This window comes from Flavobacterium geliluteum (genome assembly GCF_017948595.1).
Lineage (GTDB): Bacteria > Bacteroidota > Bacteroidia > Flavobacteriales > Flavobacteriaceae > Flavobacterium > Flavobacterium flavipigmentatum.
This window is the reverse complement of record NZ_JAGFBV010000031.1, coordinates 1-53,261: the sequence shown is the minus strand read 5'-3', so window position 1 is coordinate 53,261 and position 53,261 is coordinate 1. Positions and strand designations below refer to the sequence as shown.

Annotated in this window: 72 protein-coding genes, 1 tRNA gene and 1 pseudogene; 54 read left to right on the top strand and 20 right to left on the bottom strand. The window is 35.3% G+C overall.

Features of this window, described 5'->3' with window-relative positions:
- Nucleotides 1-76: 76 nt before the first annotated feature.
- The 6 genes from J3495_RS16545 to dnaK all read right to left on the bottom strand — a co-directional run bounded on the left by J3495_RS16545 (nucleotide 77) and on the right by dnaK (nucleotide 5,824).
- A complete protein-coding gene (locus J3495_RS16545) occupies nucleotides 77-349 on the bottom strand; it encodes a hypothetical protein (protein ID WP_210667682.1) in 273 nt (90 codons plus the stop codon).
- Nucleotides 350-725: 376 nt separating this feature from the next.
- Nucleotides 726-1,067, bottom strand: a complete 342-nt coding sequence (locus J3495_RS16540) for a helix-turn-helix domain-containing protein (protein ID WP_210667681.1) — start codon at nucleotides 1,065-1,067, stop codon at nucleotides 726-728.
- Nucleotides 1,068-1,175: 108 nt separating this feature from the next.
- A complete protein-coding gene (locus J3495_RS16535; RefSeq protein WP_210667680.1) occupies nucleotides 1,176-1,925 on the bottom strand; it encodes an AAA family ATPase in 750 nt (249 codons plus the stop codon).
- Nucleotides 1,925-3,181: a site-specific integrase gene (locus J3495_RS16530; RefSeq protein WP_210667679.1), complete on the bottom strand. Its 1,257-nt coding sequence runs from the start codon at nucleotides 3,179-3,181 to the stop codon at nucleotides 1,925-1,927. The genes J3495_RS16535 and J3495_RS16530 overlap by 1 nt, the downstream gene beginning before the upstream one ends.
- Nucleotides 3,178-3,888: a helix-turn-helix domain-containing protein gene (locus tag J3495_RS16525; protein WP_236025491.1), complete on the bottom strand. Its 711-nt coding sequence runs from the start codon at nucleotides 3,886-3,888 to the stop codon at nucleotides 3,178-3,180. Before J3495_RS16525 ends, J3495_RS16530 begins: the two co-directional genes overlap by 4 nt.
- Before the next feature lie 49 nt (nucleotides 3,889-3,937).
- Complete coding sequence (gene dnaK / locus J3495_RS16520) at nucleotides 3,938-5,824, bottom strand: molecular chaperone DnaK (protein WP_210667678.1); 1,887 nt, start codon at nucleotides 5,822-5,824, stop codon at nucleotides 3,938-3,940.
- A 401-nt stretch (nucleotides 5,825-6,225) separates the two neighbouring features.
- Here dnaK and J3495_RS16515 point away from each other — a divergent pair, with 401 nt between their 5' ends.
- The 6 genes from J3495_RS16515 to J3495_RS16490 all read left to right on the top strand — a co-directional run bounded on the left by J3495_RS16515 (nucleotide 6,226) and on the right by J3495_RS16490 (nucleotide 10,520).
- A complete protein-coding gene (locus J3495_RS16515) occupies nucleotides 6,226-6,693 on the top strand; it encodes a hypothetical protein (protein ID WP_210667677.1) in 468 nt (155 codons plus the stop codon).
- 126 nt (nucleotides 6,694-6,819) lie between these two features.
- Complete coding sequence (locus J3495_RS16510) at nucleotides 6,820-7,257, top strand: acyl-CoA thioesterase (RefSeq protein ID WP_210667675.1); 438 nt, start codon at nucleotides 6,820-6,822, stop codon at nucleotides 7,255-7,257.
- A 119-nt stretch (nucleotides 7,258-7,376) separates the two neighbouring features.
- Entirely contained in the window at nucleotides 7,377-7,766 is a 390-nt protein-coding gene (locus J3495_RS16505) for a DUF1398 domain-containing protein (protein WP_210667673.1), read from the top strand.
- A 20-nt stretch (nucleotides 7,767-7,786) separates the two neighbouring features.
- Nucleotides 7,787-8,632 carry a sulfurtransferase gene (locus J3495_RS16500; RefSeq protein WP_210667671.1) on the top strand — a complete coding sequence of 282 codons (846 nt, stop codon included), beginning with the start codon at nucleotides 7,787-7,789 and terminating at the stop codon, nucleotides 8,630-8,632.
- A gap of 27 nt (nucleotides 8,633-8,659) precedes the next feature.
- On the top strand, nucleotides 8,660-9,901 hold the full coding sequence (locus J3495_RS16495) for an ATP-binding cassette domain-containing protein (protein ID WP_210667668.1): 1,242 nt from the start codon (nucleotides 8,660-8,662) through the stop codon (nucleotides 9,899-9,901).
- 4 nt (nucleotides 9,902-9,905) lie between these two features.
- Complete coding sequence (locus J3495_RS16490; RefSeq protein WP_210667666.1) at nucleotides 9,906-10,520, top strand: hypothetical protein; 615 nt, start codon at nucleotides 9,906-9,908, stop codon at nucleotides 10,518-10,520.
- 82 nt (nucleotides 10,521-10,602) lie between these two features.
- Here J3495_RS16490 and J3495_RS16485 read toward each other — a convergent pair whose 3' ends face one another.
- The 3 genes from J3495_RS16485 to J3495_RS16475 are packed head-to-tail and all read right to left on the bottom strand — an operon-like array spanning nucleotide 10,603 to nucleotide 12,486.
- Nucleotides 10,603-11,646: an RluA family pseudouridine synthase gene (locus J3495_RS16485; protein ID WP_210667665.1), complete on the bottom strand. Its 1,044-nt coding sequence runs from the start codon at nucleotides 11,644-11,646 to the stop codon at nucleotides 10,603-10,605.
- On the bottom strand, nucleotides 11,639-12,259 hold the full coding sequence (locus tag J3495_RS16480) for a PASTA domain-containing protein (RefSeq protein WP_210667663.1): 621 nt from the start codon (nucleotides 12,257-12,259) through the stop codon (nucleotides 11,639-11,641). The genes J3495_RS16485 and J3495_RS16480 overlap by 8 nt, the downstream gene beginning before the upstream one ends.
- 41 nt (nucleotides 12,260-12,300) lie before the next feature.
- Nucleotides 12,301-12,486, bottom strand: a complete 186-nt coding sequence (locus J3495_RS16475) for a hypothetical protein (RefSeq protein WP_210667660.1) — start codon at nucleotides 12,484-12,486, stop codon at nucleotides 12,301-12,303.
- A gap of 129 nt (nucleotides 12,487-12,615) precedes the next feature.
- On the opposite strand from J3495_RS16475, the gene J3495_RS16470 reads away from it, so the two are divergent.
- From J3495_RS16470 to J3495_RS16450, 5 genes are all read left to right on the top strand, one after another.
- On the top strand, nucleotides 12,616-13,587 hold the full coding sequence (locus J3495_RS16470; RefSeq protein ID WP_210667658.1) for a D-alanine--D-alanine ligase: 972 nt from the start codon (nucleotides 12,616-12,618) through the stop codon (nucleotides 13,585-13,587).
- Between the two features lie 180 nt (nucleotides 13,588-13,767).
- On the top strand, nucleotides 13,768-14,460 hold the full coding sequence (locus J3495_RS16465; protein WP_210667657.1) for a DUF421 domain-containing protein: 693 nt from the start codon (nucleotides 13,768-13,770) through the stop codon (nucleotides 14,458-14,460).
- A 128-nt stretch (nucleotides 14,461-14,588) separates the two neighbouring features.
- Nucleotides 14,589-15,047 carry a pantetheine-phosphate adenylyltransferase gene (coaD, locus tag J3495_RS16460; protein WP_210667656.1) on the top strand — a complete coding sequence of 153 codons (459 nt, stop codon included), beginning with the start codon at nucleotides 14,589-14,591 and terminating at the stop codon, nucleotides 15,045-15,047.
- Nucleotides 15,048-15,057: 10 nt separating this feature from the next.
- Nucleotides 15,058-15,564: a hypothetical protein gene (locus J3495_RS16455; RefSeq protein ID WP_210667655.1), complete on the top strand. Its 507-nt coding sequence runs from the start codon at nucleotides 15,058-15,060 to the stop codon at nucleotides 15,562-15,564.
- Nucleotides 15,565-15,671: 107 nt separating this feature from the next.
- Nucleotides 15,672-16,250, top strand: coding sequence for a PhnA domain-containing protein (locus tag J3495_RS16450; RefSeq protein ID WP_210667654.1), 579 nt, complete (start codon nucleotides 15,672-15,674; stop codon nucleotides 16,248-16,250).
- Between the two features lie 127 nt (nucleotides 16,251-16,377).
- Here J3495_RS16450 and J3495_RS16445 read toward each other — a convergent pair whose 3' ends face one another.
- Both J3495_RS16445 and J3495_RS16440 read right to left on the bottom strand, forming a co-directional pair.
- Nucleotides 16,378-16,824: a hypothetical protein gene (locus J3495_RS16445; protein ID WP_210667653.1), complete on the bottom strand. Its 447-nt coding sequence runs from the start codon at nucleotides 16,822-16,824 to the stop codon at nucleotides 16,378-16,380.
- Between the two features lie 229 nt (nucleotides 16,825-17,053).
- The gene (locus tag J3495_RS16440) at nucleotides 17,054-18,403 is read right to left on the bottom strand and encodes a DEAD/DEAH box helicase (RefSeq protein WP_210667652.1); all 1,350 of its coding nucleotides are present in this window, start codon (nucleotides 18,401-18,403) and stop codon (nucleotides 17,054-17,056) included.
- 169 nt (nucleotides 18,404-18,572) lie between these two features.
- On the opposite strand from J3495_RS16440, the gene J3495_RS16435 reads away from it, so the two are divergent.
- Entirely contained in the window at nucleotides 18,573-20,300 is a 1,728-nt protein-coding gene (locus J3495_RS16435; RefSeq protein ID WP_210667651.1) for a M14 family metallopeptidase, read from the top strand.
- A 157-nt stretch (nucleotides 20,301-20,457) separates the two neighbouring features.
- Nucleotides 20,458-20,850 (top strand): hypothetical protein, encoded by a 393-nt coding sequence (locus tag J3495_RS16430; protein WP_210667650.1) that lies wholly within the window; start codon nucleotides 20,458-20,460, stop codon nucleotides 20,848-20,850.
- Between the two features lie 136 nt (nucleotides 20,851-20,986).
- Here J3495_RS16430 and J3495_RS16425 read toward each other — a convergent pair whose 3' ends face one another.
- Both J3495_RS16425 and J3495_RS16420 read right to left on the bottom strand, forming a co-directional pair.
- Nucleotides 20,987-21,169: a hypothetical protein gene (locus J3495_RS16425; RefSeq protein ID WP_210667648.1), complete on the bottom strand. Its 183-nt coding sequence runs from the start codon at nucleotides 21,167-21,169 to the stop codon at nucleotides 20,987-20,989.
- A gap of 853 nt (nucleotides 21,170-22,022) precedes the next feature.
- Entirely contained in the window at nucleotides 22,023-22,844 is an 822-nt protein-coding gene (locus tag J3495_RS16420; RefSeq protein WP_210667646.1) for an XRE family transcriptional regulator, read from the bottom strand.
- Between the two features lie 56 nt (nucleotides 22,845-22,900).
- On the opposite strand from J3495_RS16420, the gene J3495_RS16415 reads away from it, so the two are divergent.
- The 23 genes from J3495_RS16415 (at nucleotide 22,901) to J3495_RS16305 (ending at nucleotide 35,430) form a co-directional block, all read left to right on the top strand.
- Nucleotides 22,901-23,134: a hypothetical protein gene (locus J3495_RS16415; RefSeq protein ID WP_210667643.1), complete on the top strand. Its 234-nt coding sequence runs from the start codon at nucleotides 22,901-22,903 to the stop codon at nucleotides 23,132-23,134.
- An 11-nt stretch (nucleotides 23,135-23,145) separates the two neighbouring features.
- Nucleotides 23,146-25,101, top strand: coding sequence for a hypothetical protein (locus J3495_RS16410; protein ID WP_210667642.1), 1,956 nt, complete (start codon nucleotides 23,146-23,148; stop codon nucleotides 25,099-25,101).
- Between the two features lie 32 nt (nucleotides 25,102-25,133).
- Complete coding sequence (locus J3495_RS16405) at nucleotides 25,134-25,979, top strand: ATP-binding protein (protein ID WP_210667640.1); 846 nt, start codon at nucleotides 25,134-25,136, stop codon at nucleotides 25,977-25,979.
- On the top strand, nucleotides 25,979-26,422 hold the full coding sequence (locus J3495_RS16400; RefSeq protein ID WP_210667638.1) for a helix-turn-helix domain-containing protein: 444 nt from the start codon (nucleotides 25,979-25,981) through the stop codon (nucleotides 26,420-26,422). The genes J3495_RS16405 and J3495_RS16400 overlap by 1 nt, the downstream gene beginning before the upstream one ends.
- Nucleotides 26,403-27,041, top strand: a complete 639-nt coding sequence (locus tag J3495_RS16395; protein WP_210667636.1) for a hypothetical protein — start codon at nucleotides 26,403-26,405, stop codon at nucleotides 27,039-27,041. Before J3495_RS16400 ends, J3495_RS16395 begins: the two co-directional genes overlap by 20 nt.
- 12 nt (nucleotides 27,042-27,053) lie before the next feature.
- Nucleotides 27,054-27,413 carry a hypothetical protein gene (locus tag J3495_RS16390; RefSeq protein WP_210667634.1) on the top strand — a complete coding sequence of 120 codons (360 nt, stop codon included), beginning with the start codon at nucleotides 27,054-27,056 and terminating at the stop codon, nucleotides 27,411-27,413.
- Nucleotides 27,414-27,415: 2 nt separating this feature from the next.
- Nucleotides 27,416-27,715, top strand: a complete 300-nt coding sequence (locus J3495_RS16385; protein ID WP_210667632.1) for a hypothetical protein — start codon at nucleotides 27,416-27,418, stop codon at nucleotides 27,713-27,715.
- Nucleotides 27,702-28,469, top strand: coding sequence for a DUF3164 family protein (locus J3495_RS16380; protein WP_210667630.1), 768 nt, complete (start codon nucleotides 27,702-27,704; stop codon nucleotides 28,467-28,469). The genes J3495_RS16385 and J3495_RS16380 overlap by 14 nt, the downstream gene beginning before the upstream one ends.
- 291 nt (nucleotides 28,470-28,760) lie before the next feature.
- Nucleotides 28,761-28,866 (top strand) — tRNA-OTHER (locus tag J3495_RS16375).
- Between the two features lie 21 nt (nucleotides 28,867-28,887).
- The gene (locus J3495_RS16370) at nucleotides 28,888-29,247 is read left to right on the top strand and encodes a hypothetical protein (protein WP_210667627.1); all 360 of its coding nucleotides are present in this window, start codon (nucleotides 28,888-28,890) and stop codon (nucleotides 29,245-29,247) included.
- Entirely contained in the window at nucleotides 29,234-29,584 is a 351-nt protein-coding gene (locus tag J3495_RS16365) for a hypothetical protein (protein ID WP_210667626.1), read from the top strand. The genes J3495_RS16370 and J3495_RS16365 overlap by 14 nt, the downstream gene beginning before the upstream one ends.
- A gap of 188 nt (nucleotides 29,585-29,772) precedes the next feature.
- A complete protein-coding gene (locus J3495_RS16360) occupies nucleotides 29,773-29,919 on the top strand; it encodes a hypothetical protein (RefSeq protein ID WP_210667624.1) in 147 nt (48 codons plus the stop codon).
- 1 nt (nucleotide 29,920) lies between these two features.
- The gene (locus J3495_RS16355; protein WP_210667622.1) at nucleotides 29,921-30,190 is read left to right on the top strand and encodes a hypothetical protein; all 270 of its coding nucleotides are present in this window, start codon (nucleotides 29,921-29,923) and stop codon (nucleotides 30,188-30,190) included.
- A complete protein-coding gene (locus tag J3495_RS16350; protein ID WP_210667620.1) occupies nucleotides 30,187-30,522 on the top strand; it encodes a hypothetical protein in 336 nt (111 codons plus the stop codon). The genes J3495_RS16355 and J3495_RS16350 overlap by 4 nt, the downstream gene beginning before the upstream one ends.
- Nucleotides 30,519-31,124, top strand: a complete 606-nt coding sequence (locus J3495_RS16345) for a hypothetical protein (RefSeq protein ID WP_210667618.1) — start codon at nucleotides 30,519-30,521, stop codon at nucleotides 31,122-31,124. The genes J3495_RS16350 and J3495_RS16345 overlap by 4 nt, the downstream gene beginning before the upstream one ends.
- Nucleotide 31,125: 1 nt before the next feature.
- Nucleotides 31,126-31,467: a DUF4406 domain-containing protein gene (locus J3495_RS16340; RefSeq protein ID WP_210667616.1), complete on the top strand. Its 342-nt coding sequence runs from the start codon at nucleotides 31,126-31,128 to the stop codon at nucleotides 31,465-31,467.
- Nucleotides 31,468-31,476: 9 nt separating this feature from the next.
- Nucleotides 31,477-31,998 carry a hypothetical protein gene (locus tag J3495_RS16335; RefSeq protein WP_210667614.1) on the top strand — a complete coding sequence of 174 codons (522 nt, stop codon included), beginning with the start codon at nucleotides 31,477-31,479 and terminating at the stop codon, nucleotides 31,996-31,998.
- The gene (locus J3495_RS16330) at nucleotides 31,998-32,531 is read left to right on the top strand and encodes a hypothetical protein (protein ID WP_210667612.1); all 534 of its coding nucleotides are present in this window, start codon (nucleotides 31,998-32,000) and stop codon (nucleotides 32,529-32,531) included. The genes J3495_RS16335 and J3495_RS16330 overlap by 1 nt, the downstream gene beginning before the upstream one ends.
- A 4-nt stretch (nucleotides 32,532-32,535) precedes the next feature.
- Nucleotides 32,536-32,820 carry a hypothetical protein gene (locus tag J3495_RS16325; protein WP_210667610.1) on the top strand — a complete coding sequence of 95 codons (285 nt, stop codon included), beginning with the start codon at nucleotides 32,536-32,538 and terminating at the stop codon, nucleotides 32,818-32,820.
- Complete coding sequence (locus tag J3495_RS16320) at nucleotides 32,817-33,359, top strand: hypothetical protein (RefSeq protein WP_210667608.1); 543 nt, start codon at nucleotides 32,817-32,819, stop codon at nucleotides 33,357-33,359. The genes J3495_RS16325 and J3495_RS16320 overlap by 4 nt, the downstream gene beginning before the upstream one ends.
- 348 nt (nucleotides 33,360-33,707) lie before the next feature.
- Complete coding sequence (locus tag J3495_RS16315; RefSeq protein ID WP_210667606.1) at nucleotides 33,708-34,544, top strand: hypothetical protein; 837 nt, start codon at nucleotides 33,708-33,710, stop codon at nucleotides 34,542-34,544.
- Between the two features lie 16 nt (nucleotides 34,545-34,560).
- On the top strand, nucleotides 34,561-35,052 hold the full coding sequence (locus tag J3495_RS16310; RefSeq protein ID WP_210667605.1) for a hypothetical protein: 492 nt from the start codon (nucleotides 34,561-34,563) through the stop codon (nucleotides 35,050-35,052).
- A gap of 102 nt (nucleotides 35,053-35,154) precedes the next feature.
- The gene (locus tag J3495_RS16305; RefSeq protein WP_210667604.1) at nucleotides 35,155-35,430 is read left to right on the top strand and encodes a hypothetical protein; all 276 of its coding nucleotides are present in this window, start codon (nucleotides 35,155-35,157) and stop codon (nucleotides 35,428-35,430) included.
- On the opposite strand, the gene J3495_RS16300 is transcribed toward J3495_RS16305, so the two are convergent.
- Together J3495_RS16300 and J3495_RS16295 are read right to left on the bottom strand one after the other, a co-directional pair.
- Nucleotides 35,427-35,879: a hypothetical protein gene (locus tag J3495_RS16300; RefSeq protein WP_210667603.1), complete on the bottom strand. Its 453-nt coding sequence runs from the start codon at nucleotides 35,877-35,879 to the stop codon at nucleotides 35,427-35,429. The two genes, J3495_RS16305 and J3495_RS16300, sit on opposite strands and share 4 nt — an antisense overlap.
- Entirely contained in the window at nucleotides 35,876-36,409 is a 534-nt protein-coding gene (locus J3495_RS16295; protein WP_210667602.1) for a hypothetical protein, read from the bottom strand. Before J3495_RS16295 ends, J3495_RS16300 begins: the two co-directional genes overlap by 4 nt.
- A 52-nt stretch (nucleotides 36,410-36,461) precedes the next feature.
- Between J3495_RS16295 and J3495_RS16290 the strand changes: the two genes are divergently transcribed.
- Nucleotides 36,462-36,695, top strand: a complete 234-nt coding sequence (locus J3495_RS16290) for a hypothetical protein (RefSeq protein ID WP_210667601.1) — start codon at nucleotides 36,462-36,464, stop codon at nucleotides 36,693-36,695.
- Here J3495_RS16290 and J3495_RS16285 read toward each other — a convergent pair.
- The 5 genes from J3495_RS16285 to J3495_RS16265 all read right to left on the bottom strand — a co-directional run bounded on the left by J3495_RS16285 (nucleotide 36,682) and on the right by J3495_RS16265 (nucleotide 41,973).
- Complete coding sequence (locus J3495_RS16285; protein WP_210667600.1) at nucleotides 36,682-38,028, bottom strand: phage head morphogenesis protein; 1,347 nt, start codon at nucleotides 38,026-38,028, stop codon at nucleotides 36,682-36,684. The two genes, J3495_RS16290 and J3495_RS16285, sit on opposite strands and share 14 nt — an antisense overlap.
- A gap of 152 nt (nucleotides 38,029-38,180) precedes the next feature.
- Nucleotides 38,181-39,428 carry a phage portal protein family protein gene (locus J3495_RS16280; protein ID WP_210667599.1) on the bottom strand — a complete coding sequence of 416 codons (1,248 nt, stop codon included), beginning with the start codon at nucleotides 39,426-39,428 and terminating at the stop codon, nucleotides 38,181-38,183.
- A gap of 4 nt (nucleotides 39,429-39,432) precedes the next feature.
- Nucleotides 39,433-39,891: a phage protein Gp36 family protein gene (locus J3495_RS16275; RefSeq protein WP_210667598.1), complete on the bottom strand. Its 459-nt coding sequence runs from the start codon at nucleotides 39,889-39,891 to the stop codon at nucleotides 39,433-39,435.
- Nucleotides 39,892-39,896: 5 nt separating this feature from the next.
- Nucleotides 39,897-41,423 carry a hypothetical protein gene (locus J3495_RS16270; RefSeq protein WP_210667597.1) on the bottom strand — a complete coding sequence of 509 codons (1,527 nt, stop codon included), beginning with the start codon at nucleotides 41,421-41,423 and terminating at the stop codon, nucleotides 39,897-39,899.
- Nucleotides 41,410-41,973 carry a helix-turn-helix domain-containing protein gene (locus tag J3495_RS16265; RefSeq protein WP_210667596.1) on the bottom strand — a complete coding sequence of 188 codons (564 nt, stop codon included), beginning with the start codon at nucleotides 41,971-41,973 and terminating at the stop codon, nucleotides 41,410-41,412. The genes J3495_RS16270 and J3495_RS16265 overlap by 14 nt, the downstream gene beginning before the upstream one ends.
- Before the next feature lie 194 nt (nucleotides 41,974-42,167).
- Between J3495_RS16265 and J3495_RS16260 the strand changes: the two genes are divergently transcribed.
- From J3495_RS16260 to J3495_RS16180, 17 genes and pseudogenes are all read left to right on the top strand, one after another.
- Nucleotides 42,168-43,154: an HK97 family phage prohead protease gene (locus J3495_RS16260; protein WP_210667595.1), complete on the top strand. Its 987-nt coding sequence runs from the start codon at nucleotides 42,168-42,170 to the stop codon at nucleotides 43,152-43,154.
- A gap of 15 nt (nucleotides 43,155-43,169) precedes the next feature.
- The gene (locus J3495_RS16255; protein WP_210667594.1) at nucleotides 43,170-44,078 is read left to right on the top strand and encodes a phage major capsid protein; all 909 of its coding nucleotides are present in this window, start codon (nucleotides 43,170-43,172) and stop codon (nucleotides 44,076-44,078) included.
- 67 nt (nucleotides 44,079-44,145) lie between these two features.
- Nucleotides 44,146-44,433 (top strand): hypothetical protein, encoded by a 288-nt coding sequence (locus tag J3495_RS16250; protein ID WP_210667593.1) that lies wholly within the window; start codon nucleotides 44,146-44,148, stop codon nucleotides 44,431-44,433.
- On the top strand, nucleotides 44,430-44,885 hold the full coding sequence (locus tag J3495_RS16245; protein WP_210667592.1) for a CHAP domain-containing protein: 456 nt from the start codon (nucleotides 44,430-44,432) through the stop codon (nucleotides 44,883-44,885). Before J3495_RS16250 ends, J3495_RS16245 begins: the two co-directional genes overlap by 4 nt.
- Nucleotides 44,882-45,379 (top strand): hypothetical protein, encoded by a 498-nt coding sequence (locus tag J3495_RS16240; RefSeq protein ID WP_210667591.1) that lies wholly within the window; start codon nucleotides 44,882-44,884, stop codon nucleotides 45,377-45,379. The genes J3495_RS16245 and J3495_RS16240 overlap by 4 nt, the downstream gene beginning before the upstream one ends.
- Nucleotides 45,379-45,804: a hypothetical protein gene (locus tag J3495_RS16235; protein WP_210667590.1), complete on the top strand. Its 426-nt coding sequence runs from the start codon at nucleotides 45,379-45,381 to the stop codon at nucleotides 45,802-45,804. Before J3495_RS16240 ends, J3495_RS16235 begins: the two co-directional genes overlap by 1 nt.
- Nucleotides 45,804-47,000, top strand: coding sequence for a DUF2586 family protein (locus J3495_RS16230; RefSeq protein ID WP_210667589.1), 1,197 nt, complete (start codon nucleotides 45,804-45,806; stop codon nucleotides 46,998-47,000). The genes J3495_RS16235 and J3495_RS16230 overlap by 1 nt, the downstream gene beginning before the upstream one ends.
- A 2-nt stretch (nucleotides 47,001-47,002) precedes the next feature.
- Nucleotides 47,003-47,416, top strand: a complete 414-nt coding sequence (locus tag J3495_RS16225; RefSeq protein ID WP_210667588.1) for a hypothetical protein — start codon at nucleotides 47,003-47,005, stop codon at nucleotides 47,414-47,416.
- Between the two features lie 46 nt (nucleotides 47,417-47,462).
- The gene (locus J3495_RS16220; protein WP_210667587.1) at nucleotides 47,463-47,762 is read left to right on the top strand and encodes a hypothetical protein; all 300 of its coding nucleotides are present in this window, start codon (nucleotides 47,463-47,465) and stop codon (nucleotides 47,760-47,762) included.
- Between the two features lie 157 nt (nucleotides 47,763-47,919).
- Complete coding sequence (locus J3495_RS16215; RefSeq protein WP_210667586.1) at nucleotides 47,920-49,902, top strand: phage tail tape measure protein; 1,983 nt, start codon at nucleotides 47,920-47,922, stop codon at nucleotides 49,900-49,902.
- Nucleotide 49,903: 1 nt separating this feature from the next.
- Nucleotides 49,904-50,575, top strand: coding sequence for a DUF6046 domain-containing protein (locus J3495_RS16210; protein WP_210667585.1), 672 nt, complete (start codon nucleotides 49,904-49,906; stop codon nucleotides 50,573-50,575).
- Nucleotides 50,576-51,553 carry a hypothetical protein gene (locus tag J3495_RS16205; protein WP_210667584.1) on the top strand — a complete coding sequence of 326 codons (978 nt, stop codon included), beginning with the start codon at nucleotides 50,576-50,578 and terminating at the stop codon, nucleotides 51,551-51,553.
- Nucleotides 51,546-52,052 carry a hypothetical protein gene (locus tag J3495_RS16200; RefSeq protein WP_210667583.1) on the top strand — a complete coding sequence of 169 codons (507 nt, stop codon included), beginning with the start codon at nucleotides 51,546-51,548 and terminating at the stop codon, nucleotides 52,050-52,052. The genes J3495_RS16205 and J3495_RS16200 overlap by 8 nt, the downstream gene beginning before the upstream one ends.
- A 1-nt stretch (nucleotide 52,053) precedes the next feature.
- On the top strand, nucleotides 52,054-52,263 hold the full coding sequence (locus J3495_RS16195) for a hypothetical protein (protein ID WP_210667582.1): 210 nt from the start codon (nucleotides 52,054-52,056) through the stop codon (nucleotides 52,261-52,263).
- A 4-nt stretch (nucleotides 52,264-52,267) separates the two neighbouring features.
- The gene (locus J3495_RS16190; protein ID WP_236025490.1) at nucleotides 52,268-52,609 is read left to right on the top strand and encodes a hypothetical protein; all 342 of its coding nucleotides are present in this window, start codon (nucleotides 52,268-52,270) and stop codon (nucleotides 52,607-52,609) included.
- Nucleotides 52,599-52,889: a hypothetical protein gene (locus tag J3495_RS16185; RefSeq protein WP_210667581.1), complete on the top strand. Its 291-nt coding sequence runs from the start codon at nucleotides 52,599-52,601 to the stop codon at nucleotides 52,887-52,889. Before J3495_RS16190 ends, J3495_RS16185 begins: the two co-directional genes overlap by 11 nt.
- A pseudogene (locus tag J3495_RS16180) lies at nucleotides 52,889-53,261 on the top strand (nucleotidyltransferase); the annotation flags it as partial. The gene J3495_RS16185 and the pseudogene J3495_RS16180, both read left to right, overlap by 1 nt.

Genomic DNA, 53,261 nt, shown 5'->3' with positions numbered 1-53,261 from the left:
CTATTAAACAAAAAATTGATATAATTTTGTCTTTACAAAGCATTGGTGAGGTTTATTGGTTCGCAAAACAAATTTACTAAACCTCTGCTTTGTTTTTTATACTATAGAAACTAGCAACTTGAATTAAATATAAAAAAGGTCCGTGTATTAATGGAAGAGGCAAACTAAATCCTAAAAGATATGGATATTGCCAATATTTTTCGCTAAAAATCAGGTAGTATAAAGAAAGATTGATTCCTATACCAATTAGCCAAAAAAATAGTACTTTATCAGCATTTGTTTTATTGCTTTTACTCAATAAAATAAAAGCTAAAAAAAATGTAATGATGACACCTACAATGTAAATCATACAATTGGATTATTTTTGATTGAAAATTATTGACAACAAAATTAATCTTTTAACTTTTGCCTGATCTATTTCAGGGTAAAATTCAGCATCATTTATCATACTTGTTCAAAAATCGTAAATTAACAGCAAAGTTTAGATGAGATTTTTAATTTCCTGTTGTTCCGGTTTGATAAGATTAAAGCATTCACAAAAGCTTCTTTTATCAATCAAAGCAGTAAAAGAAATTACCTTCAGGCATATTAAGGCCGTTTGAAATAATCACTCAAATGATCATCTTGCCAGCTTTATCTTTTTGTAATAACATATTGCTTTGTATTAAACGCTTTTTGATGATTTAATGGAATGATATAAGTATTTTTTGCTGGCTGTTATCCCTCTATTTTTTTCGATTATGATTATATTTCAATACTTCTGATTCGATTTCCTGTATTGTTTTCTTTTTCCCTTTAGAAATCCATTCTAAAAGTTCTTCTTCAAAAAAATACAGCTTTTTACCATACTTATAACACGGGATTTTTCTTTGCCCTACAAGAGCGTAAATTGTAGGCTTTGCTTTTCCTATTAACCGGCTTACTTCTTCAATACCAATAGGAATACTTTTTTCTTTAGATTCATATACCTGCACATTTTGAATCATAGACTTAATTTCTGCAATTTCTTTGGCTAAGTGTGCTACTGCTTTGGGCAGGTTTTCAAACGAGATTTCATTTATGTCCATAACTATCGTTTTTAATTGTTATGGTGCAAAAGAAAAAAGTGTTTTCACTGTGTCCTAAGCCACAACAAAAACACTTAAAAAACACAGTGCACTTCTAATTACTGATAATTAGTAATAAGTAAAGTCTTCCATAATTTTTATAATGCCTTTTTGATCATCATCTTTCAGATGCGTTTTAATGCTATTCGATTCAACATCTTTTAAGGATTCTGCAAAAGTTAATTTTAAAAATTGTGCGACACTGTCCTGTTTACCTACTTTAAAACAATTCCAGATATTCCAGCCAAAATGATACAAATCGAGATTGGACAGATCTTTTACTTTTACCGGTTTAATCTTTTCGAAATTTACGCCTTCAGCATATATGATTATATTCTTACTCAATTGTTTCAAATCATCATCCGAGGCATAAAGCGCGAACTCCTGCTGTGCATAAAGGATGGCAGCATCAATTCTGGCCTGTTTTTGATTTTTGACTGCATTTTGCCGCTCCTCCCTTATCTGTTCAATATCTCTGGCTGAATTTCTATTTTCAGACAATTCGGGCTTAATTAAAATATCCTGCCGCTCCTCTTCTATTTTTTCAAGGTTCTCATTTGAAATCCGGCTTTCAGCCGATTCATTGTTTTTTGCCTTCAAAAAACGATTCAGCACACCAGTAGCCAAATCGTTAAGAAATAAACTTAGAATTGCAAACACTAAAATTCCAAATCCAGTGCTGATCCAGAAAAATATGCCGGCCGTATATTCATCAGCACCTTTTTCCAGCAGCACCATTCTTCCGATTATGCCAACAAAAACGCAGACTAAAAAAACAGACAGGTAAACTGCAATATATTCGAAGTATTTTGTTTTCATTACGGCTTGTTTTTTAAAGATTCCAATTGTATTGCCTGCGAAGCTCTGTTTTTCTTCTCATCTATTACTTTGGCATAGATTTCAGTAGTTTTTACATTGGTATGCCCCAGCATTTTACTGACCGTATAAATGTCTGTCCCGCTCGATAACTGCAGTGTTGCAAATGTATGACGGAAGCAGTGGAAGGTAATATTTTTTTTAATGCCTGCAGATTCAACCCATTTTTTGAAAGGGCGTGAAATCCACGACGGGTCAGGCAGATCCTCAAAGACAAGCTGTCCGGGAAGCCTCGGTTCTCCGCAGAGATCTAAAGCCTGCTGGGAAATAGGCATGTATTCGACACCCTTTGTCTTTTTCTGCGTGAAATGCAGCTTAGCCCTGCCGTCTTCCAGACTTATCTCCTTCCAGCGGAGCTTCTGAATGTCGGAATGCCTCAGACCTGTAAGCGCTGAGAAAAGCGCCGCTCTTTTAAGGACGTCTTTTTCGCAGGGCGTTTGGGCCAATGCATTCAATTCTTCAATAGTCAGATATTCACGTCTTGAATCTTCATCGGGAATACCCTTTATTTTTGAAGATAAATCAACGGTTAAATATCCGTCGATAAAGGCCTGTTTTAAAGCCGCTTTAAATATGGAAAAATAGGTTCCCGCAGTGTTGCGGGAAATGGTTCCTTTTTTGCCTCCTCCGAGCGGCGCAGCCAGAAGATACAGTTTGAAATCTTCCGCCATTCTACTGTCAATCTGGGAAAATATAAGACTGCCTTTGGAATAGCTTTTTAAAAATTCCCTGGTCCGCTGCCAATTGATCTGAATAGATTTTGAACTTCGGGCGTGTCTTTTAGACGCCGTAGCAGCAATGTATTTAATAAAATCCACTTTCCCTTTTTGTTTCTGCTGAGCCAATAGGTTCTCAGCATCACTGTACAGATCTGTATTATCGTATTCTTTCTGCCGGATTTTACGCACTGCGTCAGCATAGAGCATTATTTCACGGTCGCTCTCGCTTCTGCACATTATAATTCCGTTATCGCTGCGTCTGGGTTTGTAGGATTTTATGCCCTCTGCATCTGTGCGGGCAGTTCTTTTCTTGTCCCACTCCACTGTTGTTACGGTTCTGTTTAAATATTCACGGAATCTCTGGGGCGTTTTCTTTCCACAAACCTCAACAGGATAGCTTTCTATGTAAACATACCATTCTTTTCGGTCTTCTGCTTTTCGCAGACGCACAGTCACCTTGGTTTTTGCTAATTGTTTCATATAAAATCATTTCCGTTATACAAGTTATCAATTTCCGTTTTGGGGGCATATACATGCTTTCCGATCTGTCTGGTTGGGATTGAATATTTCCTGATATGATTGTAGACAGAACCTTCAGATATTTGAAATCTCTGAGCTATTTCACCGATGGAATAGCAGTCTTCTTTTTCAAGGCTGTATAATTTTTTCTTCGGTGCACTTTCAGCCTGCGGCAGGCTGCGGGCAGGGCCGAACATCCCTTCCATGACGCTGCGGTCTATCCTTACAAGGCGGGTTCCAAGATTAACTGACGGAATTTTTCCCTGGCCGACAAGCCTGTAGAGGGTTCTTTTGGCAATGCCAAAAAGCATGCCAGCTTCAGGGACAGAGATAAAAGCCCTTGTCTGGGGTATTTTATCTGCCAGCGCCTTGAGCTCGGCGTCAATTTTAAGTTGCTTCATCTTCTGTTTGTATGCTTTTTTGCTGCATATATGCGAGCAGTAAACAGAAGCCACGGTTTTAGGCAGAAATTCCTCCCCGCAGCTAAGACATTGTTTATTTATTTTTTTCATCATCTTTGTCTCCTCATTAAGATACCATAAGAAGACATAAGTGCCACTTTGTCTCCTTTTAAGTGCCGGTACAAATATGATACAAATATATGGCAAAAAATGATTAAAAAACAGCAGAAACGAAAAAGAATAAAAAAGAAAAACCGCTGCAAACATTTCGTTTACAGCGGTTTAACACTTATTATTAACTGATATTAATCAGTAATTATTTGACTTCTTCGAATTCAACGTCTTCAACATTGTCTCCTTGCGCTTGCTCTTGTTGTGGAGCAGCTGCTTGTTGACCTTGTTCTCCTTGAGCATACATAGCTTCTGTAGCTGTTTTCCAAGCTGCATTGATGTTGTCAAGAGCCGTTTGAATAGCTGGAATGTCTTGAGATTGGTGTGCCATTCTCAATTCAGTTAAAGCGTACTCTACAGCAACTTTGTGGTCGTCAGCTAATTTGCTTCCTAACTCTTTCAATTGACTTTCTGTTTGGAAAATCATGCTGTCAGCTTCGTTTAATTTCTCAGCTCTTTCTTTAGCTATTTTATCAGCATCAGCGTTAGCTTCAGCATCTTTTTTCATTTTTTCGATTTCTTCAGCTGTTAATCCAGAAGAAGCTTCGATACGGATATCGTGAGATTTTCCTGTTCCTTTATCAGTTGCAGAAACTTTGATGATACCATTTGCATCGATATCAAAAGTAACCTCGATTTGAGGAACTCCTCTTGGTGCTGGTGGAATACCATCTAAGTGAAAACGACCGATAGTTTTGTTATCAGCAGCCATCGCTCTTTCACCTTGCAATACGTGAATTTCAACAGATGGTTGAGAATCAGCAGCAGTTGAGAAAACTTGTGATTTTTTTGTTGGAATAGTTGTGTTAGACTCGATTAATTTAGTCAATACACCACCCATAGTTTCGATACCTAAAGACAAAGGTGTAACGTCAAGTAACAATACATCTTTTACATCTCCAGATAAAACTCCACCTTGAATAGCTGCTCCAATAGCAACAACCTCATCAGGATTAACACCTTTAGATGCTTTTTTACCAAAGAATTTCTCTACTTCGTCAGCGATTCTTGGCATACGAGTAGAACCTCCAACAAGGATTACTTCGTCAATATCAGATGTAGATAAACCTGCATCTTTTAATGCTTTAGCAACTGGTTCCATAGAACGTTTTACCAAAGTATCAGATAATTGCTCAAATTTAGCTCTAGATAATTTTTTTACTAAGTGTTTTGGTCCAGAAGCAGTAGCCGTTACGTATGGTAAATTGATTTCAGTTTCAGCAGAAGATGACAATTCAATCTTCGCTTTCTCTGCAGCCTCTTTCAAACGTTGCAATGACATTGGATCTAAACGTAAATCAATACCTTCTTCAGATTTAAATTCGTCAGCTAACCAATCAATAATAACTTGGTCAAAATCATCACCACCTAAGTGAGTATCACCATTTGTAGACAATACTTCAAACACACCGTCTCCTAATTCAAGAACAGAAATATCAAAAGTACCTCCACCTAAATCATAAACAGCAATTTTTTGATCAGTTCCTTTTTTGTCTAATCCATAAGCAAGTGCCGCAGCAGTTGGCTCGTTGATGATACGCATCACTTTAAGACCTGCAATTTCACCAGCTTCTTTAGTAGCTTGACGTTGTGCATCGTTAAAGTAAGCAGGAACAGTAATAACCGCTTCAGTTACAGTTTGACCTAAATAGTCTTCAGCAGTTTTTTTCATTTTTTGAAGTGTCATTGCAGACAATTCTTGAGCAGTGTACAAACGACCATCAATATCCACACGTGGCGTATTGTTGTCCCCTTTTACTACACTGTAAGGAACTCTTTTTGCCTCTTCCTGAGTTTCAGCAAAAGTGTGTCCCATAAAACGTTTAATAGAAGCAATCGTTTTTGTAGGATTCGTTACCGCTTGTCTTTTTGCAGGATCACCTACTTTAATTTCTCCACCTTCAACAAAAGCGATGATAGATGGTGTTGTTCTTTTTCCTTCTGCGTTAGGAATAACAACTGCTTCGTTACCTTCCATTACAGAAACACAAGAGTTCGTCGTACCTAAGTCAATTCCGATTATTTTACCCATTTTTTATATAATTAATTTTGATATACTATTTAATAACTCATGTGGCATAAGTCAATCTTTGTGCCAATATAAAAAACCAAAGTAAATTGTCAGTTTTACTGTCTACACATCAAAAACTAGCTGACAACATGACATTTTACAAACCTGACATTCGTGGCATAACCGTCATTCAGCTGTCATTATCAGGAGAGTTCTCCTGTTATCCACTCTATACTTTTTTACCTGTAAAAAGTAGATAAAAAGAATGCCGATACTAAAAAAGTTTACTGAATCACTATTAAAAATAAGAATATAGCGAAGCAATAATGACTATGCTTTAGTATTCATAAAAAAATTAATATTTCGATATTCTTAAAATTAATTATATTCGTTGCCACATCACTAAACCAAAAATCAAAAAAATGACCCCACAATCCGACAACAATTTTGACCAATTTGAAAAACCGGCAATAATCAGAAGAAAACTTTTGCCCTGGTGGATGAAAACTTTTTGTTGGATTTTTATGATTATGGGGCTTTGCGGACTTATCGCCTTGCCGACAAGCCTTTTTATCAACCGCTTTCATCTGTCATTTTATGGTTTTGAAACAAATGTGCCTATTTCAATTACGGGATTGATAATTATAGCTGTTTTTCTTTTTAAAGGTTTTGCTGCTTACTCGCTTTGGTTCGAAAAAGAAAACGCCATCTCTATCGGCAAATTTGATGCGATCCTCGGAGTTGTACTTTGTCTGATTTCGATGTTTGTAATGCCTTTTATTTCCGACGATAATAAATACGAAATACGTCTGGAACTTTTATTGCTCATCCTCTATTTCAGAAAACTTTCTAAAATAGAATACGAATGGGACAATCTCGAAAGCTTATAAAACTCCTTAAAACATTTTATGCTGCATAAAATGTGCTTTACAATTTTCTCTCAGACTTTAACTTTTCAAAAAAGTCGCCTTTGCTTTTTTATTTGTAATTTCGATTTTCTAAAATTTAAATAAAAAATGGTTTCATTTATTAAAGAAATATCTTTTCGCTGGTCAGATTTAGACCCAAATTTTCACGTTCGTCACAGTGCTTATTACGATTTTGGTGCGCAACACCGTATCGAGATTCTGGAACAATTGGGTTTGACATTAAGAGTGATGCAAACACAAAGTTTTGGACCTGTGCTATTTAGAGAAGAATGCGTTTTTAGAAAAGAGCTAAAACTTTCAGACAAAATATTCATTCATACCAAAACATCCAAAATGAAAGCCGATGCTTCGCGCTGGTCTATCATTCACGAATTTAGAAAAGAAGATGATACACTTTGTGCGGTTATCACTGTTGATGGCGCCTGGATGGATACCAAACTCCGCAAATTAGCATCTCCAACTCCAGAAATTGCTATTCAGGCTTTGAGTATTTTTCCTAAAAGTGATGATTTTGTTGGGCTTTAAAATAAAATCTAAATTTTAACGTAAAAAAAATACCACAAATCAATATCTTTGTTAAAGAAGTAACAAACCTTTAATTCTTTTTTTTGGAGGGATAAAAGTTAAACTAAAAAATAAAAAACATGTTTACAATAGAACAAATAAAAGAAGCACACGCAAAAGTACAAAGCGGTGCAGATTTCCCAAAATACATACAACATCTTATTATTTTGGGTGTAAAAGGCTATGATACTTTTGTAAATGATGGTCATGTAGAATATTATGGTGTCAATAATTACACAGTAACTTCGGATGAAAAATACTCTGAAATTAAAATCGAAGACAAAGTCAATAAAGAACGTTTTATCGAATTTTTGGTTGCCCACCAAGACGGTCAAACCGATTATATTACTTTTTGCAATCAGTCCGGTCAATGCGGAATAGCCAAATGGCGCGTAGATATTATTGAAATGACCTGTACGTACTATGATAAATTAGAAGATGAAATTCTGATTGAAAAAATTCCGGGATAATTATTCCTAATTACAATAAGATGCCACGATTATCATCCATTATAACTCCTGATGAAGCAGTAATAAAGCTAAATTCGCCGGAGATTGTGCTTGTAGATGCCCGCGCCGGAATAAATGCTGAAGAAAATTACAGCAAAGAGCACTTAAAAGGCGCTCGTTTTGTCGATCTCAATCGTGATTTGGCTACGATTACATCTGACCCAGCAAACGGTGGTAGACATCCTTTGCCGTCATTCGAAAAATTTGCTGAAGTGCTATCCAGACTCGGAATTTTGCCGACAAGTCATGTAATTATTTACGACGATAAAAACGGCTCTAATGCGGCAGCTCGCTTTTGGTGGATGCTCAGGGCGATTGGACATGAAAAAGTTCAGGTTATCAATGGTGGCTTGCAAGCGGCTGTAAAAAGTGGTTTCCCTGTGAGTTCAATAGTTGAAAAATACAGCCAAACCGAAAAATATCCTATGGTAGGATGGAAATTGCCTTTGACAGATAGTGATGAAGTCGAAATGGCCCGAAATAATACCCAAAGCATTGTTATAGACGTGCGTGACAAAAATCGATTTGACGGTCTCACCGAACCATTAGACCTCATTGCTGGACATATTCCGGGAGCTATTAATGTTCCGTTTAGCGAAAATTTGGATGAGAATGGTTTTTATCATGATGCTGAAACATTAAAAGAAAAATATTCTCAAATTATTGGCGATAAAAATCCCGAAAATACCATTGTACATTGTGGTTCGGGCGTAACGGCTTGTCATACTTTGTTGGCAATGGACTATGCCGGAATTCCTATTCCTAAATTGTACGTGGGTTCCTGGAGCGAATGGTCCCGCCAAAATAGACCAATGGCAACAAAATAAACAGCATACTATTTTTAATTTTTTTTAATGCAACATTGGGATATTTTACTCTCGAATCAAGTAAACAAAAAGGCTTTTATTGATATTTTGCTCTCTGGCAAAGTAAAAGGAGAATTAGCTATTTTTAACAATAAAAAAGGAGTTCTTTTTTCTGATATTGCTATCGAAAAATTTATCGAACAGGAATATCAGTACGATAGTGTCGAGGCTGCTCAAAATGAACACAGGCAATTGCGAACTTTTTCGTCAGGCGAAAGAAAAAAGCAATTCCTGAAATATTGTCTCGAGAAAAATCCTGATTTTATCATTTTTGATAATCCTTTTGATCATTTAGATCAAGCTTCGCGAACCACTTTGGCGCAGTCATTAGAAAAATTAACGGGTAAGATTGCCATCATTCAACTAGTCAATCGTTGGGCTGATGTACTTAATTTTGTGCCCAATAAAGCCCAAATAATCGATGATTCTTTCGAATTACATTCGATTTCTAAAATAGAAAAAGACTTTAAACCGTTAACGGCAACCCCTATACCTAAAGCGCTCGAGGTACATTCCTTTCACGAAAGTGTATTAGTAAAAATGGAAGCCGTTTCGGTAAGTTATGACGAAAGGAAAATCATAGACAACATTTCGTGGACGATCAAACAAGGCGAATTCTGGCAGCTAATCGGTCCAAATGGTTCTGGTAAAAGCACTATTTTATCTTTGATAACAGGCGATAATCCAAAAGGTTTTGGTCAAAATTTATTTTTATTTGGAAGAAAAAAAGGAAGTGGTGAAAGCATTTGGGACATCAAAAAGCAAATTGGAATTTTTACGACTTCGATGACCGATTTATTTCAAAAAGGCCACACTTTAGAACAAATGATTCTTTCTGGTTTTTTTGATTCTATTGGATTATACACTGAACCGACCAATTTGCAAAAGCAAATCGTAACGCAATGGCTCGAAGTAATAAAAATGAGTACGTTAGCAAAAAAACGTTTTATTGACCTTTCTATAGGGCAACAAAGAGTGGCATTGATTGTTCGTGCCGTCTTAAAACACCCGCCTTTATTAATTTTGGACGAACCTGTAGAAGGCCTCGATGACGAAAATGTAGCTTTGATAATTCAGCTCATCAATACTATTAAACAAGAAACGAATGTAAGTATTTTGTATGTATCACACAGGATAGAATCTGGACTTGCGCCTACTTCTGTGTTCGAATTGACTCCTTCTCTAAATGGATCAACCGGAAAAATAAAGTCCCATAAAACGATAAATTAAAAAAATGAAAATTAAATTTACCCTATTATTAGTTTTTAATCTAATAATGATTTCATGCTCCAATACCATTTCAACTACAAAAAAAGGCTATGCAATAACGCAAAAATCTGAACTAAAATCAGACTGGAATTTAGATTCAAAAGAATGGTTTCTGGAGAAAGATACTTTAATAGGCATTGGAAGTCCTTTGAAATGGAGCGTTTTAGAATCTAAAAAAAAGCTTTCAAAAAATTACGAAATTAATCTTAATGTAAATATGACTCAGGAATCTTTATTTGAAATCATGCTTCATATTGATCAAAATAAATATATTAGAACTTACTTGTATAAAATAGATCAAAATCTTATCATAGGAAGAGGAGTTTACAATAAAAACAGTGACGAGTACGGAAAACATGGAGGTCCAAGTATATTTACCAAGGCAATAAATTTAGAAAACAACAAATGGTATTCGGTTAAAGTTAAAGTTCTCAATAATCATTTATTTTTTTCAGTTAATGATGAAACTTCCTTAGAATGCGCTATCGTTGGTAACAATTTAAGCCAAAAAGGAAAGTTGGGATTTATAACAAACGGAAAGGTTAAAATAACTGATATAATTATTAAAAATTTGAAGTAAAGTATTTAGGTATACTAAAAAAAGCTCCAAAAACAGGAGCTTTTTTTTAGTATACGAATTTTCTAATTGATAAATTATCTAATTAATTTTCTTCCTCATCCATAGTATGTGTCTTTCCATAATTACGCCATTTCTCAATACAATCCTGAAAATCTTGTGGCAATTCGGTATCAAAACGCATCATTTCACCTGTATTCGGATGCACGAAACCCAATGTTTTAGCATGCAAAGCCTGACGAGGCAAAGCTTTAAAACAATTATCTATAAATTGCTTGTATTTGGTAAAAGTAGTTCCCTTTAGAATCAAATGACCGCCGTAGCGCTCGTCATTAAACAACGGGTGACCAATATGTTTCATGTGCGCACGAATTTGGTGTGTTCTTCCGGTTTCCAATCTGCATGAAATCAGAGTTACATAACCAAAACGCTCCAAAACTTTATAATGTGTTATGGCAGGTTTACCGATTTCTGGATCTGCAAAAACCGCCATTTGCATGCGATCTTTCAAGTGCCTTGCCAAATTTCCTTCAATAGTTCCTTCCTCTTCTGCAACATTACCCCAAACAAGGGCAATATATTCGCGTTCAGAAGTTTTAGCTTCAAATTGTTTAGCCAAATGCGTCATTGCGGCTTCCGTTTTGGCCACTACCAAAAGTCCGGATGTATCCTTATCTATTCGATGTACCAAACCGGGACGTTCGCTGCTGTTCATTGGCAAATTATCAAAATGATGTGCCAACGCATTTACCAAAGTTCCGGTATAATTGCCGTGACCGGGATGCACTACCATTCCGGGCTCTTTGTTAATTAGCAATAAAGCCTCGTCTTCGTACACAATGTTTATCGGAAGATCTTCCGGAAGAATATGATTTTCAAACGGAGGATGCGACAGCATTACGGTCACAACATCAAACGGTTTTACTTTATAATTTGATTTTACCGGAATATCATTCACAAAAATATTTCCTTCAGTTGCGGCATTCTGAATTTTATTTCGAGTCGCATTCTGAATCAAATTCATTAAATATTTGTCAATACGTAAAAACGCCTGACCTTTAGGGACTTCAAATCTGAAATGTTCGAATAATTCGTCTTCCAAATCCAAATTTTCAATACTATTATTCATTTGCTGGTGTTTCAGTAGTGGGTACAGCGGTGCTATCCATCGCCTCACCTTCATCTTCGTACGTTGCTTTTCCGTCTCCTAAAACCAAATCAATTTTAGAGGCTTTCAGCACACGATCTCCTACTTTTAAGTTTCTTCCTTTGTAACGCATCTCCAGAACCATATCTTTTCCTAAATTCGGAATATACGTTATCGTACCTTCCTCCAGTCCTAAAGCTTTAAGAGTTGGTACGGCTTCACGATAGGTTTTTTCGATCAAATCGGGAATTCTAACAGACGAGAATCCCGAAGAATTAATTTTAATATATATTTTTCTACCCACTTTTACCTTTGTTCCCGGCAACGGATCTTGCTCAACAACACTGTATTTAGGGAATACACTTTTATAATCAACACTGTCCAGAAGCACATAATCCAAGTCCAGCTCATCCAATTTTTCTTCCACTTGCTCTTCGGTCAGTTTAGCCAAATTTGGCACCTCAATTTCATGCCCATGATCTGTTGTAAAAGTCAACCAATGCATAAACAAATATGCTAAAACCGCAATAATAGCAGCCGCAAGCAATATTTGCAAAAAAAACACACGGCTTGTTAAATAGTTACGTAAACTCATAAATTTATTTTTATTAGAGGCAAAGATAAAGCTATTTCGTTTCAAAAAAAATGATAATTTTGTTTAATGCAAGAAAGAATCAAATTGTCATCCTGAGTATAGTCATTGTCAGGAGCTATTTCCTGCTGTCCGCTGTATTCCCGATTAACAAAAACTACGGCTAAAAAGCCTTGTTTTTCTAAATCGGGAGATGCCGCTCCCATCAGGGCTAGGGCTCTGGGTTTCAAAAAGATATTTTCATTACTATTTGGTATTCTAAAAAAAAGAAATTTTAACAATCTTGTCAGACTGAGCAAAGTCGAAGTCCGACAAAACCTGAAACAAATTAAACGATTAAACAAATAAACATCAAATCAATGAAAAACATAGCCATTATCATGGGCGGATATTCAAGCGAATACAAAATTTCGCTTATCTCAGGAAACGTCGTAAAACAATACCTTGACAAAACAAAATACAACGGATTCCGTATTCATATTTTTAAAGAAAAATGGGTCTATGTAGATGATAATGATGCTGAATTCCCAATTGATAAAAATGATTTTTCTGTCACTGTAAAAGATCAAAAAATCAAATTCGACTGTGTTTTTAATGCCATACACGGTTCACCGGGCGAAGATGGATTAATGCAGGCTTATTTTCAGCTATTGCAGATTCCGCAAACCTCTTGCGATTATTATCAAGCGGCGGTAACCTTCAACAAACGCGACTTGTTATCGATTTTAAAACCATACGGCATCAAAACAGCCATCTCCTATTACCTTAACAAAGGTGATGTAATCAATACAGACGAAATCGTAAAAAAAGTGGGGCTTCCATGTTTCGTAAAACCCAACAAAGCAGGTTCAAGCTTCGGAATCTCCAAAGTAAAAACGGCAGCAGAATTGCCAATTGCTATTGAAGTTGCCTACAAAGAAGACAACGAAATCATCATAGAAAGTTTCCTTGACGGTACCGAAGTTTCGGTTGGTGTCATTAATTACAAAGGAAAAATCACCGTTTTGCCGATCACCGAAATTGTATCAGACAATGATTTCTTTGATTACGAAGCCAAATACGAAGGAAAATCACAGGAAATTACCCCCGCAAGAATTTCAGACGAACTAACGCAAAAAATAAGTGATACCGCCAAACGTGCTTACGAAGTCTTAAAAATGAAAGGCTTCTCTCGAAGCGAATTCATCATTGTAAACAACGAACCACACATGCTGGAGATGAATACAATTCCAGGTCTAACCACAGAAAGCTTGATTCCGCAACAGGCCAAAGCCGCTGGAATTTCTTTAGAAGATTTATTTACCAACGCAATAGAGTTGGCTTTAGTTTAAGATGCTAAGGTTCTGAGATACTAAGTTGCTTAGATCTCAGAACCTTTTTTATCAACATATATATAATTGTAAAACTAAGTCGAACTGAAATCTCAAAATTGATTAATAAAAACAATTCTTTTATCAGAATACAACAAACCTCAGAAACTTAGTAACTAAGAATCTCAGCACCTCAAAAAAATGAAAGATATATTTGAATGGAATAGATTACTTTTCAACGATTTACCTGCGAGTTTCATTTTTGAAGTGATATTTCGTTCCACTATAATGTTCGCCATTTTATTACTGACTTTAAAGCTAGCAGGAAAACGAGGTGTCAAACAATTGTCTATTTTTGAAACCGTGATCATCATTGCATTGGGTTCAGCAGCAGGAGATCCAATGTTTTATGAAGATGTTGGTATTGTACCTGCTGCAATCGTTTTTATTGTAATTATCGTACTATATCGATTGGTAACCTGGTTTACCGGAAAAAGTAAAAAATTTGAAGAATTTATTGAAGGTAAAACTGAATGTCTTATCAAAGAAGGTAAGTTTTCAATTGCTTCATTTAAAAAGGAAAGTCTTGCTCAAGATGAGTTTTTCGCAGAACTTCGCATCAAATCTGTAGAACATTTAGGGCAAGTAAAATATGCTTTTATCGAAACCAGCGGCGAAATAAGTGTTTTCTATTACAAAGAAAAAGAAGTAAAATATGGTCTGCCTATTTTACCGGAATCCTTCAATAAAAAAAGTAAAATTATAAAAAATGATGGCATTCATGCCTGTACATTTTGCGGTCATACTGAAGAACAAAAAGCAGGAACGGCAAAATGTACTGTTTGCAAAAAAGAAGAATGGGTAGAAGCCATAAAGACACTCAGAATAACATAAGTATTCAAATATAAAATCTTACTACCTTAGCCACTCAGAACCTTAGAAACTCAAAAAACAATAAAGCGCAATGTGTTTGACTAAAAAACTTTGAACCTTTGTAACTTTGAACCTCTGAACCTTAAAAAATGAGAAAAGCCATATTTCCAGGATCATTTGATCCGATTACGTTAGGTCACGAAGACATTATCAAAAGAGGAATTTCTCTTTTTGATGAAATCGTTATTGCGATTGGTGTCAATGCCGAAAAAAAATACATGTTTTCCCTAGAAGAAAGAAAACGCTTTATTGAGGAAACTTTTAAAGACGAACCAAAAATCTCTGTTATCACGTATGAAGGATTAACGATTGATTTAGCCAAAAAACTAAAAGCAAATTTCATTTTAAGAGGTTTGCGCAACCCAGCCGATTTCGAGTTTGAAAAAGCCATCGCACACACCAACAGACGCCTTTCTAAAATTGAAACCGTATTTTTATTAACCGCCGCAAGAACATCCTATATTAGTTCGAGCATTGTTCGAGATGTATTGCGCAATGGCGGTGATTACGAAATGTTGGTTCCGGATGCGGTTAGAGTAAAGAAGTAAAATAAAAAATATGAAATTCCAAAAAATAACACTTTGTTTATTAATTTTCAGCTTATTTAGCTGTGCAACTAAAAGTAATTTTTCAAAAAATAATCTCAATAAGGAATACTTTAAAGACAAAACAATTGTATTTTCATTTAATGAAAATAGTGTCAAAAGCACTAAAAAATCTGGTCCAAGAGCAGGAATCGAAAAACGTCCGAATATTAATCAAACTTTCAATGAATCGGTAACACAATTCGCAAAAGAAACTAAAATTAATTTAAAGATTAAATATTTTAAAAATGAAATAATTAATAATTCAGATATAAATGTTGATGTTGAAATAACAGATATTTCCTGGATGTTCAATTTATCATCTGCAACTATGGTATCAACGCTAAATTATAAAATTGGAAATAAAGTTTATAAAAAAGTAGGTATTTATAAGAATATGTCAGGCGGATCTGAAAAAAAGCACATAATTAGATCTTTAAAAACTGCACATTATTCCCTTTTACAAGAATTGCAAAAATAAAATTACATACACTACTAAATATATATCTAATAAAGACAAATAAATACATAAACTTGCAAGCAAAGCCTATTATAAGTAATTTCGGCCTTTCAAATAAACACTAAACAATGAGCATCGAAAGAGAATTAAGCAAACGCAGTGGGTCAAAATGTGAACTTTGTGGCGCAGAAGAAAACCTAAAAGCATATCAGGTATTACCGACTCAAAAAGGTGGTCTCGACGAGAGCATCATGGCTTGTACAACCTGTATTGACCAAATTGAAAACCCAGATAATGTAGATTTGAATCACTGGAGATGCCTGAACGACAGCATGTGGAACGAAAATGTAGCAGTGCAAGTTGTGGCATGGAGAATGTTAAGCCGTATGCGAGCAGCTGGTTGGCCACAGGAATTGCTCGACATGATGTATTTAGATGAAGACACTCTTGCTTGGGCGCAAGCAACTGGCGAAGGCGAAGAAGATGAAAACAAAATCATTCACCGTGATAGTAACGGCGTAATTTTGGAACACGGAGATGCTGTGGTTTTAATCAAAGATCTTAAAGTAAAAGGATCTAGCATGGTTGCCAAACAAGGAACAGCAGTGCGCAACATTAGACTTGACCATGAAAATGCAGAATACATCGAGGGTAAAGTAGATGGACAACAAATTGTAATTATTACTCAATACGTTAAGAAAATATAATTTTTTTAACGTTCGGAGGAGCTAACTGAAAAGGTGCAGCGGTTTTTCTGAAACTTAAAACCTAAAACTTCATAAAACGAAAAAGGCTATTCTTACCGAATAGCCTTTTTTCGTTTTTTTTAGTAAATTATTTTTGAAACAATTTATTGATTTGATCTCTTACAAATGGCTCAGAAATACTGCTTGTAGCAGAAGAATCGTCTTTGTTTGAAACCATAAACTGCACAGTCGCTTTCTCTGGAATCACACTTCCTGTATAATGCAACCAAATATAATTATTAGGTAATTCTAATTTGATATCATACAACGGATTTGCATTAAAACCATTCATAATAATCGTATAAAGACTTGCATAATCATTGTTAACATTCTTGAATGTAAACTTTTTCATAGTTGAAGATTCGTCATCGCTCTGAATAGCAGTATAATACACTGTATATTCATCTCCAATTTTCTGAATGTAGTTGTTATTTACCTTTCCTAATTTCTCTACTGGTACAGTTTCAAGTACTTTTATTTGAGCAAAAGACACAACACTAAACATCAAAACGGCAATCGTAATAATTCTTTTCATAACTAATTTGGGGTTTTTTATTTGGGAATAAAAAAACGGAAAAAATACGAGAAAATCCAGTTTATGGCGTTATTTTATTAACATTTAATTAAGGAAATTGTTTATAATCTGCCATATTAAGACATAATTAACTTAAAATCAATGAATTAAATAGTGAATTAAGTAGTGAATTCAATTAAAAACAAGTCTAAAAAAAATAGTACAAATTTTTTTCAAAAAACACATCCTTTTACCTTTCCTCCTCTTTCTTAACGACTTTTCTAGCCACTTCTATTTTAAATTTTTTGCCTTTCATTTTTTCGTCTTTGATATTTTGAAGCAAATCTTTGACTTTATTAAACTTAACAGCGGCAAACGATATAAAATCTTTGACTTCGATCAGCCCCAAATCTCCTTTTTCGAGTTTTCCTTTTTGAGAAAAGAAACCCACGATATCAATTTTATTAAGCTTTGTTTTCTTTCCGCCACTTATATAAATGGTTTGATATTCGGGCGGTTTTGGCAAAGTTGTCGCATTTTCAACTTTCAAAACATCCATTCCGTAATCAATATAGTCCAATTCTTTTTCACTTTCGTGAATGATAATATACGCCGTACCCGAAGCTTGCATACGCGCAGTACGACCATTACGATGCGTAAACTCGTCTTCTTTTAATGGTAAATGATAATGAATAACGTGTTTCATTTCTGGAATATCCAAACCACGTGCAGCCAAATCGGTTGTAATAAGGTAACTCACACTGCCGTTTCTAAACTGAATCAGAGCACGCTCGCGCTCGTCCTGATCCATCCCGCCATGATAATACGTCGCATAGATACCCTTTTCGTTCAAGGTATCGCTGATGCGTTCTGCGGCATCGCGATGATTACAGAAAATGATAGCCGATTGCGATTTAAGCGAGCAAATTAAGTTGAAGAGACTTCCTAATTTATCTTTTGAAGGCGAGACAATCATCTTCATCGAAAGATTAGACTTTTCTTCTTCCTCAGGAATAAAATCTAACACCGTTGGATTGATTACTCGAGTATATTTCGGAATCTCGATATCGGATGTAGCCGAAACCAGAACACGTTTGTTTAGTTTTGATAATTTGCCAATGATGTACGACATCTGCTCATGAAAACCCAATTGCAACGATTTGTCAAATTCATCCAAAATCAAAGTCTGAATTTTATCGGTGCGAAAAGTTTCTCTGTCAATATGATCCGCAATTCTACCCGGAGTTCCAATCAAAACGGCTGGCGGATTGCTCAAATTCTTGATTTCGGTATCTATAGAGTGTCCTCCGTAGCAAATATTTACTTTATAATCGGTACCCATTTTTTTCCAGACCTGCTCGATTTGCAGACCTAATTCACGCGAAGGCACCAAAATCAAACATTGTACCGAGAGAATTTCGGGTTGTAATAATTCTAAAATAGGCAACAAAAAAGCCAATGTTTTTCCTGACCCTGTCGGGGAAAGTAACAAAACATTGTTATCGTTCAAAATAGCGTCTTGCGCTACTTCCTGCATTTCGTTTAGGCGCTCTATTCCTAAATTCGAAAGTATATTATTGGAATGGTGTTTTTTATTCATTTTGCAAAAGTAGTTAAAAAAAGTTGTTTGAGGTTTTTCTTGTTTCAGGTTTCAGGTTTATTAACCGCAAAGACACAAGGAATAGCACAAAGTTCATCAACTTGAAACCTGAAACTTCAAACAAATAAAACTAAAACCTTTATATTTGATACCTATAAAAACCAAAATCATGAAACTTTTTACATTGCCCATTTTACTTTTCACCATCGCAATTTTCGCTCAAAACACTAAAAAATACGATACTTTTTTCGAAAAAGGAAACGGCAACCAAGCTGCTTCTTACCCTGAAACTATTGCCTATTACAAACTTTTAGCAACTGATTTTACCACTATAAAGATGGTCGAAATGGGACTGACAGACTCTGGAGAACCTTTGCACATGATCATTTATAATCCTGAGAAAGAATTTGATTTTGAGAAAATTCAAAAGAATAAAGCCGTACTTTTTATCAATAACGGAATTCATGCCGGTGAGCCCGATGGTATCGATGCGACGATGCAATTGTACCGAGATTTAGCTATCGGAAAAATAAAAAGTCTAAAAAATACGGTACTTGTTTGCATACCGGTCTATAATATTGGAGGCGCTTTGAATCGAAATTCGACTACAAGAGCCAATCAGGACGGGCCAGAAATTTACGGTTTTAGAGGCAACGCCCGAAACTATGACTTGAATCGCGATTTGATGAAATCGGACACTCGAAATACTAAGAGTTTTGTCGAAATTTTCCAGAAGATAAATGCCGATGTTTTTATCGATAATCACGTGAGCAATGGTGCCGATTATCAATACAAACTCACGTATATTATGACGCAGCACAACAAATTAGGAAGCGTTTTGGGCGACTTTATGAATGCCGAAATGATGCCTGCTTTGGTAAAAGATTTACAAAACAAAAAGATAGAAACCACGCCTTATGTCGACTCTTTTAGAGACACTCCAGACAAAGGATTTGGGCAGTTTGTCGATAGCCCGAGGTATACTACGGGTTACACATCACTGTTTAATACCATTGGGTTTGTGGTAGAAACACACATGCTAAAAAAATATGCCGAGCGTGTAAAAGTAACCTACGAATACATGAAAACAACTCTCGATTTTACCGATGCAAATTATCAAAAAATCAAAGCGCTTCGTGTGCAAAACCTGCAACAATACCAGCCCAAAAAAACCTATACTTTGCAGTGGGCATTAGACAGTACAAAAGCCACCACCTTTTCGTTTTTAGGGTATGAAGCCGGCTACAAAAAGAGCGAGGCCACGGCAGGAAACCGATTGTATTATGACCGTAGCAAACCGTACAAAAAAGACGTTCCGTACATCAAAGAATTCAAGTCGGTTAAGGAAGTTGTGATTCCGAGTGCTTATGTCGTTCCGAGAGGCTATTGGAATATTATTGACCTGCTAAAAAACAATGGAATCACTTATAAACAGTTTCAAAATGATACGATTATTGAAGTTGAAAGTTATAAAATGGCGAGTTTCAAAACGGTTCCCAACGCCTATGAAGGACATTATTTGCACTACAATACTGCTGTAAATTCTACCCTTATAAAAATGGCTTTTGCCAAAGGCGATTATCTAATACCAACCCAACAAAAAGGTGTAAAATATCTTGTAGAAGCTTTTGAACCCGAAGGTGTTGATTCTTTTTTTAATTGGAATTTCTTCGACCCTATTTTGCAACAAAAAGAGCATTATTCTAATTATATCTTTGAAGATACTGCAGCGCAACTTCTTAAAGACAACCCCGCTCTAAAAGCTGAATTGGAAACCAAAAAACAAACCGACACCGAATTTGCAAAAAGCCCCGAAGCCCAGCTAGAATGGATTTACAAACATTCTGTTTATTATGAAAAGGCACATTTGCAATATCCTGTTTATAGGGTTTTGTAGATTTTAACCGGAAAGTTTTTTTAACGCAGAGTTCGCTAAGTTTTTTAATTTTAAGTACTTTTTATAAACGCTGAGATCGCAAAGCTATTCGTAAAAAATCAACACAGGTTAATTTTCAACAAAATACTATATATTTGAATCTTTATTAAATCAAAAAATGAGTACAGAACTTATCATTTCAATTCTAGGTGCAATTACAGCAATACTAGTTTCTTTCATCGGTGCATTTCTAGCCAATAAAAACAATGTTATTCTTCAAACAAAAAAATTGAAAGAAGAACATTATGTTGCTTATATAGAAGCTTTACATTATTTGGCTGGAAATAATTCCGATACAGCAGCAACTGAAAAATATGTATTTGCAAGGAATAAAATTTTTATAATCGCTGGTGAAGACGTAATAATTAAAATGATTCATTATGAAGAAGAAGCATTTGGTAAGCCAAATGATTTACATGATAAATATTTAACTGAATTAATTAAAGAAATACGAAAAGATTTGAAAATCATCGATAAAAATTTCCCGAGAATCTATCTAAAAAAAGTCTAAGCTGACGCTAGCATTGAAACTTTTATTTTGCCTTTTTTAAATTGTGATAGATCTAAAAATCACTCTCGCAATACTCATTTGCACGTAAAACCTCTTCTGAACGTCAAATTTGGCGTAGCTGACACCAAGTTTGACGTTATTTGGTGCATTGTTGAGGTTCTGAGCCCCGTGGATGGGGTTCTGAACCCCAAATTTGACGTCTGGTAACGTATAATTTGACGTCTGGAACGTCATTTTTGACGTCTGGAACGTCATTTTTGGGGTTCGGAACCCCAAATTTGGCGTCTGGTAACGTATAATTTGACGTCTGGAACGTCATTTTTGACGTCCGGAACGTCATTTTTGGGGTTCGGAACCCCAAATGAGGGGTTTTAAACTCCTCGACAGCTCTAAAATCATGCATAAACTGATGGTTTAAAGCAAAATTATCTTTTTAAAGGTATTATATTTGAGAGATTTAAACTCCCATCTATTCCGAGTGTCCCGTTCTTGAACACAATCTAAATCAACTATATCTAAAATTTAAAATAGGCACGAGCAGGATGCTCGCACTAGCGCAGGAAAGACCTGAAACAAAGAAAACCTGAAACAAAAATCCACAAAGTGTAGCTCCGCGTGAGGGATAGTAGCAAGCTACCGAAGTAGCGCGAATAGCCCGATATAGGCAGTACAACCAAAAGTATTAATATACTTAATACAAAAAAGGTCGAAAAAGCCAACAAAATCAATACTTAAAGCTAAAAAGGTCGAAATTCCAACTTAAAACGAATTGTACTATTTAGTACCATTATGCTACCGTTTGAACACAGGTATTAAACACTTTAAACACCTTTGCTACCGTAAGAGACTACAATATAGTGGATTCATGCTAAAAAGCCTTTAAAATAAGGCTTAAAGGCAAATTAAAAACCGTTTAAATAAGTATTTAAACGGTTTTTTTATGCCTTAAAATATTGAGGTTTGATTTTTTTAAATAACTAAGTAATTGTATTTGCGGTTAGTTTTGGGGTTAGTGTTGCAGTTAGATTTTTACCAAAAAAAACACTTATGCTAAAATAGATAATACATAAAAAATCATATATATGGATAGAAAACTATCCATCGAATAGGGGATAATACCTTTAAAAGCTCGTAAAAAATAAGAATATTATGCTGAATATCAATTGATTACACTAAAAAGCGCGCTTTATCACATGAAATATCTGTAATATATCATCAATTGGGTAATCGAATGGCTTAGATAATGGATTTCTTGAGGTTAATGTTAAGCTTCCATTATCGTTTAAACATTGAATGTCTTTATGCCAAGTTCCCTTTTTAGCTATGACAACAAAACCATATTTTGTATTGTGAAAACCGTTACACCATAGATGTTTACCAACTTCACGCCCTAACAGGTCAGCTCCTGAAGGTGTATCATAACCGCCATTGTTCCACATACTGTCACCAAGAGATTCAAAGCCTAAATAGTTTCCGCGACCTATATGATCAACTTTAAAAGTTATGGTTGAAAACTCTTCTTTTAATAATATCTCATCATTGTAACATTCTATGTATGAAGCGTGTGCGCTAAATGGAATCTTTAATACTTCAATCCTAATAGTGCCATCAGGATATACTAAATACTTATTACCATTAGAATTCTGTAAAATTTCAGGTTCCTGGCTATCATCGAAAAGCTTCGCCTCGCTTAGAGTATCATATCCAACTCTACCAAAGTCATTTAAAACATAATTAATTTCACTTTCAGGATATATTGTATTAGCCTTTTTTTCCATATCACCAGCTCCTGATAATAACCATTCAATGTTGATTTCTGGAAACTTAGATAAAAGGCTATCTAAAAAATCAGAATTTACTGAACTTAATTTTTGTTTTCCCTTAAAACTACCATAGGTCATGCCTAAATCTTCAATAAATTTCACCATTCCAATGCCTTTATAATCAGCATATTGCAATATTCTTTCCTTAATAAAGGATATATTTTTATCCATAATGTATTTTTGGGATATATTTTTATCTATATTTGTCACGACAACAAGACAAAACTATGGAGAAAAATATCAATGTCCTAACAATAGGACAAAAAAGTGTAAAAGAAATCCAAAGCTTAACCTCGCGATTACAGTACGGAGATTCCACAACTCTCGGAGAAGCAATTGGTTGCACACCTGATACAGCGAAAAAAAGATTTAACCGTGGCAATGTTGATGCATATAATGCATTGGATAGAATTATTTCTGCGAGAGAGAATGTAGTTAAAGATTTAAAGGAAAATAATTAATTCAAACTTATATGTTCAAATTTCAACAAAACACATTATGCGTTGCAAGCACTTGGCTTTATGATTCAGGGATTATGTCTGAAGCTAATTATAAATACTTGTGCTCAAACGGTAAGATTAAAAAAGTAACTATTGGTGGCAACGGCCGTAAAGCTTTAGTTGCTTACGAATCTATTCCCGATCGTTTTAAGAAAACGATACGTGAAAAAGTTGGTGATCCTTACGCAAGTGTTAAGAATATTGTTTTTGGTGATTACATGAATTGGGACCACGATGCAGAACAATATTTCAAAGATTATCTTTTAGATAACGGTTCACACTTACCGGAAGAAAAACAAAAAGAATACACCCATCAGGCAATAATGTTCAATGCTGTTAAGCACATTGCAACAAATGTTGTTGTTCAGAAAAGATTTGGAGGAAAAAAACAAATGTGGGACCGGATGCTTGAAGCTATTAGCAAATTGCCCGATACATGGATGTATACACGTTACAAAAACGTGGTTTCTTTCAAAAGAGCAATCCAGAAATACGAGCAAGAAGGTTACGGTTCAATTGTTTCAGGAAAATGGCTAAACAGTAATCCATCTAAAATTGTTGATGATGTTGCCGATTTCATTATGGCGCAATATTGTCTTCCGGTTAAATACACGATTTCAGAAGTTCTCAAAATTTACGAATCAGTACGTGAAGCCAAAGGATGGAAAACTTTATCTGAAAGAGCAATTGGGGCATGGCTTGACAAAACAGAGCAAAAACGCATTTGGATGCTTGCCCGTGATGGTAAAGACGAATACATGAAGCACTTTGGCCATACAGTAACTCGTAATCGTACAGAGTGGTTTCCAAACGCATGGTGGGCAATTGACGGTACTAAGCTTGATTTAGTACATTTTGAAAACAACAAACAGAAGATGGCAGCTGCTTTAAAAATAAACGTTGTTTTTGACGTTTACAGCGAAAAAATCATTGGTTGGGATATTGCTTACACGGAAAACCATGCATCACACTTTAGAGCTATTAAAATGGCTGTTAATGAATCGGGTTGCCGTCCTTTTCTTTTTACTTACGATAAACAATCTGGTCATACATCAGCAAAGATGCAAGACCTATACGAAAAACTTCCTGCGAAAGGTGGCGAACACTATAGTCATAAGGTTGGCAGAAAGTCAAGTCCAGCAGAACAGATTTTTAACCGTTTGCAACAACAGGTAATTTCTAAAATGTGGTTTTCGGATAAACAATCTATCAAAGTAAGAACTGCAACAAACAAACCTAACACTGACTTTATTGTTGAGTATAAAAACGCATTACCTACAGTTGATCAATTCAATAAAATATTTACTGCCTTAGTGAATAAGTGGAATGCAGGAAAACAGGAAGACTGGGAATATAACAGAATTGAAATGTACAACCAGGCAACGGAGCACCGAGAAGAAATCAACATTATGGATCAGCTTTCTATGTTTTGGATTGATGAAACCAAAGTTAAAAAATACTATGCTCACGGAATGCCACTAACTGTTGAAGGCAAAGATTACATCTACGAAGTGTATGACGAAACCAATAATGTTGACTTGAATTTTAGAAGAAAATATGTTGGTGAGAACCTGATTGTTAGATATGATCCTGAGCGATTGGATGAATTTGTTGGATTGTATGAATTGACACCATCAGGAGAAAAAAGATTTGTTGCCTACGCACAATCTAAACGAATGCACGAATCAATTCCAGTCTTAATGAAAGGAAATTCTAAAGCCTTATTGCTTCAAGATGTTTCTGTTAGAGATCAGGAATTTAAACGTGACCAAGAGGCCTATGAAAGATTAATACACCGCACAGGTATAAGTAGAGAAAGCTTAATCGAAGAGCAGGAGTTGATGGTTAAGTTTCAAGGGCATCTACCTAAAGAGGAACAAATGGCAACAGACAGCGGAGCCTTTAACACACGATTTTCAAAATATTAAATACTGTTTAAACCCTTATTAAACCTATAAAAATGACACACCAAGACAAAATCCAAACCGTAGAAGCATTAGAAAAATTTATTGTTCAAAAAGGATCACAAAACCAAGTTGCCGCCGGCATGGCTGGAGTATCTCCAGCAACATTATCACAAATGAGAAACCACAAGTGGGATTTGATTGCTGATGATATGTGGCGAAAAGTTGCCAAGTATGTAGGTGTATCATCCAATGGATGGAACTATGCTGAAACTCGCAACTCTAAAGAATTGTTAGAATTTTTTAACGACAGCCAAAAATTCTCATTAGTGCTGGCAATTACTGGAAAATCCGGAGCAGGAAAATCTGAAATCGCTAAAAAATACGAAGCTGAGAACAAAAACGCCTTCTTATTGTCATGCAACGAGTATTGGGACAAACGTTGGTTTCTTAGGGAATTACTAGGAAAAATGGGAAAAGATCATGCAGGATTGACATTGCCAGAGATGATGCATAAAGCCGTATTGCTTTTAAAAACATTAGAAAATCCGATCATAATATTGGATGAAGCTGATAAGCTTGCAGACAATGTACTGCTATTTTTTATCACTCTTTATAACGCATTAGAAAATCATTGCGGAATCGTATTAATGGCAACGCACTTTTTAGAAAAGAGAATCAGACGCGGTGTTGCAACTGAAAAGAAAGGTTACAGAGAAATTTACAGCCGTGTTGGCCTTCGCTTTATCGAACTGGAAAACACAACGTATACTGATGTTGAAAAAATATGTGTAGCAAACGGCATCGAAGATACTGCAATAATCAGGGCTATATCAAAAGATTGCGACGGTGATCTTAGACGTGTTCGAAGATTGATTTTTTCAAATAAAAGAGCATCCTGATGGATTTTCGAAACCATCCCATTATTGAGGGACTACGGATAAACGAAGACGGAACGGAAATTTTTTACAATGATGTTTTGTTAAGGGCTTTTAAAAATGATGAGACAAGAGAAAATCCAACGCTCAAAGTAAATTTCCTGAACAAAGCTCATTCAGTAACAAAATTAGTTTGTGAGGCATGGAACGGCTTAAGCGCGCATTCAGCACAACGAGCAAGCAAAATAATTTTAACGGCCGGCAATCATTACTCAAACTTAGAATGGAAAGAAGGTGCAGCGAACGGAGTTGGAAATTTTAAGCAAAAAATAAAAATTGAAGACTATGATGATATTCTGGAATTGAAAAAAAATAAAAAAACCTGTGTCGAAATAGCCAAAATGTATGACGTGAATCAGTCAACAATTGCCAGAATAATAAACAGATATGTTGAAAAAGATAAATAGGGCCTATTCAGTATCAAACGTTCTTTCAAAAAAATTTAATCCACTTGGTTTCTCTGGAGAATGGGAAGCAACACTTGGAAAACCGGATAAAGCATTTTCAGCAATTATTTGGGGCGGTACCACAAACGGTAAGACTGAAGCGGCTTTAAAATTTGCAAAGTACTTAACCAATTTTGGCAAAGTCGCTTATGATTCTTTAGAACAAGGACTGTCTGCAACAATACAGCAGGCTTTGATTAGAAATCACATGGACACTCTAGGAAACTCCTTTATGCTGTTAGATCGAGAACCATTTGACGAACTGATTATAAGAATGAGCAAACCCAAATCGCCTGATTTTCTTTTTATCGATTCGGTGCAATACACCCGGATAACGAAAGCACAATATTACCAATTGAAGGAATTGATGCTAAAAAAAGGAAAAGGCATCATTTGGATTTCGCAAGCAAAAGGAAGCTTACCAAAAGGCGCATTAGCTGATGATATAATGTTTGATGTTGACTTGAAATTATGGGTAGAGGGATTTAAGTTATTCCCGGATGGAAGGTTAAACGGTGGTGGTGAACCATTCGTTATTTGGGCTCAAAAAGCCGCTAAATATTGGAAAGAAATTATATAAAAAACAACTAGCATGAAAACAACAATTCAAAAATTAGCAATTACACCAGAACAACTTGAATCACTGATTTGGAATATTTATCAAAACTGGTGTGAGAGTGTAAGCATCACAACTATTGAACTTCAACAAATTTTAGCTAATGCAGCAATTAACCGCTGGTTTCTTTTGGAGCTTCAAAAATGCGAAATCGAGTTTCACACCTTAACCGATCGCTACAGTGATAGTAATGTAACCGAAAAGGATATGGAAAAATGCTACAAGGACTGTGCATTAAAACTTTTTAATATCCGGCCAATGGCGTTGCTTAACCAGATTACAAGATCAAAAACAACAAACGGAACAAGAGTATTTAACGCCTTAACTCTCAATTAAAAATGAACGATAAAACCCAAATATATAACCGCCTGGAAGATTTACACATTGTGTTGTCTTTTTGCTCAGAGGGGCAATTCTTAGGTAAGATATTCGTCTTTACAGTCCTTGAAAGGGTTTGTATTAATCAGGAACGAGGTTCTTTATTATCACAGATCAACAACGACAATTTCCCGCATGAAATCAGGAGTTATACAATACCTGCCAACATCGAAGCCAAAGTAAAAATAACAATCGAAAAAATACAAGCTACTTCCTGGGGCGGATTTAATCAAAATTTCTTTAACAATGAATCATATTAATAACATAACAGTAAAAGACGCAATAATCATGAACACAGAAACACTACAGCAACCAGACCTATCAAAATTCTCAGCTAAACAACTAAAAGACGCTTTAAAAGAAGTTGAGTCCAAAAAAGACGAAGACAGACAAGCTTATAAAGACCTCGTAGAGCAAACAGTGCCAAAAGCAATATTTAAACTTTGCGCAGCATCTGAAGCACTTTCGAGGGCTAAAACAGAGACTTTCAAATTTTTTGAAGACATCATAAATCTTAAAGCTGGTGTGTATGGTATTAAGGAAAACCAACAATCGCACACATTTTCTTGTAAGGATTCTGAAATAACAATAGGATTTCGTGTTACTGATGGTTGGGACGACACGGCAAACACGGGAATTGCAAAGGTTGAAAAATACATATCATCATTGGCAACTGACGATAAAACAGCAGCTTTAGTTAGAATCGTTTTTAATCTGTTGAAAAAAGATGCAAAAGGAAACCTAAAAGGAAGCCGTGTCCTGGAACTTCAAAAACTAACAAAAGATTTCGATAACGAAGAATTTACAGACGGTGTAAAAATCATAGCTGATTCTTATAAACCAGTTCGTTCAGTGTGGTACATCGAAGCCGCTTTAATTCGCGAGGATGGTTCCAAAACACCAATACCACTTTCAGCCAGTTCAGTAGACTTTTTAGCAGGTTATCAATTTGATTTTAATAAAGATGAAAAACATAACAATAATACTATTAACGACTCTCCTGATTCTAATTAACGGGAAGGACATAACCACTTACATCGAGTGGGTAAAATTTAAGATAAAAACAACCTATAAACAATGGCAAAATGAGCACAAATAAAGACAATTCAGACAGTGTAGGGCTTATTATAATAATCCTTACCACAATTCTTTTTATCAGCTTAAAACTAACCAATACGATTGGTTGGAATTGGCTTTGGGTCTTCACGCCAATTTGGAGTGTAATAGCCTTGTTCGGGTTTTTCGTTCTAATGGCAATAATATTCGAATTTCTATCAAAAAGATTTTAGGTTAGTTAATTCGGTTTCCTGAGCAGCTCAGTGGCTAGAGCATTTGGTTCTTGGATAGGTGTTTGAAACACATGTAAAACCTATTCGTCAAAAGGTCGCGGGTTCGATTCCCGTCTCAGGAGCAAATTTAAAACAACAACAAAATGAGTATACCAAAGCACATACAATTGAAAATTTCACTCTTTATTCCGCAATATCAAGAGTTAAAATTTAATAATTCAATGGAATATTTTGAATGGTTAAAAAGAACTTCGAAAACAGAAATCCTTTTCAAAGACTCTGGTCAGGATTTATTAAAATTTCATGTTGCGGAATCCGGTGAAATTATAGACACCGATATACCCTCATTAGGAAATATTTATAACGGAGCTCTTTTATTAGATGATCCAGAGCTAATACTTTCAGGTGACACTATACGTATTTGGATTCCACAGTTTAATGAGGTTTCAGCAATAAAATATGAAGTTGTAAAAGTAAATAGAAAGTCAAATGACAACAACTAAATCACCACAAGTCTACAGCGGAACCGGTTCCGCAATCGACAACTACAACAACCCTAAAAAACAGCTTCAAAACATTGTTAAAGGAGCAAATGACGCTAATTGGGGTTTGTTCGACAATAAGAATCAGCAGCACAAAGCAATACTATCACAATTAAGAACATTGCAATGGGTGGTACCATCTGAAAAATGGGGCGAAGTAGCTGATTTGAATAGATTGAGTGACTTTTTAAAGAGTGATAAATCGCCAGTTAATAAGCCTTTAAAGAGAATGAACGAAAAGGAGCTTTCAAAAATGATTAGCTGTTTTGAATCAATGGTAACTAAAAAATATAAATAAGATGGATGGATTTATTGTATTTATATGTTTGATCGTAGTTGTAGTAGGTAGTTTTATGTTAGGCAGGTTATATGAAAAATCACCAGAGCCGAAAGTAAGAAAATCAAAATTTCCTAAGTGCACTTGTAAAGACCCAAATGATTGTAACATCTGGTGCCACGCTACAGAATCATTTTCAATAGATTTTAATGATGGAAAAATATAGCATCACCGAAGTTTGCCCGCATGATGTAGCCTACATCAAAGTACTTGAAAGTGTATGCACTTGCGAAACCACAGTACTCACTTGCGTTGATTGTGGTAAAGAATTAGAAAAACCTAAAACAGAATGTTAAGATGAGTGATTTTATAGAACATACGCTAACAGTACAGGCTTATGGAAGTTTATTTAATTCTGAAATTGAAAATTATATAAAACAGGCAGCCATTAAAAACAACTTAGTTTTAAATGGGTCTTTTGGAAGATCAGATTATGTATTTTATTTCGATGCATATCCAACAAATCATCTAATCAAATACACAATAAAATTTATGGCCAGACCAAAAACAGCAGACGAAATACTTGCTGAACAAATCGAATTTCAAATCAAACAATTAGAATCATGAAAGTAAATCTAAAATTATCACCATCGCATCTCAATGCATTGGTGCATCACTTTCCAAGACCACCATACCCGCCTGAAAAATCACGTGAAATAAAAGTTGCCAGATCGGTTTTGGATAAAGTGATCATTAAGTTCGAAAAGAAACAAATTGAACAGAGCCGGCAAAATTCAACACTCTTTACCAAACCAAAAAAGATGTCGTTTAGCCTGGAATATTTTGAGGGTCATTATCTGGAAAAATTCATTTTATCAGTTGAAGATTACCCAATGAGCGAATACGACAGAAACGTACTCAGGCTAATAAAAACAAACATTAATCAACAATTATCATGAATCCATCCACAAAAGAAAAGATTGCTAAGATTTACGAGCTTGTAAAACGAGGTACAACAGATGGTGAAAAAGCTGCTGCCGAAATTGCTTTAAATAAGCTCTTAAAAAAACATAATCTATCAGAAGAATATTTGCTAACTATCCATCTAACACAATATGAGTTCAAATATGCCACTCAGTTAGATTTGGATTTGTTTGTACAGCTTCACAGCTTCTTTTTTAAAGAAAAGGAATTTAATGCCAAAAAAACAGCTTTTACCCGGAAGAGTATTTTTATTGATCTTGAGTATGTTGATTGGATTTTGTTGTCAACAGCTTATGAATATTTTAAAAGGCACATGAACTCACAATTTAAAAAACTTTGTGTGCCACTTATAAAGAAATGCAGATCAGCAAAAACACAAAACAAGCGCCGGAAAGAATTACAAAAAGAGTTCTTTTCCAGATATGTTATAAAATCTAAAATTTATAATCAGGAACAAGTTCAGAATGTTGATTTATCAACTCTAAGCGATAAAGCCAGGGCCGACAGAGAAAGAATTGAAGGAATCGAAGGCGGTTCATATCACAGTCAAATTAACACAGGTTTATACTTAGAATAATATGAAAAAGAAAATATACATAGCCGGAAAAGTAACCGGCGAACCAATTGCACAATGCACAATGAAGTTTGGCAATGCCCAAAAACAAATTGAAGCTCTAGGCTTTGAAGTTGTGAATCCGCTAGCTCTTGTTAACGACTGGAAAGCTCCTTGGCACGAAGCAATGAAAAAATGTTTAAAGGCACTAATTGATTGTGACGGGGTTTTAATGCTCGATGATTGGCACTTAAGCAAAGGTGCAAAAATAGAATTACAATTGGCTATAAGTTTAGGGCTTAGCGTTCAGTATTATAATACCAAATTTCAGCCAGTTTTTGACCCACGTATAAACTATCAATTTTAAAATTAAACCATGGAACAACTCACAACCTACCACGCCAAAGGCAAAGAAATAGGTTTAGTATTCCTGTTTAAATACGATTTAAACGGCAATTTAAAGCTATTTGAAATCTCCGAAGGTGAATTGAATGTAAAGCAAATCAAATGGTTATTCTCAGACAATTTTCCCGCTACAGAAATGATCGTTAAAACGGTTTGGATGAAGGACGAAAAATACACCAAAGTATTTGAAATAATTGTGTCGCCTGCTGATCTATCTTTTAATACTGGCTGGATAATTTACGATCACAAATTATCAAAGCAGGATGCAGAAAAGTCCTTCAAAAAAATGAATGAAGCTGAAAGAATTAAGTTTTTTATTTCGCTTCCTGGTTACGAACGTTATTTGAAAAGAAGCGGGATTGCAAAAGCTCACATGTCAACATATATCAACAAGCGATATTATGACAACGAATACCCGGAAGAAATTAAAACAAAGAATTTCAATCCTATGATTCAGGATTTGGCAAGACAAAAAAACAACAGGCGACAATAATGGCAACGATAGGCAAACATGGAAAAGTTATTTATTCTGAAGAGGACATCCAGTTTATAAAAGATAACTTCTTTCAAATGACAAATGATCAACTGGCGATTAAACTTGGAGTTTCTAAATTTACTTTAAGGCTTAGGTTAAATGAGCTTGGTATCTACAAAATTAAATATGACTACTGGTCCAAAGAAGCTGTTGAATATCTAAAAGCAAATTATAAGACGATGGGAAATGTTGAAATTATAGAGTATTTCAGTATTCATTTTCCAAAGGCTAAGGGATGGCATAAGCGCCATATACAATTAAAGCTTGAACAGTTAGGACTTAGACGAAATTATCAGGACTTATGGATTATAATGGAGCGCAATATGCAGAAAGGCAGTTACGGAGAACTAAAGCCAGATCGAAACCGTATGCCGATGCCAAAAATATATGTCATGGTAGATGCCAAAACCCGTATTGAAGTAAAACCCGGAAGCAATATCAATGAGTTGAAACAAAAATATGAACAAAGAAATGATCACCAAAAAAAATAACATCATGGCAAAAACATTTACAAAAGTTACACAAACTTACTCCACAAAAAACAAACTGCAGTTTTTAATACTTCAGCATTTAGAAACTGTTGACGGCTTTCTTTTTGAAAATAAAAACGAAGCTGCCGGAACTATTAAAACACTGTTTAAAGCGGCTTTAAATGACTACAAAGGTAAAGCGGCAATACCAGAACTAAAAAATTACGAACCTAACAACAAATCTCATGTTTATCATGTTGATGAAGTGATCACTATTTCAATTTATAACGTCCTAACTGATTTATCATGATACTAGGATTTAGCACACAATTAAACGGAAAACCAACACATTTTGTTGAAAAAATCACAATAGGACTGTACAGGCACGGACTTATAACATTAGATAAAGCTTCCGAACTACTTAATATGCCTATGAGTGCTATTGATAAAAGCGAAGTAAAAGTAAAAATACACACTATCCGGGAAGACAAAAACGATCGTTGGAAAGCAGGAATGAATATTGATTTTTTTATCAATGTCCGCAAAAAGAACATGTTTCGATTTGCTCCGGTTCTGCCAGTGGTGAGTACTCAGGAAGTCTTTATGACTAAAAGAGGCAATGAGATTGAGATTACAGTTTCAAAGGTAGGTTCTTACGTAGGTGATGATGATTTTTATTTATATCACAATGCTAAAGTTGAATTAGCACTTAATGATGGCTTTGATTCCTTAGAAGAGTTTAATACATATTTTGCAGAACGTATCAATGAAAATTACACTCAAACTGGTAACAGTTGGTTCACAGGAAAAATTATCCATTGGACAGATAAAGATATTAAGTACGGATAACCGTAAAACAATTTAAAAACAACTTATTACCTTTGAAAAATGCATAAATATTACAACATAATAGATCGTGAAAAGGAAATTCTAAGGAAAAAATTAGCTGAAATTGATCGGCGATTTAGAATAACAATGGCTGTAATATATTTCTTTGGAGCTTTAATTATTGGAGTCCTTATTTATGTAGGAGATATTTTATCTATATTTGATTTTTAATTTTAATCAAAAGGCTATAATAAGCCATTATTGTTAAAAAGGCGTAAAAAAGCCAATATTCTAACAAAAAGTTAGAAAAATACTTAACGATTTGGAAATCAAGAAGATTGGAACAATAACAAGAGTAATTTTTAAATAATGGATTTTTACGATTTTTTAAAAGACTTGAATGATACCGCAAAAGAGCGTCTTAAGACACCTATAACAGGTGCATTTATTTTTTCTTTTCTAATTTATAATTGGGGGCCTATTCTCTTACTATTGTTTTCAGATGCTTCAATGGAGGACAAAATTGCTATGATTAACAATGTATATTTTACTATATGGGCAATAATAATCCCCGTGGTAATGGCTTTTTTTTATACTATTATCATACCTTTAATAATGATTGGTGTTGATTGGCTTTTAGAACCAATAAAAAAAATCAGGATAGCGAGGATTTATACATCTAAGGAGTTTATAACAGATAAAAAAATTGATCTTGCGAAGAAACAGTTTGAATTAAAAAACGTTGAGACTGGAAGCAAACAAATTGAAGATTTCCAAAAACAAATAAGTAATTTAACAGAATCTAACACTCAAAGAGAAACTACTGACGGTAATATAATTAAAGGTTTAAATGAAAAATTAAAACAATCAAATGATTTACTAAAAAGCTTGTCAGAAACTATTGTTGAAAATGACTTAGAGGTTTTAAAGAATAACGGTGTATCTCTAAATTATAATGAAAAAGTATTATCCGTTAGATCACTTATTATGAATCGACTTTCAATGAATGAAAGATTTGAATTTTATCAAATCGGTTCAATGAAAAGTTTCTTCGATCACCATACAATAACAAAGAAAAACAAAGAAAAATATTTAGCATTAGAGCTTATAAAGATCGATAGCAAAGGGACTATTAGTATAACTAATCTTGGAAGACAAGTTATTAAAGAATTACCGGCATATATTAAACATGACACAGATAAATAAAATTATATTATATTATATGAAAAAAATTATACTATTAATCGCATTACAATTTTGTTTGGTTGTTCAAGCACAAGATTTTGAAACAATAAATAAAATTCAAAACAGTTCACTTGCAGATTTAAAAGTGATCACTAATAAATTAGTTAACCAGGGAAATCAAAAATTTGAATTAGCAAAAGAAAAAGAAACTCCGGAATATTATTTATTAGCTTATATTCCTGTTGGATTAAGTGCTGACCAAAAAGAAGAGTCGAGAATAAACCGTTATGAAAATGGAGTTGTTTTCAAATTATCTAAAACTGATCAAGGTTATAAGTTGAGAGAATTTCAAGCTGATAAAAATATTATGTTCGGTTTTGTTAATTCTGTTTTTTATCCTGGTGCAAATGAAAATGATTTTGTTGAAGCTTCAAAGTATCGCGACTATCTTGATAATACAAAAGGATATAAATTTCATTTCTATTCAGGAGATTCACCACAAAGCAAATACAGGTTTTATTCGTATTAACAAAAACCCGCTAAAGTAGCGGGTTTTTTGTTGCTTATAATTTCATTTTATAACTTATAAACTTGATTTGGTTATAATCTGTAACTTATATATATTTGCTACATGTCAGTAACCTTAAATCGAAGCCTTGGAGTTCAACGTAATAAGTTATTGCGTTACAAGCTTATTAAGGAACTTTACCAAAAAAGTGTACAAGAGCATCCTTACACTCCAACTACTAAAATACTGGAAATATACATTGTTCCAATTTATCCAATTTCCCGTACTACTTTATACGAGATTCTTTGTACTTCAGTTACAACAGAACTAAAAGAAGTTGAAACTGCTATAGAACAGCAGCGACTTTTAAAAGCTACCCAAACACAGTTATTTGCTTAAACATTAGCAAATCCAATTGTGTAAGTAATTTGATATTCCTGGATTCCATCATCACGCCTAATTCTTTTTAGGCCTGTTCGCATTAATGCTCCTGAAACTTCTGTTGGCTTCCAACCGTGAACCGTTTTATGTAAATCCTCGATGATAGTCCAAATAGTCCAAGCGTTATCTTTTTGTGATTGTGGTGCTCTATGGCTTGTATTGCTCAATTTTATATCTGCCAAAATAAATGTTATCGTACCATCGGCTAACTGTCGGTTAATTGGATTTGCCGAATTGTCTTTTCCGATATTGCTAAAATTTAATGATGTTATATCAATCAAAGCACATGGAAATTTAGTTGGAGGATTTGGGCTATAGCTGTCCATTTGTCCCCAATCTTCATCAATGTATTGTAAAGCCGCAATTGTGGCTAATTTGGTTTGAATTGCTTGTAAAAATGCTTTCATTTCTGTTTAAGTTGGTTAAAGTAATAAGATTCTAATTCTTTCATATTAAGACCTACAACATCTTCTATTCGCTGTCTCACAATTGGATGATCGCCAATAAACTGACGTTTTTCAATTTTCATTTTTGCACCTACTTTTTGCAAGGCTAGGTTTTTCCATTGTTGTGCTTCAGCTGACAATCTTTTGCTTCTTTCGCTTTTGCCTTTTCCTGCCGCACCTGAAGCTTTGTAAAACATAGCCCAAAAGAAGCTTTTCATTTTGGCGGTTACTTCAATTTCGCCACCTTCATTATTTATTGTTGCGTATGGTAAAGAGCTGGACCAGGTTACAGAATTTCCGTTTTGCTTTGACATGATCGAACGCCTCAACTTTCCTGATCTGGACAGTAAAGAACCTCTCTGATTAGGTAATTTTGTGCCATTCCATTTTTTATTAAAAAAGGCTTTTCGTTCAAAATTCCTGTCGAATTCTTCCGTTAAATCCACTCTAACGTCAGATATAATGTTTTTTATAAAATCTGTTGGATTCATATTTTTATACTTAATTCATTGTTATTCAAATTACTTTCGTAATTTTGCTTTTATGGAAGGAAAAGACCTTTATAACTCTTTGGTGTCAAAACGTGATTTTTCAGGCAATACAGCTGATGAATACGCGCAATTTTTGATGACTTTGTTTTTCCATTTAGGTACAGATTTATTTCCTTTATTAGAATCTGCCAAAAAAGAATCAAAAGTATTGTCTCTAAAAACTGAATTATCAAACGGTAATGTTTTAGTTGATGATTATTCTGTTGAAGACATTATTTTAATTTAGTTTTCAATTCCTCGATCAGCTTGATTGTATCATCATACAACTCAGGAAGTATATTTTTAAAAACATCATTCCCGGCAAACTTATTTTCAAAAGCATGTGCTAGAAATTCAGCTTCAGACATACCTGATATTTTAAAATAAGCTTTACTATGCCCTTGGCCATAATTTGAATTTAATGCCATAATTGTGTCAGATACTGCACCACATTTAGAAACCGTGTCCCAATCCTCGTTCAACTGTGATTTATAACCTAAATTATAAGCTTTAGTTTCAGCTTCAGAATAGCCATTATCGCGGCTTAATATTGATCTGTGCTTTTTCATTAAATCAGTTACTGACTTTACTGATTTTAAATTGTACTGCCAATCTGAAGCATGCCCAAATTCATGATACACTACTGATTCCGCTTTCCATTTACTGCGCAACCTTGCCTTATCAATTGGAATAACAACATAGTTTTTATCCGGATGATAAAAAGCTCCACTTGTACCAACATTATCAGGGCTAACATTATGGAATTTGGTTTTCTCCTTTAAAAAAGTAAAGATTTCGTTGTTTACTTTTATTCCTGTCTTTTTTTCGTAATCATCAATGCCTGAAGGAATGAATTTATTTTCAGTTTCTTTAATTTGCTTTTGAACTTCTTTAGCTCCTTTAACTTTTCCGTATGGATGAGCCGGCGGAAAAACAACTTTTTGCGCACCAGGATTAAATCTGAAAATTTCAAGTCTGTTTTTGCCATCCTTACCAATTTCTGTTGTGGCTTTGTCGCCGGCACTAATTGCGGTTTCTGAATTGCTTTCGTCATATTTGCCTTTTAGAACCTCGACTGCTACACATCGGCAGCGCCATCCATTTGGCGGATAATACATGCTCCAAAAAGGATCTTCTTTTGGGAGTGTTATATCTGCTAAAACTTGGTGCGAAGCTCTTACACGTTCATCCTGTGCAGTTCTATACTGCAAGTTATAACGATCACCAAGATTTGACCATTGCGCAGCAGCTTGCGAACTTGCGACTGCAAACTCATATTCAGCTTCCAGATAGTTTTGATTGTAGTTTGCATTCAGTTTGTCAAAATCTTTGCTTACTTCAGAAAAAGGCTTTAATCTTCCATCATCTTTCAATAACAATTTCGAAGCTTCGAACAATTGTGCATTTGCTTTTAATGATCCAAACAATCTGGCATTATTTTGCAAATCCGTTTTCATAATTTCCGGCATGTCATTGTCTTTAATGGCAAAGTCAAAAGCATCGAAAGTAGATTGTATTAATTTTTGATAAGGTTTTTCTGTTTGTAAATCTTCAGGCTTGTAATTTCCTTTTTTATGCAAGTGTTTAAATGCTTTTTCACCATCCTTTAAAAGCTGTTTAAATCTATCATTTACACCTAAATTTAAAACCGTGTATTGTTTTTTACAATCATCACAACTACAATTATACAAACTGTCTAATCGCGCATGTAATGCCCTGAAATAATCAGGGCCTAAACGAAAAAATCAGCGCCTAGATTTAAAGATAATTTTGTTTCCGAATCTGCCTTCTTTGTTCCGATTACCTTAATACCAAATTTCTCTTCTACCCATTTAGGATCAACTTCTAAAAATGAAGCCGCTTCAGTTACCATTTTCCATAAAGTTTCCAAATCTTCAGTGGCATCATATTTATACATCACACCCGGAGGCAAAATACCTAAAGTTTGTAAAGCCGGAATAACAGTATCACGCCAACATTGTTCAATTAATGATAAATCACTATCAATCAGATCGTCAAGGATTCCAATTGAAGTTTTTTCCTTGCCATTTGAACCGTTTTTTGTGTCCTGACCAACAACGGTTCCGGAGATACCCATTGACAGTTCGTTGTTGCAATACTTTAATAAGTTTGCATAAACATCACCGTTTGTATTCACACCTTTGGCAAATTCGAAGCTTTCAGAATCATCGATAATAAACCATGCAGCTGAACCCATGTCAGTCATCATTTGTTTGGCACGATTAACCATAGCACGGTCTTGTGTATTAGTTTTCATTACACGTGGCGGAATACCATAAATTTCGGCAAGCTCGCTCCAACAGCTGCCGCCAAAACGTTTAAATAAAACCATAGGTACACAACCATCCAACAAACCTAATGTTGTGTTTTTTTCACCAAACTCAATTAACCAGGAACCATATTCTTTTTGTTCACGATACTTGATTTTTTTATCATCAGTATAATCATAATACAGATACCCGGTTACAGGATCGACATTTTGGCGTGGTATACAATCGAACGTTAAAACAGGTTCGTTATTAACTAATTTATAAGAGAACTCACCAAGTGAATGACGTCTGAATATCGTTTCTAAGATGGATTTATTTACCTGAAATACAAAACCTTTATCCTGTAGTAAAGCTGTCAGATCATCATTGGTTTTGCCATCAGCGTTTTTGATGCTGAAAGGCCTGCTTAACGATTTTAGCATTCTATTATTGACCTGCGATTGCAAATGCAAATCTTTTAGAATGTTATCATACAAGTTTTGAATTGGAAAGAATTTAGGATTCTCCTCTACCATTGCTGAATTCTCTGCCGTTGTCCAGGTCTTAATATCCTGACGTGTCTGGCTAATTGTTTTCGGTACAATATTTTGAATATATCCGTTTCCTTTTGTTGCAGTTTTTGCAGCTAATTCAGTCGCGCTGACAGTTTGGCCAAATGCTTCTTTAAAGAAAGTTGTAATTTTTCCCATTTTATTATTCGTGATTAAATTTAACTCTTGAACCCATTTCAAAAGGTTGTTTTTCTCCTGCTGTCGTATCATCACGCACAAGTTGTGGCAATGTTGATACGTTTATGGTTCCTTTGGCTACTTTTGTAAACCAGTCAACTGCTCGGTCGTAACGTTCTTTAGCCTTTTCATAAATGAAGTCGGCATTGCATAATTCTGCAACATACCATTTGGCCATTGTAGCACAATGTTGTACAATCAATGAGTGCCTGTCATTTCCTGTTTTTGAAAATATGGTTTCGACATCATACAATAATCTTCCGTCCAACCATTTTTTATCGTTGATGTTTGGGGTTAAATAACTTTTTGCCTCTTCTATTGCTGAATTACAAGCTTGTGCTACTAGATCATCGTTTCCGTCAGTAATCTGATCTATCTGATAATCGTATAATACACTACCTAAATCTGCCTTTTCTATGAACATATACTTTAATATTTACGATTGTTAATGTGACCAACAACATACTCTGAGTTTTCTTTATTTGTGACATTTTCAATAATCCACACACCACCTTCGAACCCGTCAGGGCCATCCATCATTTTGGAGTTTGGTGCAACACCAAGAAATTCCTCTTCCATTCTTTGCATGTGTGGATTGTCTTTTTCATCTATGTTGAAATACAAACAACCTTGTTTGTATTTAGGTTCCAGCGTTCCTTCGATACGAGTATACTTATCATCTTTTTTCCTTTTGTCTAATGACATAAACAAAGGAAACTTGCCTAAGAGTTTAGCGACAGTTTTTATTAATGGTTTTAAAACTTGCTCCCAGAAAGGGTCTTGTAGCGAGTTGTTTTCAATCCAAGTTTTAAAAGTGTCAACCTTTCTTTCTTTTACCCAGTCGTTTGCATGATAAAGATTATTTACAAAAGTTTGCTGGGTCATATTATCAAGCCAAACTTTATAGAGATAGAAATTGCCGCCTTTATAACCAATTACACCGGTGAACTTTCGAGAGCTGTTTTTGTTATCCTTATTGCTGGTTGCAGGATCGGAGTAAACCAGAACATGTTGACAGGTTCTAAGAGGTGGACATTTAGCCCAATGTACTTTTTTGAAAAGTTTACCAATTCGGACAGGATTATTAAAATACTCTTTTTGAATTGAGCTAGAAGTCATCGTTCTAAACGCTAAATCAATAAGCTCTTCAGTATTTCTTTGTGGCCAGGTTGAAACTCCGTTTTGATCTCGAATATTTACAATATCATGAACATTGGCTTTCTTAGCCATTTCGGTAATACAGCAGTATTTTGCTATAATGTTTCCACAAGCTATAATTAACAAAGGCACAGAAATTGAACGCGTTGGAATCAAAGCCTGTTCAATCCATTCGTATTTTTTTTGAATTGTATCAGGGTTATTGCAGTCAACATCTGTGTCAATATCATCAATCAAAATTAAGTCCGGGCGTGTTGCATCGTTACGAGTTCCACGAGGTGATTGACCAGCACCAACTGCCCGGAACGAAATTCCCGTTCTGGTTGTGAAATCTCCCTCTTCCCAACCGCTTAACGCTTTTTGATCACCATAATCATTCAATAATCTATTATTGATTTCAAGTATGGTTTTGTATGGTTTTAAAAGTCTGGAAGCGTCATCATAAGTAGCAGAAACAAGGACAACAGTTTTCTTTTGTCCTGTCATAGTTAGATATAACACGTCCATCATTGTTCTACCTGATTTTGAAAGGTCACGCGCCCAGGAACGAACCTCATAGAACTCAGGATTAGCCAAAACACGCTTAGTTGCTTTTATATGAAATGGTGCAGCCTCTGAGGTATAGAAGTTTGGAAAATAGTATTTGTACCACTCTTCCGGATTTGCTTCTAAAAAGGCAATTCTTTTAAGCCTTTGAGAGGCATTTTCATTTAAATCAACTGGCGTGGCTCTGTATTGATTTGTAACAAAATCCCCCCATCCAATCAATTTTTCTTTGTCTTTTCTACTTAGTGCCATCGCTCATTTTTTGTTTTATAAAGGCGTCACAGTAAGTAGTCAATTGATTTGCAAACTTTGAATCTATTGATCTAATAAAAAGAATTAGGTTTTTAGCAACGGATATTGTTTCGCCAATATTGGTTTCAGTTTCCAATCTCTTAATTGCTGTTGTGAGCTTAGAGATCATATCGGTATCCTTCGAGTTTGGAAAGTTGCCAATCAAAATTGGGTAATCTTTCGGCTCATATTTTGGATATTCAAGAACTTCATCACCTGAACTGGTTTTTAACTTTACCGGTTTAAGCATAAAATTGGGAATGTCACGCACTACAGGACGCGTTTTTATCTCATCATTTACTGACTGAAGCTGACCATATAATGCTGTAAGCTGATTGTCTTTTGTAACTAAAAGCGATGTTTTTAGTTTTTCCCAATCGCCTTCTTTTACCCATTTGCTTACTGTTTTTTCTGTGCAGTTGATTCTTTCGGCAATTTCCTTTTGCGAAATGTCATCATTAACAAAGAGCACTTTTGCGAGGTCTTTTTCTATCTGTTTACGAATACCCATACTTTAATATTTATGTCAAAACTCCAAATAAGCTGTCTTTAAAAAAAACACCCGTTTACTTGCTTTACAACTCTGTAGGTATTGCAAACACAGGTGTTCTACTGCTTTGCTTAGTTTTTTTTAAGAATGCTTAACATTTAATCTTTGTCATCTTAAAAGGGAACAAATCCCATAATTAAAACAGAACTCATGTAATGGCAAAACCCGAATATTTTGTATTCAACGATGAAAATGTAAAAAACTCTTATGGTTTTTACATTAACACTCTAGGTATTAGAATGGATCGCTTTAATGACAATCCTGTCATGTTGAACAATCATATTAATAGCAATGAAAATGTAATTGGGAATTGGTCAGAAGCATTGAAAGAAAATGGACTATTAAAACTAAAACCCCACTTTGATGAAGAGACAAGCTTAGGTAAAGATGTTGCTGGTAAAGTTGATCGAGGCTATTTGAAAGGTTGCAGTATGGGAATCATACCCAACTGGGACAGTGTCGAAAGAGTTGGCGATCGATTAGTTATGATGGAATGCGAATTGGCTGAAGGTTCAATTATTCCGGTACCATCCAATAAAGGCGCAATCGCTATATATAGCGTAGATGGCGAACTTATGAAAGAAGAGGACGTTAAGTCACTTTGTTTATCTGTAACTGATAAACTAAACGAAATTCCAGAAAATTTAAACACAAAATTAGATATGAAAAAAATCATTTTAAGCGTAGCAACGCTTATGGCTTTAGGGTTTAAAGACCAGCCAATTGATGGGCACGATACTGTAGATGTCGAGGCAAAAGTATTAGGCCTTTCCAATCAGGTGCAAACCTTGACAACAGAAAACGAAAGTTTGAAACTTTCCGCCAAAGCTGCTAAAGAAGCACAAGAATTAGCCACAAAATCCCGAATCGAAACAAAAGTCGATTTAGCCATTTCTAAAGGACAGATTAAAGCGGACCAAAAAGAGGAGATGACAAATCTTGGTATTACTTCTGAAAAGGCACTTGATACTGTCCTTGGTTCAATTCCGGAAAAGAAAAACTTTTCGGCAGGTGTTATAACACCGTCAGGAACCGGAGCTGTAGAAGTAAACTCGATGGAAGAATTTCAAAAACTTTCATTTGATGCTCAATTAGCATTTAAAACAGACAGTCCGGAAGAGTACAAAAAAATAGTAGGATAATTTAAAAAAGAAAATATGCCAGCAAATTTTGCAGAGGTTTGGTTAGCCAGAGTGCGCCAAAACCTAACTACACAAGATGTAGCTCCTTGGTTGGATGGGATTCCAGAACTTGACACAACTGTGTTAGAAATGGGTTCTGGTGACGCGTCAGAATTGAACGTGATTCACATTCCACGTACATCATTTAACCCAGATGTATTAATTAATAATACTGCCTATCCTTTGGCTGTACAGGCTTATACAGATGATGAAACTGTAGTTAGTTTGGATAAATACCAAACTAAGCCAACATCAATTTCTGATGATAAAATCATTGGAGCGTCTTACGCAGTTATTGATCCTGCTACAAAAGCACACACCAACGCCATCAATACCAAAAAGTATACTAAGGCGGCTCATGCAATTGCTCCGGTATCCAATACAGGAGCGACTCCAGTACTTGCAGCTACTGGTGCTCCAAGAATTGCAGGTGGCCCAGCATCATTAACGTATGAGGACATGGTGAACTTAAAAGATGCTTTAGATGTTGCGGAAGTTTCTACTGAAGGTAGAAGATTAGTATTGTCAACTGGACACTATAATGACTTATTAGTTGATCGTAAAAACTTTGGCGACAAACTGGTAAACTATAATACCGGAATGCCTGCGCCAGTTATTGCAGGTTTTGCATTGTACCAATATAATGGAAATCCATTATATACAAATGCTGGTGTTAAGAAAGCTTACGGTGCTGTTAAAGCAGCGGGAGATCGTCAAGGCTCATTCGCATTTTGGACAGGTCAGATTGCAAAAAAATCTGGTATGACAAAACAATACTTCAAAGAAGCTAAAAATGATCCTGAGGCTCAAACGAACTTATTGAATTACAGACATTACTTTATTGCAATGCCATTTGATTCAAAAGCTATCGGAGCAATTTATTAGTATCAATTTAGAATATATATAACAAAGGCTACTGCATAAAGTAGTAGCCTTTTTTTAAAACGATTAAATGGAACAATTTCTTTACCCATCTCTTTCTGCGCTATTTTCTGCATTGATTACTTACTTTCTTTCTAAAAGGAAAACACTTGCTGAAGACAGAGCAGCAGAATTAGATAATGCAGTAAATGCGGTTAAATATTATCGCGATTTATTGGATGACATGGCAATGCGACTTAGTGCTGCTACCGAAACAATAAAAACGATGGAAATACAACACCGTGAATTAATGCTAGTGAATCAACATTTAGTCGAAGAGTTACAAAAATTCAAACAATTAAACGGTAAAAGCGAATGAGCAAATTATCCGAAAAAGCATTACAGTTCGCTATAACACAAATTGGCGTTCAGGAAATACCAAAAAATAGTAACGCTGGTCCAGCGGTTGAAAAGTATTTAAAATCGGTTGGATTGGGAAAAGGTTATGCGTGGTGCATGGCTTTTGTTTACTGGTCAGTTAAAGAAGCTTCATTGGAATTAAAAGTTGAAAATCCATTGGCAAAAACAGCCGGAGTGATTGCAATGTATAATAAAATGACTGCTATTAGGGTCACGGTTCCTAAACCTGGCGATATAATGATCCTTGACTACGGAAAAGGATTAGGCCACACCGGAATTGTAGAAAATGTCATTGGAAAAGACATTCATACAATTGAAGGAAACACAAACGATGAGGGTAGCCGTGAAGGTTATGAAGTTTGCAGAAGAGTTAGAAAATTAGCAACAATAAAAGGATTTTTAAGACCATGAAAAATATAAAACTAGGTTGTTTGTTTTTTGTTCTCACCATGACTCTGGTTTCTTGCGCAGGCAAAAAACCAGTAGTGGTGCAGAATACTACAACAACAGAAAAAGTTATTACAGAGACGGTACATGATACTGTTTTTAAGATTGAAAAAGACAGTTCCAGTTATAACGCTCTTTTAGAATGTATTAACGGGAAGGTTAGATTAAAAGAAGTCACGCAAGCTGAACCAGGTAGAATATTAAAACCCCCAAAGGTTCAGATTACTGACAATATACTTCAAGTTGATTGCGACGCTAAAGCACAAGAACTATTTGCAACATGGAAATCAACTTACATAAAAGAAAATAAGCAGGAAATAAAGGAAGTTCCGGTAATAACGAACGTTCTGACCTCGTGGCAAAAATTCCAAATTGAATGCTTTTGGCCGCTGGTCGTCATTCTGTTGTTAGTAGTGATCTGGAATTTAATTAAGTACAAATTTAAATCATCGATATAATGAAAAAACACAAGATTTTCAAATCAAATCCAAATCTAAAAGAGGTTCACATGACCTCTGACGGTGAAGCGTTTTACAACGATAATGACGCCAAAATGCATGCGAAGACATTAGAAGACAAATCGGTTGAATTGGTTGTTAATCCATCATTGATTCAAGAAACTATCGTTGACGATTCTGATGATGAAGAATTCGAAGCTCCAGAATTCGAAGCTCCAAAATTTGAAGCTCCTGAATTCGATGCTCCAGAATTCGAAGCTCCAGAATTCGATGCTCCAAAATTTGAAGCTCTTGAATTCGAAGCTCCAGAAGTTGATGCTCCAGAAGTTGATGTTCCAGAAGTTGTAACTCCAGAGGCTGAAACTCCACCTGTAGAAGCTCCAGAAGCCAAAGCCGAAAAAGTAACTACCAAAAAAGGTAAATAATGGGAAAACCAAGTGTAAATATAGCCTTTGAAAACGGCAACATTGGAACCGTAGTTACAAGCCCTGACGGAATTTGTACGATCGTTTCCAGTGCTGTCGCAAACGGCGGATTTGCTTTGCTTACACCTTACACGGTGTATTCATTAGCAGAAGCGGAAGCTTTAGGTATAATTCCAACCATTGCAGGAAATTACGAATTGCATAAAACAATCAAAGAATTTTATGCAGAGGCGGGCGACGGTACAGAGCTTTGGATTTATGGAGTTGCCAAAACCAAAACTCTTGATGAGTTAGTGGCAGCAAGTTCAGTAGTTTTAACAGCATCAAACAGACGTGTGCGTTTTGTTATTTGTAAGTACGCACCATTAGTTGCTGAAGTTGTTGTAACTGCCGGAATCAGAACAGGATTCCCTGCTACAATTGCAGCGGCTCAGGCAATAGCTGATCAGTTTACAATTGATAAAACACAGCCTGTTGTTTTTATTTTAGAAGCTTACAACTTTACTGGCGTAGCGTCTGATTTGGTTGGATTTTCAACTGCAACAGATAACAGAGTAGCGGTTTTAATTGGTGATACTGAAACCAGAACAGGAGCAACTGCATCAAAAGGCGCAGCGGTTGGAGTTTTGGCGGGAAGAATTGCATCTAACCAGGTACATGTAAATGTTGGCCGTGTAAAAGACGGTGCTTTGAAACCATTGACTTTTTATGTTGTTGATACACCTGTTGAACAGGTTAATGTTGATGCCATTTATGATAAAGGTTTTATCACGCTTACAACGCACACAGGTAAAAGCGGTTACTTTTTTGTAGATGATATGATGGCCTGCGAAGTCTCAGATGATTACCACTACTTAACCCGCAGACGTGTAATTGACAAAGCTTATGTTTTGGCCAATCAAACACTAACCAACTTTATCCTGGACACAGTTCCATTAAATAACGAAGGTAAAATACAAGCCGCTTATGCCAAAGCATTAGAAGCTGAAGTAGTGAGAGTGATTGCACAGGAAATGACAGCAAAAGGAGAACTTTCTGCTGATGCTACTGTAGCAAATGATAACGGTGTTGAATGTGTTATTGATGTTACGAATAACATCGCACAGGATTCAACTATTAAAGGAAGAATCAGAGTACGTCCGCACGGATATGGCAGATTCTTAGAATTCACAATCGGATTTAATACAGGTCAATAATTATGAGCTTTAATTCAAGACAATACGAATGGGGTGATTTAACACTCGTTTTGGGTGGTAGAGATATTACAGGTTTCCGTGGAATTAAGTACACTGAAAAAGGCGAAAAGGAAGCATTATTTGCAAAAGGCAGACATGCACACAGTATTCAGACTGGTAACATTACTGTTGAGGGTGAAATTACTATTCTGCAATCTGAGCTTATTGCTTTAGAAAAAGCCGGAAAAGGTTCTATTCTGGGCTTAAATGTTGATGGTATTGTAGCTTATGGTAATCCTTCTTTAGGCGACACAATGACAACAGACAGAATTGTTGGAATCAGTTTTACTGAAGCTGCAAAAGAAATGAAACAAGGTGATAAGAATATGGAGGTAACAATTCCATTTATTGCCTTAGCAGTTATTAATCAAGCATAATAAAAAGACACTCTTCAGGGAGTGTCTTAATAATAAACAAACAACAATGAAAACAGCAACACCAGAACAAATTGCCGCTTGGAAAGCGGAACACGTATATGTTTACAAACTTAAATCTGATAATGCAGATAAAGTTTGTTATTTGAGAAAACCAACACGTCAGGAACTGAGCTTTGCTTCAACAGCGGGTGCAACTGATCCATTAAAATTTAATGATTCAATACTTAAAAGCTGTTGGCTTGATGGTGACGAAGAAATTAAAACCAATGACACTTTATTTTTGGGTATTTGTCCACAATTGGATGAAATATGTGCCTTTGAAAAGTTTGAACTGGAAAAGCTGTAGAGTCATTAGCAGTTGATAAAAACGACTGGCTCAGAATAGCGAATGCCCAATTAAGATATTATTTCCATCTTAATCCTGATGACTTAACAGACGAAGAATGGGCTTCAAAATACGCGGAATTAATCTATATCAGAAATTCAGAAATTAATCAATTGTAATGAGCAATACCTTAAGCTATATGATTCAGATCAACAGCAATGTTGATAAGGCTAACGCCAGTATTAATAAGTTTTCGAACAATGTTCTTAGCAGTATTGATAAAGTTCAAAAGAAATTAAATTCCGTGAGCATGAACGCCTTCATTCAAAATGTGAGTGCGGCAGCTGATGGAATTGCCAGTATGAATGATCCGGGTATGAAGTTGAGTACAAACATGTACGATCTTCAGGCAATTACTGGAGTAACTGGACAAAAATTAAAAGAGATTGAGGGTTACGCCAGAGAGAACGCCAAAACATTTGGTGGTGAAGCTTCCGCTTCTGCTGAATCATACAAACTTATATTATCACAATTATCGCCTGAAATAGGAAAAGTGCCAAAGGCGTTAAAGGCGATGGGCAAGGAAGTTTCAATTACTTCTAAACTTATGGGTGGTGATACGGTTGCAGCAACAAACGTTCTTACTACTGCCATGAATCAATACCAGGTTTCATTAGCTGATCCAATTAAGGCAGCAAGTGAAATGGCAAAGATGAACAACATTATGGCGGCATCCGCCAAAGAAGGTTCTGCTGAACTTCCGCAAATCGGACAAGCTTTAGAGCAATCTGGATTGGCTGCTAAAACTGCAAACGTAGATTTTGCAGAAGCTAATGCATGGATTCAGGTATTAGATAAAAACGGAAAAAAAGGCGCGGAAGGTGGTGTTGCCTTGCGAAATGTTATGGCAACGTTAGCGCAAGGAAGGTTTTTGCCAAAAGACGTAAAAAAGGAACTTAGCGCAGCAGGTGTAGATATTAACACCCTAACTGATAATTCAATTTCGCTTTCAGAGAGATTAAAACCTCTTAAAAACATAATGAATGATCAGGCATTAGTTACAAAGTTATTTGGTAAAGAAAACAGCAATGCTGCAATTGCCATGATTTCAAATACAGCTGAAGCCGATAGATTAACAAAAGCTGTAACCGGAACAAATACGGCATACGATCAGGCAGCAATAATAATGGAAAGTCCTTTAGAAAAAAATAAAAGACTTCAGGCTCAAATTGATGATTTCAAAATATCATTGTTTAATGGTACTAATGGATGGTTAGGTTATGCAAATGTGATCGGTAAAACGGCTCAGGATTTTTCCAATTTAATGCCAATTATGCAGGGCGCTGGAAAGATATTTTCAATAATGACAAGTGCTACAAAATTACAGGCACTCTGGACAGGTATAGTTGCAGGAGCTACAAGCGTATGGACAGGAGTTCAAGCGGCATTTAATGTAGTTATGGCAATGAACCCAATTGTATTAATTGTTTTGGGAATCGTGGCTTTAATCGCTGTGATTGCAGTTGTAGTTTCTAAAACAGAAGGTTGGGGCAAAGCTTGGAAACATACTATAAACGGAGCAAAGCTCTTATTTATGGCTTACATACAAACCGTAAAGGCGAATTTTAATTTGATGGTTAACGGTTTCATGATCGGGATTAACAAAATTCAAATTGCCTGGTATAAATTTAAAAATGCGGTTGGTTTAGGTGACAGTAAAGCAAACAATGCTCAGATTTCACAGCTAAACGCACAAGTTGAACAGCGAAAGAAATCTATTTCAGAAGGCTATAAAACAGCAAAAAACACAGCAAAACAGGCGGCAGGAGAATTTAAAGCTGCTTACGATTCCGTAAAATGGAAAAAGGATAAGAAAAAAGATGATGACGGTGGAATTTCTACACCAGGTATTCCCGGAACCGATTTTGGTGGCGGTGGGGGTTCTGGTGGTAAAGGCGGTTCTGAAGGCATGAAAAAAAACAATGAAGCTGTAGCAACTGGAGGAACTAAACACAATTACATTACAATTAAAGTTGAAGAATTAATTGGATTAAAAGCGGACAATGTAAGCGGTGGTAAAGACACAGCGAAACAAGCCGGTGAAGGTGTAGCAGATGAATTATTAAGGGTTTTAGCAATGGCAAGTAGTGCCACAGGATAATATGGCTTTAGATAATCAAGATTTGATATTTGCGGGTTTGATGGGAAGCCGTGCGGTTAATTTAATTCAGAATGCAAATATTTTGAATAATGAATTATCTAATCGCGTTCTCCCGGTGATTCCCTTTTTGCCTTTGAAAAGTGGTAATAATAATGTTTCAACTAAACCTGGACGTGGTATTAATTTGGAAAACAATTGGACAACTCCTGATGCTGTTGAAGAGCAAAAGCAGTTTTTTCCTTTAAGTTTTTCTTTTAAGGAGAATAGTCCTAAATGGCTTTTTCCATACGAACCAATGATAAACTTTGGATCAGGAAACAATATTGTAAAACGCAATGTTGCTAAGCAGGGAGATAAACTTATAGGCACGATTAAAGAACGTTGGAGCCGTAAAGATTTTGACGTTACTGTAACCGGTGTTTTGATAGGTAGCATTATGCAGGGTAAACCGGAAGACTGTTTTCCAAGAGAGCATTTTATAAAGTTGTTTGATTTTTTAAAGCACTCAAAAGAGATATTTATTTATTCACATCCTTTGGAATTAGCAGGAATTACAAAAGTTGTTGTTGAAGATTATAGTTTCCCATTTACGAAAGGTGAAAATGTCCAGGCTTACGAACTGAAACTAACCAGTGATTATTCATACAACCTTTTAATAGAAGAAACTTTTTAAATGTATAACATCAATTGGAATATTAGATTTAAAACCGATGGCAAAGCATATTCCTTACAGACTGTGGCTTCAATTGATATTGAATGCAGTGTTGATAATTTAAGCGACACTGCTGTTATAACATTGCCAGAGGCGTTTATGAATCAGGTTTTTAATATTGGTAAAGAAGTTAAACGAGGTTCTGAGGTAACTATAAAAGCCGGTTATGATGATGATTTAAAAACTGAATTTGTAGGCTTTGTCCAGGACGTGGTTAATAATGACAGTTCATTGAAAATAATGTGTGAAGATGCCCTTTTTCAGTTTAGAAAAAGCGTGAAAGATGTTGAATTAAAACCAACATCAGTATCAAAAATTGCACAACTTTTAATTGATCAGATTGATCCGTCGTATAAATTGGTTTGTGATTATACAATTAGTTATGAAAAGTTTGTAATACATCAGGCTACAGCATACGATGTATTAAAAAAATTAGCTGAAGAAACAAAAGCAAATATTTATTTCAATACTGAAAAGAAAGAACTGCATATACACCCGCCATATATTGAGAAAGGCGGTGAAGCAATTTACTCTATGCAGCAAAATATTGAAAACAGCTCATTGGAATTTAAAAAGGCCATCGACAGGAAAGTTGAAGTAACTGTTGAGAAAACCAATTTGGCAGGAAAGATTGAAAGCTTTACAACCGGAACAACCGGAGGCGACAAAATAACATTAAAAGTAGGTTCTGTAGGTTCCGCAGATTTAAAAAAGATTGCTGATGCTGAATTGATACGCCGATCTGCTGATATGTACGAAGGCAGTATTGACACTTGGGCAATTCCATTTGTACAGCCAACATATTCAGTTAAAATAAAAGACGAAGATTACCCTGAAAAGGATGGGAAATATTATGCTGTTGGCGTTACCACTTCAATCAGCGAAAGCGGTTTTAAAAGAACTGTAAAATTAGGTGTTAAACTCAGTGTAAATGGATAAATCGGCTAAACTAAAACAGGCATTAATTGAAGCTTTGGGAATAACGCCCAATTTGGCCATTACTGCTGAAGTTGTTTCAATTGAAAATACTACATGCACAGTTAAACTAGTTTCGGAGCTTGTTCTTAGTGATGTTCGACTTTGTGCAACAATTAACGAAAGTGATGATCTATTTGTAATTACGCCCAAAATAGGTTCTGAAGTTATAGTAATGAGCCAGACGGGTAAACTATCCGGTTTGTTTGTTTTAAAGGTTGACGCTGTTGAAAGTATTTCATATAAAAAAGATGGTTTAGAATTTTTGATTAACGGAACTACCGGAAAGGTTACTTTAAAAAATCAATCGGCAAATTTAGGTGATCTGATTTCAAAATTGATAACTGAGATTTCAAACTCAATTGTTTTAACACCGGCAGGACCTGGAAGTATTGCACCAACAACAAAGGCAAAACTGGTATTGTTAGATACAAAGTTTAAATCACTTTTAAATACCGATTAAAATGGCATTAAACAAAACAGCGCTGAAAAACTCAATTATTATTTTGCTTACTGACATGCTCAGTAAAGAAGAAAATTCGATTGAAGAATTTGCAAGCAGATTAAGTGATACAATTGATGTTTTTGTTAAATCAGGCACAGTTAACGTAACGGTTACAACAACAGGAAGTGCAACATCACATACCGGAACCGGAACCGGAACCGTAACTTAAAATTATGAAAAATATAGGACTACAATTAATAGACAATAATGATACTGGCGAAATTAAAGACTTAAAAATTGTTCCCGTTCGTGATGCATCAAATAAAATAGTTAGCGGACTTGTAATTGGTCCTGTAATGGAACAAAACATTGCTATAATGTTATTAGCGCATCAGGGAGAATTAAAGTTTAGGCCTGATTTAGGTGTAGGCATTGAAGACATTGTTTTGAGTGAAGATTATTTAGTTTTTCGTCACCGGATTAGAGAGCATTTAAAGAAAGATAATTTAATAGTTAGTCAATTGGATTTATTTGCAGATAAACCTTTTAAAATAATCGCTGAATATGGAAAGTAAGGTATATCAGGGACAAAGTTTTTTAGATAAAACAATTGAAATGACAGGAAGTGTTGATGAAGCTCTTAAAATGGCTTTGGAAAATTCGATTTCGATTACTGATGAATTAACTGTTGATTCAAATTTAAAATATTCAGGAAATAAACTGAAATCAATTACAGACTTATTTGATAACAATAACAGATGCGCAAGTAAAATAACAAACCAAGACTTTGCCATAATCATACCAGACGAAGGAATTGGAGCAATGATAATCGAAGACACATTTATAGTAAGATAATGGCAAGAACCAGGACACAGATAAAAACCGAGATAACCACACCATTTATGGCAAATGAAAGTTTAGCCGTAAAATATGGTTTTGCTTTGGGAGCTTCATTTGATGCCGAATTTTCATTAGTTAGTTTGGAAAACATTCTTTTCGAAATTGTGGCTTTGGCCATGTTTATACATGAACAGTTCTTTGATCAGCACGCTAAAGAAGTTGATGAAAGGCTATCAAATGAAAAGCCGGGTACACTTCCTTGGTATCGAACAATGGCTTTGCGTTTTCAGTATGGTTTTGATTTGGCGCCACAGAAGGATTATTTCGATAACGGAACCGCTACACCTGAACAAATTGAAAGTTCTAAAATTATTAAGTATTCCGCAG

Bases quoted from the DNA above. Each gene is read 5' to 3' on its own strand.
- J3495_RS16545 (WP_210667682.1), bottom strand. From the start codon at position 349: ATGATTTACATTGTAGGTGTCATCATTACATTTTTTTTAGCTTTTATT.
- J3495_RS16540 (WP_210667681.1), bottom strand. From the start codon at position 1,067: ATGGACATAAATGAAATCTCGTTTGAAAACCTGCCCAAAGCAGTAGCA.
- J3495_RS16535 (WP_210667680.1), bottom strand. From the start codon at position 1,925: ATGAAAACAAAATACTTCGAATATATTGCAGTTTACCTGTCTGTTTTT.
- J3495_RS16530 (WP_210667679.1), bottom strand. From the start codon at position 3,181: ATGAAACAATTAGCAAAAACCAAGGTGACTGTGCGTCTGCGAAAAGCA.
- J3495_RS16525 (WP_236025491.1), bottom strand. From the start codon at position 3,888: ATGTTTGCAGCGGTTTTTCTTTTTTATTCTTTTTCGTTTCTGCTGTTT.
- dnaK (WP_210667678.1), bottom strand. From the start codon at position 5,824: ATGGGTAAAATAATCGGAATTGACTTAGGTACGACGAACTCTTGTGTT.
- J3495_RS16515 (WP_210667677.1), top strand. From the start codon at position 6,226: ATGACCCCACAATCCGACAACAATTTTGACCAATTTGAAAAACCGGCA.
- J3495_RS16510 (WP_210667675.1), top strand. From the start codon at position 6,820: ATGGTTTCATTTATTAAAGAAATATCTTTTCGCTGGTCAGATTTAGAC.
- J3495_RS16505 (WP_210667673.1), top strand. From the start codon at position 7,377: ATGTTTACAATAGAACAAATAAAAGAAGCACACGCAAAAGTACAAAGC.
- J3495_RS16500 (WP_210667671.1), top strand. From the start codon at position 7,787: ATGCCACGATTATCATCCATTATAACTCCTGATGAAGCAGTAATAAAG.
- J3495_RS16495 (WP_210667668.1), top strand. From the start codon at position 8,660: ATGCAACATTGGGATATTTTACTCTCGAATCAAGTAAACAAAAAGGCT.
- J3495_RS16490 (WP_210667666.1), top strand. From the start codon at position 9,906: ATGAAAATTAAATTTACCCTATTATTAGTTTTTAATCTAATAATGATT.
- J3495_RS16485 (WP_210667665.1), bottom strand. From the start codon at position 11,646: ATGAATAATAGTATTGAAAATTTGGATTTGGAAGACGAATTATTCGAA.
- J3495_RS16480 (WP_210667663.1), bottom strand. From the start codon at position 12,259: ATGAGTTTACGTAACTATTTAACAAGCCGTGTGTTTTTTTTGCAAATA.
- J3495_RS16470 (WP_210667658.1), top strand. From the start codon at position 12,616: ATGAAAAACATAGCCATTATCATGGGCGGATATTCAAGCGAATACAAA.
- J3495_RS16465 (WP_210667657.1), top strand. From the start codon at position 13,768: ATGAAAGATATATTTGAATGGAATAGATTACTTTTCAACGATTTACCT.
- coaD (WP_210667656.1), top strand. From the start codon at position 14,589: ATGAGAAAAGCCATATTTCCAGGATCATTTGATCCGATTACGTTAGGT.
- J3495_RS16455 (WP_210667655.1), top strand. From the start codon at position 15,058: ATGAAATTCCAAAAAATAACACTTTGTTTATTAATTTTCAGCTTATTT.
- J3495_RS16450 (WP_210667654.1), top strand. From the start codon at position 15,672: ATGAGCATCGAAAGAGAATTAAGCAAACGCAGTGGGTCAAAATGTGAA.
- J3495_RS16445 (WP_210667653.1), bottom strand. From the start codon at position 16,824: ATGAAAAGAATTATTACGATTGCCGTTTTGATGTTTAGTGTTGTGTCT.
- J3495_RS16440 (WP_210667652.1), bottom strand. From the start codon at position 18,403: ATGAATAAAAAACACCATTCCAATAATATACTTTCGAATTTAGGAATA.
- J3495_RS16435 (WP_210667651.1), top strand. From the start codon at position 18,573: ATGAAACTTTTTACATTGCCCATTTTACTTTTCACCATCGCAATTTTC.
- J3495_RS16430 (WP_210667650.1), top strand. From the start codon at position 20,458: ATGAGTACAGAACTTATCATTTCAATTCTAGGTGCAATTACAGCAATA.
- J3495_RS16425 (WP_210667648.1), bottom strand. From the start codon at position 21,169: ATGACGTTCCAGACGTCAAATTATACGTTACCAGACGCCAAATTTGGG.
- J3495_RS16420 (WP_210667646.1), bottom strand. From the start codon at position 22,844: ATGGATAAAAATATATCCTTTATTAAGGAAAGAATATTGCAATATGCT.
- J3495_RS16415 (WP_210667643.1), top strand. From the start codon at position 22,901: ATGGAGAAAAATATCAATGTCCTAACAATAGGACAAAAAAGTGTAAAA.
- J3495_RS16410 (WP_210667642.1), top strand. From the start codon at position 23,146: ATGTTCAAATTTCAACAAAACACATTATGCGTTGCAAGCACTTGGCTT.
- J3495_RS16405 (WP_210667640.1), top strand. From the start codon at position 25,134: ATGACACACCAAGACAAAATCCAAACCGTAGAAGCATTAGAAAAATTT.
- J3495_RS16400 (WP_210667638.1), top strand. From the start codon at position 25,979: ATGGATTTTCGAAACCATCCCATTATTGAGGGACTACGGATAAACGAA.
- J3495_RS16395 (WP_210667636.1), top strand. From the start codon at position 26,403: ATGTTGAAAAAGATAAATAGGGCCTATTCAGTATCAAACGTTCTTTCA.
- J3495_RS16390 (WP_210667634.1), top strand. From the start codon at position 27,054: ATGAAAACAACAATTCAAAAATTAGCAATTACACCAGAACAACTTGAA.
- J3495_RS16385 (WP_210667632.1), top strand. From the start codon at position 27,416: ATGAACGATAAAACCCAAATATATAACCGCCTGGAAGATTTACACATT.
- J3495_RS16380 (WP_210667630.1), top strand. From the start codon at position 27,702: ATGAATCATATTAATAACATAACAGTAAAAGACGCAATAATCATGAAC.
- J3495_RS16370 (WP_210667627.1), top strand. From the start codon at position 28,888: ATGAGTATACCAAAGCACATACAATTGAAAATTTCACTCTTTATTCCG.
- J3495_RS16365 (WP_210667626.1), top strand. From the start codon at position 29,234: ATGACAACAACTAAATCACCACAAGTCTACAGCGGAACCGGTTCCGCA.
- J3495_RS16360 (WP_210667624.1), top strand. From the start codon at position 29,773: ATGATGGAAAAATATAGCATCACCGAAGTTTGCCCGCATGATGTAGCC.
- J3495_RS16355 (WP_210667622.1), top strand. From the start codon at position 29,921: ATGAGTGATTTTATAGAACATACGCTAACAGTACAGGCTTATGGAAGT.
- J3495_RS16350 (WP_210667620.1), top strand. From the start codon at position 30,187: ATGAAAGTAAATCTAAAATTATCACCATCGCATCTCAATGCATTGGTG.
- J3495_RS16345 (WP_210667618.1), top strand. From the start codon at position 30,519: ATGAATCCATCCACAAAAGAAAAGATTGCTAAGATTTACGAGCTTGTA.
- J3495_RS16340 (WP_210667616.1), top strand. From the start codon at position 31,126: ATGAAAAAGAAAATATACATAGCCGGAAAAGTAACCGGCGAACCAATT.
- J3495_RS16335 (WP_210667614.1), top strand. From the start codon at position 31,477: ATGGAACAACTCACAACCTACCACGCCAAAGGCAAAGAAATAGGTTTA.
- J3495_RS16330 (WP_210667612.1), top strand. From the start codon at position 31,998: ATGGCAACGATAGGCAAACATGGAAAAGTTATTTATTCTGAAGAGGAC.
- J3495_RS16325 (WP_210667610.1), top strand. From the start codon at position 32,536: ATGGCAAAAACATTTACAAAAGTTACACAAACTTACTCCACAAAAAAC.
- J3495_RS16320 (WP_210667608.1), top strand. From the start codon at position 32,817: ATGATACTAGGATTTAGCACACAATTAAACGGAAAACCAACACATTTT.
- J3495_RS16315 (WP_210667606.1), top strand. From the start codon at position 33,708: ATGGATTTTTACGATTTTTTAAAAGACTTGAATGATACCGCAAAAGAG.
- J3495_RS16310 (WP_210667605.1), top strand. From the start codon at position 34,561: ATGAAAAAAATTATACTATTAATCGCATTACAATTTTGTTTGGTTGTT.
- J3495_RS16305 (WP_210667604.1), top strand. From the start codon at position 35,155: ATGTCAGTAACCTTAAATCGAAGCCTTGGAGTTCAACGTAATAAGTTA.
- J3495_RS16300 (WP_210667603.1), bottom strand. From the start codon at position 35,879: ATGAAAGCATTTTTACAAGCAATTCAAACCAAATTAGCCACAATTGCG.
- J3495_RS16295 (WP_210667602.1), bottom strand. From the start codon at position 36,409: ATGAATCCAACAGATTTTATAAAAAACATTATATCTGACGTTAGAGTG.
- J3495_RS16290 (WP_210667601.1), top strand. From the start codon at position 36,462: ATGGAAGGAAAAGACCTTTATAACTCTTTGGTGTCAAAACGTGATTTT.
- J3495_RS16280 (WP_210667599.1), bottom strand. From the start codon at position 39,428: ATGGGAAAAATTACAACTTTCTTTAAAGAAGCATTTGGCCAAACTGTC.
- J3495_RS16275 (WP_210667598.1), bottom strand. From the start codon at position 39,891: ATGTTCATAGAAAAGGCAGATTTAGGTAGTGTATTATACGATTATCAG.
- J3495_RS16270 (WP_210667597.1), bottom strand. From the start codon at position 41,423: ATGGCACTAAGTAGAAAAGACAAAGAAAAATTGATTGGATGGGGGGAT.
- J3495_RS16265 (WP_210667596.1), bottom strand. From the start codon at position 41,973: ATGGGTATTCGTAAACAGATAGAAAAAGACCTCGCAAAAGTGCTCTTT.
- J3495_RS16260 (WP_210667595.1), top strand. From the start codon at position 42,168: ATGGCAAAACCCGAATATTTTGTATTCAACGATGAAAATGTAAAAAAC.
- J3495_RS16255 (WP_210667594.1), top strand. From the start codon at position 43,170: ATGCCAGCAAATTTTGCAGAGGTTTGGTTAGCCAGAGTGCGCCAAAAC.
- J3495_RS16250 (WP_210667593.1), top strand. From the start codon at position 44,146: ATGGAACAATTTCTTTACCCATCTCTTTCTGCGCTATTTTCTGCATTG.
- J3495_RS16245 (WP_210667592.1), top strand. From the start codon at position 44,430: ATGAGCAAATTATCCGAAAAAGCATTACAGTTCGCTATAACACAAATT.
- J3495_RS16240 (WP_210667591.1), top strand. From the start codon at position 44,882: ATGAAAAATATAAAACTAGGTTGTTTGTTTTTTGTTCTCACCATGACT.
- J3495_RS16235 (WP_210667590.1), top strand. From the start codon at position 45,379: ATGAAAAAACACAAGATTTTCAAATCAAATCCAAATCTAAAAGAGGTT.
- J3495_RS16230 (WP_210667589.1), top strand. From the start codon at position 45,804: ATGGGAAAACCAAGTGTAAATATAGCCTTTGAAAACGGCAACATTGGA.
- J3495_RS16225 (WP_210667588.1), top strand. From the start codon at position 47,003: ATGAGCTTTAATTCAAGACAATACGAATGGGGTGATTTAACACTCGTT.
- J3495_RS16220 (WP_210667587.1), top strand. From the start codon at position 47,463: ATGAAAACAGCAACACCAGAACAAATTGCCGCTTGGAAAGCGGAACAC.
- J3495_RS16215 (WP_210667586.1), top strand. From the start codon at position 47,920: ATGAGCAATACCTTAAGCTATATGATTCAGATCAACAGCAATGTTGAT.
- J3495_RS16210 (WP_210667585.1), top strand. From the start codon at position 49,904: ATGGCTTTAGATAATCAAGATTTGATATTTGCGGGTTTGATGGGAAGC.
- J3495_RS16205 (WP_210667584.1), top strand. From the start codon at position 50,576: ATGTATAACATCAATTGGAATATTAGATTTAAAACCGATGGCAAAGCA.
- J3495_RS16200 (WP_210667583.1), top strand. From the start codon at position 51,546: ATGGATAAATCGGCTAAACTAAAACAGGCATTAATTGAAGCTTTGGGA.
- J3495_RS16195 (WP_210667582.1), top strand. From the start codon at position 52,054: ATGGCATTAAACAAAACAGCGCTGAAAAACTCAATTATTATTTTGCTT.
- J3495_RS16190 (WP_236025490.1), top strand. From the start codon at position 52,268: ATGAAAAATATAGGACTACAATTAATAGACAATAATGATACTGGCGAA.
- J3495_RS16185 (WP_210667581.1), top strand. From the start codon at position 52,599: ATGGAAAGTAAGGTATATCAGGGACAAAGTTTTTTAGATAAAACAATT.